Here is a 55,971-nt window from a genome sequence, read left to right as displayed (position 1 = left end):
CAAACGAGCATTTCAAACATGTCATCAACGGCCCGCCAGTCCGACCTCGATTTTGCAGCCGATCTATTCAAAGCAGCCGACAAGATGCGCGGAGGGCTTGAGCCTTCCGAGTACAAGCACGTCGCGCTGGGCCTGATTTTCCTCAAATACATCTCCGAAGCCTTTCAAGCGATGCACGACCGGCTCGCCAAGGACGACTTCGCAGACCCGGAAGACCCTGAGGAGTACCTCGCCGAGAACGTCTTTTGGGTGCCCGAGACCGCCCGTTGGTTCCACATTCAGCAAAACGCCCGTTCCGCAGATATCGGCAGGATCATTGACGACGCGATGGAGGCTATCGAGGCCGAACCCACCAACGAAACCCTAAAAGGTGTTTTGCCTAAGAACTACGCCCGTCCTACGCTCGACAAAACCATGCTGGGTGAGCTGGTGGACCTCTTCTCGAATATCAAGATGCACGACAGCGCCGACCGCGCGCGCGATCTGCTGGGCCGGGTCTATGAATACTTCATCTCGGGCTTCGCCAGCGCTGAAGGCAAACGCGGCGGCGAATTCTTCACCCCCCGCTCTGTCGTACGCACTCTCGTAGAAATGCTGGAGCCCTACCAAGGCCGCGTCTATGACCCTTGCTGTGGCTCTGGCGGCATGTTCATTCAGTCCGAAAAGTTCATCGAAGACCACGGTGGCAATCCGCTGAACCTCTCGGTCTACGGGCAAGAGATCAACCATACTACATGGCGGCTCGCCAAGATGAACCTCGCCGTCCACGGGATCGACGCCGCCATCGAATGGGACAGCGCGGGCAGCTTTCACAAGGACGCGCATCCGGGGTTGAAGGCCGATTACATCCTCGCCAACCCTCCCTTCAATATCTCGGATTGGGGCGGCGAACGGTTACTGGAGGACGACCGCTGGCAATACGGTATCCCACCCAAGGGCAACGCCAACTTCGCGTGGATACAGCACATTATCCACCACCTCGCGCCGCGCGGACATGCGGGAGTGGTGTTAGCCAATGGTTCCATGTCCTCGCAAACCAGCGGTGAGGGCGAGATCAGAAAGCGCTTGATCGAAGAAGACCGCGTCGATTGCATGGTCGCCCTACCGGGACAACTTTTCTATTCCACGCAAATTCCCGTCTGCCTGTGGATTCTGAGCCGAGATAAATCTGCCAACGGACTGCGTGACCGGCGCGGTGAGGTGCTGTTCATCGACGCTCGCAACTTGGGCCATATGGTGGACCGGGTGCGACGCGAGTTCTCTGACGAAGACATCGACAAGATCGCAGGCACCTACCGTCGCTGGCGAGCCAAACCCGAAACGCTGGAGGTGAAAAGCTGGGAGACCTACACCGACGAGCCGGGGTTCTGCAAATCCGAAAGGCTGGAGGCCATCCGTAAGTTCGACCATGTGCTAACGCCGGGGCGGTTTGTCGGGGCGCCTGATGATGAAGGTGATGGGGTGCCATTTGAGGAGAAGTTTGGGGTACTTCAACAAAAACTGAGACATCAATTTGCAGTTTCCGACGCGCAAAATAAGGCAATTGAGTCAGCGCTTGGATCGATGCAGGGTTCTTTCGAATGACTTTGCCGGAAGGATGGAAGTACCAAAAAGTTTCTCAGGTTTGCGTTAGCGAAAACGGAGTTCAAACTGGCCCATTTGGTAGCCAACTTCATCAGAAAGACTATGTCACCGTTGGCACTCCAATTATTACAGTCGAACACCTTGGCGAAAATCGAATAACCCGTCAAAACTTGCCCTGTGTAGCGGCCCACGACGTGCAGCGATTAAAGAAATATACCCTAGATGAAGGCGACATAGTTTTCAGCCGGGTTGGTTCTGTAGATCGCCGTGCGCTTGTACGAGAAGATGAAGTCGGCTGGATGTTTTCTGGTCGATGCTTAAGGGTGCGTTCAGACCGTTCGATAGTCGATCCACGTTTTCTTTCCTTTCAGTTTGGTACAAGCAGTTTCAAGAATTACATCAAGGCCGTCGCGGTTGGCGCGACAATGCCTAGTATCAACACTTCAATACTAAGTGACGCTGAAGTCGTCGTCCCCCCGTTGGCCGAACAAACTCGGATTGCGGATCTGCTTGCATCCCTCGACGACAAAATCGAGCTGAACCGGCGGATGAACGAGATATTGGAAGAGATGGCGCGGGCGCTGTTTCGGGATTGGTTCGTCGATTTCGGCCCCAGCCGCCGCCAGGCGAACGGTGAAACCAACCCCGCCGCCATAATGGGCCACGCCTTCCCCCCCGGAAAAGCAGCCACCCTCGCTCCCCTCTTTCCCGCCGAACTGGGCGAAAATGGACTGCCTGAGGGGTGGAACCATGGGACCGCAATGGACCACATCGACTTCAATCCCAAAGAGCCTCTCAAGAAGGGAACTGTTACGCCTTACTCGGACATGGCGTCTCTTCCGACCAGTGGATCGCTGATCGCGCCACCAGTCGACCGCGACTTCAAGTCTGGGATGCGTTTCAGAAACGGCGACGCATTGATCGCGCGCATTACGCCATGTCTGGAGAACGGAAAAGCTGGGTTTGTGGATTTCTTGACCGAGGAGGCCCCTGTCGGTTGGGGCTCAACCGAGTTTTTCGTCCTAAGATCAAAGCCCCACGTAGCGCCGCAGTTCGCATACTGCCTCGTTCGTGACCCAGACTTTAGAAAACGGGCCGAGCAGAGCATGACGGGCACTTCTGGCCGCCAACGGGCGCAGATTGAAGTGCTAAAGTCGCACGAATTGGCTGTGCCCGATGAGCGTGTGCACGGCGAGTTTCGGGCTATCACCACGCCTTTCTTTGAAAAGATCAAGGCTAACGGCGAAGAAAACCAAACCCTCGCCGAGATGCGCGACCTCCTCCTACCCAAACTCATGTCTGGTGAAATCCGACTGAAGGACGGGGAGGCGGAGATATGAATACGAGCGTTGCGAGTTCGCTAGAGACCGAAACAACTAAACGAGAACGCGAGGCGAAACGCGCATATCTCGATGCCCTACCGGAGTATCCCAATTTCGTGCTCCCCAACGATGATGTGGATGCATTGTTGCCATCTGCCAAAGTAAAAAGTTGGGATGACCTTCTGAAGATCTTGCAAGGCCCGGACTTCAAGCGAACCAAAAACGACCTCGTCTATCGCGGACATGCCGGGCATGATTGGCAACTAGCTTCCACTCTAGGCCGGCTCTTCGACGGGGGTGACATTCCGTCAGACAAGCGAGAGAAACTGTTGAGACAGTTCAAGTTGTCCATGCGTGGTCGCGGATACGACCTTGCGCCGCTTAATGGCGTCGACAACGAGATATGGGCGGTCGGACAGCACTATGGGTTAAAAACGCCGCTGCTTGATTGGACACGGTCACCCTTCGTCGCCCTTTTCTTCGCGTTCTCAAAATACGAAAGCCAGACAGAAACGGAAGCTAACCCATCTCGCGCGGTGTTTTGCATAAACAAGACACGTATTGAAGAGGACTTGGGAGAAGACTTCGCTGATGAGTTATTCCTTGAACCTGAAGACAACCGCAATTCTCGATTGGTAAACCAATCCGGCCTGTTCACAGTAGCGCCTGACGGTCGCGACAATTTCGTTTCGGCAATCGTGAACCGACTGGATGAAAACGACTTGCTTGGCTCCGTTGATGAAACGGAGATCAAATACGACAGCGATGAGGAGATGCAGGAATTCCTCGAGCTTGCTGATGAAGCGATGGCTGAGCCACAGGGACAAGAAGAAACGGAGCGCGGGGTTACTTTCGCAGTAAGCGACAGTAAGCGTGCCAAGTTGCTGGCTCAGTATATTTTTAAACTACATATCCCAAATTCCGTTGAAGCTCGCAAAGACTGTTTAGAAGCGCTTCGCCAAATGAACATTCATCATGGTAACCTGTTTCCTGATCCGGGCGGTGCCTCGGATTTCTGCAACGATTGGCTAGAGCGATTGATCGACGAAGAACGTCGAGAACAGGCAATCGAAGAGCGCAAGGCAGAGGATCGAGTAGTAGCCAAGGCTGTTGCAGCTCCTCCAAAGGCTGACATTTCGGACGATATCAAAGCAATTCTGAACGCATTTCTCGAACTGGAAGATTCAGACGCCGATCAATTGGTTGCTGACCTGAACAGAGCCGTTGAAGAAACATCCAGTATTGATTGGGACAAGTTTCTTCGAAAACGGACACAAGTAAAAAGAGCTTTGGCCAGAACTATTGCGAATGGTGCTGGTAGCCTGAGGAGCGACCGCAAACCAGATGAATTGACTGAGTTGCTTTTAGAGAAATATCGTTTGGCGGCGAGAGCCGAAAGGAAGTCATGAGTAATCTTGGACGCCTCGAACGCGTCGATCTTCGAGACGAATGGACGAAGGAAGATCGCGATTTCACGCCTTGGTTGGCGCGAGAAGAAAACATTTGCCTCTTAGGCGAGACGCTGAACATGTCGTTGGAAGTTGAGCAGGAAGAGCGCCGCGTTGGGCGTTTCAGTGCAGACATTCTGTGCAAGGACACCGGCTCGACCGACGCTGGATGGGTGGTCATCGAGAACCAGCTTGAGACCACTGATCATTCTCACCTCGGACAAATCTTGACCTACGCTGCGGGCCTAGAAGCCAAGACATGCGTATGGGTTGCTGCGAAATTCCACGAAGAACACAGGGCGGCTATTGACTGGCTCAACGAAGTCTCCGGCGATGATCATCAGTTCTTTGGCTTGGAGATTGAGCTTTGGCGCATTGGTGACAGCCCCGCCCCGCCGAAGTTCAACATCGTTGCGAAGCCAAACGATTGGAAACGGGAAGTTGGGCGTTCTGCTCGGTCAATGGAGCCAGCGGCTTTGACCGAGACCAAGCGACTGCAACTCGAATTCTGGGAGGCCCTAAAGGGGCGTCTGGCAGGGCATTCGGCGCTACGCTCTCAGAAACCATTGCCTCAGCATTGGACCACTTTCTCAATAGGACGCTCTGGTATGCATATCGGCGCGATCATCAATACAAGAGAGGATTGTATAGGGGTTGAGCTGTATCTCGGTGATGACAATGCCAACTCTTACTTCGAACAACTGGAAATGGACAAAGTCGCGATCGAGGCGGAGCTGGACTTTGAACTGGTTTGGATGCCTCTGCCTGAACGCAGGGCGTGTCGGATCGTTGGGTACTACAAAATGCAGGACTTGTCGGACAAGTCCAGTTGGCCGGACTTGCAGAATTGGATGATTTCCGCATTGGAGCAAATGCATCGAACATTCGCGCGTCGCGTCAAGTCTCTAACGAGTGATGCGATATGAGCTTTACCGAAGACCTTGTTGAACAGGCCGTGCTTTCGCTAATGTATGAGCTAGGCTGGCGCTTTGAAGACCCGCTGAATATTGCGCCTGATGGTCCCGAGAGGCGACGCGCCTCGTATGGCAAGGTGATCCTCAGTGATTTGTTGGAAGACGCCGCGCGCAGGCTGAACCCCGACATTCCCGGAGACACTCTTCAATCCGCAATCAAGCAGATTCAAGTTTCGGAAAGCCCATCACTAATCGAAGAAAACCGCCGCATCCATCGGCTCTTGGTGGACGGGGTGGACGTTGAATACCGCCGCGCGGACGGTTCCATTAAGGGCGACAAGGTGCGCCTCATCGATTTTGCCACACCATCCAACAATGACTTTATGGTAACGAACCAGTTCACTGTTGTAGAGAGCGGGCATAACCGCCGTCCGGACGTAGTTGCATTTGTGAATGGACTGCCCTTGGTGGTGATTGAACTGAAGAACGCGGCCAGCGAAAACGCTACGATTGAGGATGCGTTCAACCAGCTTCAAACATACAAGAGCCAAATCCCATCGTTGTTTCGCACCAACGCAGCGCTCATCACTTCGGACGGCCTTCTCGCGCGCGTGGGCTCGCTCAGCGCGGGCGAAGACCGGTTTATGCCTTGGCGGACGATAACAGGCGCACAGGACGACTTCACACCCGAAGGCCCGAAGGAAATGGAGACCCTTATCAAAGGGCTGTTGGACCCAGACAGGCTTTTGCAGTTGGTCCGCGATTTCACTGTATTCGGTGACAAGGGCGACGGCGTCTTCAAGATCATCGGCGGGTATCACCAGTTCCACGGCGCGCGAAAAGCACTCGCCAGTGCCGTCGAAGCAGTTAGCGCGGATGGCGACCGGAAAGTAGGGGTGATTTGGCACACTCAAGGGTCTGGAAAAAGCTTCCTAATGGCCTTTTTCGCGGGTCTGTTGGTGCGTGCGCCTGAGCTTAAGAACCCAACCATCCTCGTCGTCACGGACCGCAACGATCTAGACGACCAGCTGTACGGAACGTTCTCTTTTTGCCGCGATTTGATCCGCCAAACTCCGGAGCAGATTAAAGATCGCGAAGACCTGCGCGAGAAGCTAGACCGTCAATCCGGAGGTGTCATCTTCTCGACACTGCAAAAGTTCTCTCCCACGGCGGGTGAGGAAGACTTTCCCATGCTGTCAGAGCGGCGCAACATCATCGTCATCGCCGACGAAGCCCATCGGAGCCAATATGGCTTTGATGCGAAGTTGGACCAGACTACAGGCGCGCGCCGCTATGGTTACGCTCATTACCTCAGGCAAGCTTTGCCGAATGCTTCCTTCGCAGGTTTCACTGGAACGCCGATCGAGGCTGCAGATGTAAACACGCCAGCCGTATTCGGCGAATATGTCGATGTCTACGACGTCAGCAGAGCTGTCGAAGACAAGGCGACGGTGCCTATCTTCTACGAAAGCCGCCTTGCGAGAGTAGAACTGGAACAAGATAAATTGCCTGAGATTGACGCTGCAGTGGATGCACTCTTCGATGATGAAACTTTGTCAGAACAGGAAAAAGCAAAGTCGAACTGGAGCAGTGTCGAGCGGCTAGTAGGCGCTTCGCCTCGGCTCGATAAGGTTGCAAACGACATTGTCTCTCACTTCGAAGATCGCATCGAAGCGATCGCTGGCAAGGGGATGATCGTTTGTATGAGCCGGGCGATCTGTGTGGACTTGTACAATCGCATCACTGCGCTTCGCCCAGATTGGCATTCAGAGGATGACAAAGAAGGCGCGGTTAAAATCGTGATGACTGGTTCCGCTTCTGACCCGCTCGACTGGCAGAAACACATCGGCAGTAAGTTGCGCCGTGACCTGCTGGCCAAACGCGCTCGCGATCCGAACGACCCGCTTAAGTTGGTCATCGTGCGTGACATGTGGTTAACAGGCTTTGACGCCCCGAGCATGCATACGATGTACATCGATAAACCCATGCGCGGTCACGGTTTAATGCAGGCGATTGCACGTGTGAACCGTGTCTTCAAAGACAAGCCCGGCGGGTTGGTCGTGGACTATATCGGCATAGGGCAAAACCTGAAGAAAGCACTTCAGAATTATACTTCGACCGACCGCGAAAAGACCGGGATAGATGAAGAGGAAGCGGTTGCCTCTCTCCAAGAGCTGGTTGAGCGATGCCAAGATTTCTTTTCAGGCTACGACTACACCGTAGGGAACGAAGGCACGCCTAAGGAGCGTTTGCAGACTCTCGCTGGCGCTATCGAATGGGCCTTAGAAAAGCAAAAGGCGCGCGCGGACATGGCCTGCGACGACAAGTCCAAAAAGACGGAATTGAACTATTTCGCCGACCTGGTAGCTAACCTCTCGAAGGCTTTTGCGCTGGCCTCGGCCAGCGACTACGCGCAGTCGGTGAAAAAAGAGATCGGTTTCTTCCAGGCGGTACGAGCCGCACTCGCTAAATCGTCCCCTAGAACGGGGATGAGCAAACGAGAGAAAGAATTCGCCATTGGCCAGCTCATCTCTGATGCCATAGCTGACGCCAACATCATCGACGTTCTCGCGGCAACAGGCATTGAAAGCGCCGAGATTTCTGTACTGTCCGAAGAGTTCCTCGCTGAAATCCAGAATATGGAACAGAAGAACCTCGCGCTAGAGGCTCTTAGAAAGCTTCTGGCCGGCGAGATCAAAGCCCGGCAGCAAAGGAACATTGTTGAGGCTAAAGCCTTCTCAGAACGCCTTGAGGCGGCTGTAGCGCGCTATCACGCGAACGCGATCACAAGCCTTGAGATGATCCAAGAACTGATCGACATGGCGAAGGACCTCAACGCATCAGTCCAACGAGGCGACGACCTTGGTTTAGGCGAAGAAGAGCTCGCGTTCTATGATGCGCTGTCGCAGAACCAAAGCGCTGTTGATATTCTGGGCAACGAAGAGCTGCGGAAGATCGCTCATGTGTTGGTCGAACAGCTACAGAAGAATGTAACCGTCGACTGGCACCTGAAGGAGAGCGCTCGGGCCAAATTGCGAATATTGGTTCGGCGAATTTTGAAGAAATACGGATACCCTCCAGATCTTGCGCCTTTGGCGATCAACACGGTTCTCAGTCAGGCCGAGACTCTGTTGCGGTGGGGATAAGGGACACATGATGAATCGTTTTGGGAGTAGACGCCGCAACTCATGATTTGCCTTGGTGCTTGATGCTAAGATGTGCCCGCGCTTCATACGCTCAAGGCGTTTCTCTAACGCCATACGCGTCGCTTTCTAGGGCCAAAATCCGCGCTTCCAGTTCGCTTGTTTCCAGTGTGCGCCGGTAGTTTTCAATTAAGGCCATGACGTGTGCCCCCTCAGTCGGTGTTAGTTCGCCCAGCGCGACATTTTCCAGTACCGCACCAGCGGCCTTCGCGGCATCCGTCGCGCATTTCATTGAAGTTAGGTCAAAAGTCACAGGCGCGTCCTTTCGTGGCGGTGCTATTCTTTCAAGGCATAGGCGCAGAGCCGTTGTGTCGCCCTCCAAGGCTTTGTCCACTGCTTTGCGGGTCAACGCGCTGGCCTCGCCATCGAGAAGTGCCATGGCAGCTTGAGTGGATTTGTTGCGCGCGCCCTTGGGTTTGCCCGGGTTTCCCTCTGCAAAACGGCCCGCACCATCGCGAACCGTTTCCAATCCGTTTTTACGGCTGGTCGTAGACATCGATCAACTCCTTCAGTGCGGCATTGGAAAGACGGGTTACGTCGAGACTCTCAAGCCCTTCATCTTCCTGGGACTTAATTTCACTAAGGGTCGATTTTGAAAGCTTGGAGATATCCAGTAGGGTTTGATCCGGCTTTAAAACTGGCTTCTTGCGTTCCAGCGCCTCAATGCGTTTACGTTGCTTCATTGGTCCGTCCGCTTTAGCCAACCAAAAACTATTGGCATATGGCTATATCTATATATGCCACAATCATTGTGACGCGACTTTGCGATCTTGTGTGCTTTGCGTCACAAAATTCAGGACAGTTCCCGCCTTGAGGGGCGCAGCTTTATTGCTTGCGTCCTGTTTTTTGTGACGTGGTGTCCCGTTTTTTGTGCGGGGGTTTTGTTTTTCTCGCCACCGAATAAAGCTCTTTGTCGCTGGCTTGCCATCTGAAGTTGGAAGTTCTTCCAATCGCCATTTTGACGCTTTCCCAACACCAGCAGGGCCAAGGTGCGGCGCAGTGTTAAGGAAGATGAACCCTCGCTCTTGCAGCACCTCAAACCATGCACCAACAGTGTTGCGGTGGACGTTCAGGGCCTCGGCAGCATCGCGGTGGCTGAAATAGATCTCCCCGTTGTTCGATCCATTATAGCGCCGCTTTATTTCGATATAGAGTGCCCGTGGCTCAGGTTTCATAGTGTCCCACGCTTGTGATGCCTGCAGCCATTCAGGAAGCTGAACATGCCGCCCCGACCTTTTTTTTTGATATTTGTATGATTTTCTAGGCATCAGGTGACATTTCTGTCCGAGTGGATATGATAAACCCCCGGACATTTTTCGAAGCTCTTGGTCCTTGGTGGGCTCAGAATGTCCGCCGCAATCGCATAGCGGAACCCAAGCCCCGGTTGCGCCAGCCCGCGTTCCGGGGATTTGTTTTTCCTGTCTTTCATATCATGGGGCCGCTACGCGAAGGTTTTGAAGATGGGCTTCAAGTTCACCTTCTGGCCAGTACAGTCGCCCGCCCAACTTAGTTGGTCGTGGCAGTCGACCCTCGGCTAGATCCACGTAGATTGCGCTTCTGCTACGGTTGCCAAGCCGTTCGCGTAGTTCGCTCAATGTAAGATACCTTTGCATTTCGCACCGTCCTTTCAAATAGGTTGCAGTGCGAAGTTGCCCGCAAGCGCATTTATTTGGGATTGTGAAATAAAATCAGAAATTAAAACGCAAGTCGTTAGCTGCTTTCCATACGTCTCGTGCAGTTTGTTCCGTTCGTGCAGTATTCTCATGTAAGATTGAGATTTCAGACCAAGAAGCGTTGGAGGCGCGGGCGTCGAGTGTTCGAAGGTACATTAGCCACTTTTTTGGGTGCCGCCGCGATTGCAGTTTTTTTCCATGCAACCCGATCTGAGATTCCTGAAGAACTTGCTTGGCAAGCTTGAGTTGAGGTTCGAGCGGTTTGTTCAAGTCAAAATCAACTCGTTTAAAACCTTCTGGTGGTTTTTTCGCCGAACCCCAAGTTATACCCTCCGGAGAATTATAGAACGATATTACATAGAATGGCTGATCGCCCAGGCGAGGGTTGGGTATGCCGGTAAGCCCTAAGGTAGCAGCGAGTGGATGATCCGCAGTAAAGCCCGGTTCATCAGGCTTTAGAGCTACTTTTCCGCACAATTCCTTAGGCCCATTTTGGAAAAGGTTGAGTGTTTTAGAATAGGATAGTTCGGCAGTTGCATCAAAAGCTTCGCGTACGTCAGATCGACGTCGAACAAACTCCCAGCGCCAACGGTTTTTGTCCCATACCTGTGTGTTTCCGTAGTTTTTCTCGTTTTTCCAGTTGGGAATACCCCATTCATTTGGCGTCTCTATTGCCGATGTGCCTACATCGTGTTGTTTTTCTGTCATTGAGACGTTTCCACCAACGTAACCACCTGTCCAGCACCACCCGTCACGTGATCCGACCAACGCTCAGCAAGCTTGGCGCGTTGCTCTAGAAAATCCGTGCGACGATAAGCCCGCACCACGGCACTATCTACTGTGTGTCCAAGTATCGTTTCAGCGACTTCGTGAGGCGCATCTGTGGCCTCAGCCAGCCAAGTTCGAATAGATGTGCGAAAACCGTGTGGACGCGCCTCCAGACCATTCCTTTCCATCATGCGGGAGAGCGTCATATCGCTGATTGTACCTCTCCGGCTGTTCGGAAAAAGGAAGCCGTTGCGAGCGTGCGGTTTTGCTGATTCAATAACGCGCTTGGCTTCGGTCGATAGTGGTACGCGAAAATCTGGCGTCTGACCTTTGCGGCCCTTCATGTTTTCACCGGGGATGGTCCACACGTCACCGCCAATTTGTTCGAGTCGAATCTGGCGCAGCGGCTTTGAGCGTACTCCCGTCAGGATCAAAAGACGCAACGCAAGATGTGTCAGTGTTGGTTCCTCGAGAGTCTTATAGAAGACAGGCACATCTACCCAAGCCATTGAGGGAATATTCTTTGGCACATGACGCGTTTTCCCTAGAAGAGCTTTCGCTTTTTCTGTTGCTTGTAAGTCCACATTCAAGCCCAACGCCGCCGCGTGTCTTATCACGATGGAAAGCCGGTTCATGGCTTTTCGCGCAGTGTCTGCCTTCGTGTGCCAGATAGGGGCCAGCGTATCGCGAATGTCGCGTTGATCTAGATCCGTTACCGGCACGCGGCCAAGCTTGGGCAAAACGTGAATTCTTAGTGGCGACAACCACCGACCCGCGTTTCCTTCGCCTTTCAGCTCGGCCTTGCGGGCGTCAAAAGCGTCAGCCGTGATAACGGACAAAGAGATATCCTCGCGCCGCGCCGCCCGCTCTTCGGCTTCTCGTTCCTTTATGGGGTCGCGATCACCTGCTGCCACTTCTCGCCAGCGCTGGGCTACCTTGCGGGCTTCGGCCAAGCCCAAGGTTGGATAGCCACCCAAGCCCATTTCTCGCCGCCTGCCGTGGACCGTCACGCGCAACACCCATTGCGCCCCGCCATCGCCGCGCTTCACCAACCAAAGCCCAGCGCCATCGCAGTGCTTTCCCGCCGGCGCGGATTTTACAAATGATGCAGAAAGTCGGTTTCTCGCCCGCATTTTCGTCCACCTAAATATCCACCCTAGAGTAGCGGATGCCCCAAGGCACAACAAGACAGAGATGGACAGTTATTTCTTTGTTTTTAAGGATATACAATGCAGGCTTATACAATTCTGGACACTTGCGAACATAACTTGGGTGCCGCCCCCGGGCACCATTCAAGCGTTTGATTTTTATCAATATTCAATTTTGAGCCTTTCATGGTTTGACAGTTTTCTTGAAGGGTTTGACAACTCTTGATCTGCGTTCGTTCTCCTTTTCTAGTGTTTCCATCGTGATCCGGTTGCGGTCCGCGAGGTTGGCGGACCGGGAATAGTGACGGGCCATAGATGGGGTCTTTTGCCCCAGCAGGTCCGCAATCTGGCGTTCCTCAAGCCCTGCCTCGCGCAGTGTCGTGGCCACGGTATGCCGCAGCCCCTTGAGTGTCAGGCCAGGTTGCACAACGCCCTCAGCTTCCAGCTTTTTCTTGAAGCGGTACCAGACCGTCGAAAAGCCGTTGTAGGTCCAAGGCTTTCTGTTTGATGAGGCAAGGATGGTCACGGCGTCGTGCGTGGGCGCAGCATCCAGAGCCGCTTGCAGCGTCGGACCGATTGGAACGGCAACTTCCTGGCCCGTCTTGCCCCTGACGCCCCAGATCGTGTCGCCGTCTATCTGGCGACGGGTCAGCTTGAGCGCATCGGACGGATCAAGGCCGGTATTCATAATCAACGCCACCGCCACTCGAACGTGCGGGGCGGCCCGATCCAGCACAACTGCGCGTTCTTCCACCGTCCAAGGCCGGTTGGCATAGGGCCGATTTTTCGGGCGCGGCTTGGGAATGACACCTGCCGCATAATCCCGGTCGATCAGACCGCGCGGAATGGCGTGGCGAAAAACTTGACTCAGGAAGGTGCGGACCATGTTTGCTCGCCGCCAGCCAATCTTGTCCGCCGCTTTGTCATGGATGCCCGAAACGAGGGGCGTCGTGATTGCGGAAACAGGCGTGTCCCGGATTGGGTACAGGAAGTCAGCGCACTTGCGATAGTCGCGCTTGGTGGCGTCCGACAGATTGCCATAGTGTTCAGTCTGGTAATAGGCATTGACCAGCCCGCCAAGGGTTCCCGGCTTAGGTGCTTGCGCCTTCCTCGCCTCAGCAATGGCAGCAATGCGGGCGCATTCCGCAAAAAACTCAGCCGATCCTAACGGAGTTTTTTCCAGGTCGATCTTGTGACCCGTGGCGCGATGATAGCAGCGCGGTTTCCCGTGCCGATCATCGAATATCTTGAAACCTCTAACCCTGACACGTGTCATTACAACTTGCCAAGAATGACGTCTTGCGTTGCCATCTCGGCCCCTTCCTTCATTGCATCAATCCAATTGTCCAGATCGCGCTTGTCCCAAAGGACTGTGCCGGGCCGCATTTCAATTGGTTGGACGGGGCACGTTGTTTTGAAGAGCTTTGGAGGAAGTCCAGTGTAAACCGCCGCCTCAGACTGTTTCAGCATGCGTTTCTCATTAACGTTGATAGTGAGACTAGCGTTAGCCACTGCTAGTGCCTCCCAAGACGCTCGTTGTTCCATGGCGTTGACCAAGATGTCCGTTCGGGGTCAATTTACCCCGAAGATCAATTGTCGCTGTTTTGGCCGGTTGGTTTTCTTCGACTAGTTGTCGCATCACTCAGATCCAAACTCTGATGCAATAGCCTCTATCTCTCCAAACGAAATCTGGCGCTTGACATGCATGCCTTCCTCTTCAAATAATCTGGCAATCCCTGACTTATGCCACGCGGTCGGGTAACCTTCGAATTCATACTTTTCCATTTCGGGAAGGTGAGCCGCTGTGAAATACACTTCTAATCCGGCGTTTTTAAAAAACACGTATGCTGGTCTTTCATGGACGTTATATTCTAAGTTATTTATTGATATATCTGAATCCATTTCGTCCCGATGCGACGACACGAAATCAAATAGGTAAACAAGGAAGTCTTCGGCGGTGTTTTCTCGCTTGAAATCGAGACGCTGAATTACTCTTGCGGTTTCGATCTGCTCGAACTCATCATTCCGGAATTGACGGTAAATCTCAAAAGTCTCGACTATACGGTTTGGTGGAGCGCCTGTCATTAGAGCAAGCGTTAGCCTCGCCGCATCACGCGTTGTCATATCCGGTGCGTTCACGCCACGAGCTCCTGTCGTCAGAAAGCCTGCTTCACGGAGCTTCCTTGCAACAAAGTGAACTGTCGCTTGATCGATACCAAGCGCATTCGATATGACTTTTATCAGCTGACCAGACTTCATAGTCTAAATGTGCATTGCGCATTTAGGCCATGTCAATACACCTTTTGCCCGTTGTCAGAGTAGTTTGGAGAACACAGGTTGTATCGTAGCAGAGAGCTTTTCTCGCTTCCTCGGCCAGCAAAGTGACGCGACCATGGATCTGGTCGATCCCAATCTGGTCGGCATAGTCGATTGCAGCTCCGAGTCCTGCGCGCAGAGCGTATGAGTTTTCCCAGGTTTCAAACCGCCTGGCGTCTTCACGCAGTTCATACTTATCTCGAGCCACCCAAGGCGCTCCGAAATGGTCGATCATCGCAGGTTCCAAAATGTCCAACCATTTTGTCTTTTACAAATAGTAACCCTGTCTCCCGCGGCCCGCGCAGGTATTTTCGAACTGTGCCGGCCTTGGATTGCGCGCCAAGTTTCCCAATCAAAATGACGCTCGGAATTGGCAACCACACTTTACCGCTTTGGGCTAGGAGCAATCGTTCTCTGCACTCGGCGTGAACGGCTGCTCTGCGGACTTTGCTGCCTTTTGACAGCACGGCGAATGCTGACGCAGAAAATCCTCGCTCCTGCAGCGGATTTCTTTCTGTGCTGCGGCGAAATCCCCTATAGCAGTCATTCATCATGACAAACCTAGGTGAATCCCAAACCATCATTTCGCCGCGAGCGAATTCAAATCTCGAGTTGCGGGAAAATGTTCGGAATTGCTGCCGTGCGGCCTGCGAAACCGGAAATTCGTAGGGCACCGTATTTTTTGGTAAGACACTGTCAAAACGGGTCTTCCGCTAGTAGAAAAAAGCAGTGTCGAAGCATAGGAACCAGACAGGACCCGAAAACTTTTAGCAATCCTTCGCCTCATTGCTTGAAAGTTGGAGGTTTTGGCGGAGATGCTCTACGAAGTAAATTTTAGAATGAGTCCACGTTGATCGGCTCAACCTTAAGATAGTATGATGCGAACAAGTATGTTAGCTCAACCGATGCGGAAGCGAGATCAAAGATGAATGGCCTCGAACCAGACCTGAATATCTCGATGCTCCCGGAAAAGGCGCGTCGGGATGCGTGGGACGATTTCATGGCGGACTTTTGGCGCGTGGGAAGACCCTTGGTTTCTCGTCGGAATCTGGAACTCAGCGTGTCGTCTCGTCAGTTGGAAGACGCCGTGTTCTGCCAATTGGCCATGTCTCCGGCTGAACTCGTAGGCAATAATCACGAGTTCGATTGCGTCGTGATCCGTTACCAGAATGAGGGGCACACGGTCGCAAAAGTGAACGGAGAAACCACCCGGGTGGCACCTGGCTCTCTCACTGTAATGGACTTGTCTGCGACCCGATATTGCTACTGCGACCGCTCTAAGGTCACGTATCTTGCCCTCAGGAAATCGGCCCTTCAAGTCACGCGCCATCCTCTGCGACCAATGACGCATTTTGACAATAGTACACCAGTCGGACGGTTGATGATCGCCAATTTCCTACATCTGGCGAACGAAATTTCGCACAAACCGGAAACAGGCAATGCTTCAGCGATCAACCTGTTCGCGTCTCTGCTCGTCGCCGCGATTACGGATCGCGAGGAACTCAATTCGGAAGACCTGCATACCGAAAGAGCCAAGCGTATTCGCGCAGAACAATACATTTTCTCGCGATCGCTCTCGCTGCCTTTGAACGTTGACGAGATGTGCGCCGCTGTAGGAATGTCGCGATCGACGCTGTATCGCCTGTTTCGCGCAGATGGCGGATTGCAGGCCTATTTGGCCAACCTCCGCCTGGAATACGCACGTGACACGCTTGCCAGTAGTCAGCCAACACGAGGGGCGGTCACATCTGTCGCAACTCGTTTGGGCTTTCTCGACACGTCAAACTTTGTTCGAAGTTTCCGGCGCCGGTACAACTGTAAACCGGGCGATATCTTGGGCTCCGAATACATCGAACCGGACAACGTAGATGCTAGTCGTTATTCGACCCACCTGCATCCAACTCTGACCAGAGAAAGCTCAATCAAACCAAACAAAGGCTTCTTTGAGAACCTGGGCGCGTTGGCAAGAACGAGTGGGACCTTCGACGTAGCACACACATCTAACCATCATGCAATTTAGTGCGCTAGAGCCTCCGAATAAAACGTCCAGCGAGCGCCATTTGCGCTAAGTCTCACTGCAATTCGCACCCGCTGACTTTCCGCATGTTCTCAAGATCCACAATGCCGCGGGGTTTTGTGACCGCGCCCGCATCTCAGAGCTTCGTCGCGGAGGTAGCATGGTCGGCTCGGTTCATTGCCGCAGCGGCGACGATCCTTGGTTCGGTTAGTGGCACTCTGTGACAGCGAACTTGAGACGTCATGCACGTGAGTAAAAAAGTTCAAGCTGATACCGCATAGTTAATCGGCGTTGTGTTGTTTGCTGGCTTGAAGGGTCGCTAAGGGGAAATGGTTACTCTCTTTTCGGAGATGCAAAGCTTGGTGCGATGCGTGGAAGAGAGCTTAGTTGAGTACCCTCTGGCGAAGGTCGAGCGGACTGCAAACAAACCAACCGAAAATTTGAATAGGATGGAAACCCTATGAAACAGGCACTCAAGGCGCTCCGGAGTTCGCTTGCTGCACTTGTTGTCGGACTGGCACCTGCAATTGCAACTGCAGAAGAAAAACCTGCTCAGGAAACCTTCTTTTTCGTTCAACATGCGCCCTCCGCATCTCTGGATGACGGCACGTTGACGCTTCATGACGCAGACGAAAATATGATCGTTTTTGCGGATCGTCCGCACCGCCTTGCAGTTGCGGTACCAAGCTCGGAATTGATCAAGATCTGGGGCAAAGGGCAAAACAGCTTTGCCGAGGACCCGCCGAATGCAGCGCTTGTCGGGCAATCCGCAGGCCAACCTGTTTCGATAATCGTTGAACTGACTAACCCAAAGAGGAAAGACGGAAACTTGGTCTTCGATTACACCGTGTTGGAAGGTACTGAGGTCCAATCCATAGAACAGAGCTATTTGGTGATCGACGACAACCCGTTCGCGGAGTTTTACAAAACCATGGCAGATCTGGCAGCCGTTTCCACCGGGGACGCGGGACAATCGACACAGCTGAACGGCGATGTGGGTATGGGTATTCTGTCGCAGGGCGTTTCGTCGAACTGAGATATTTGAGTGCGCTCACCTATCGCGGTGCCCTTCGTAAAGGGTTGCCGCAGTCACGTCATATAGCGTTTGAAGCACTTTGCGCGTCGAAAAGGGAATAGGCATGACTAAGGCAGGCATCTTGAGCACAGGCATTGCCACCACTCTGGCAGCGGGGGTTATTGCGGCTTCTGCATCTGCTGAACAAACGAAAGACCAAGCCAGCTTTCTGTTTGTTCAGCACGCCAGCGTGGCAACGCTGCACAACGGGATCCTGACACTTGAAAACCCGGACGCGAACATGATCGTATTTGCAGATCGCCCGCACCGCGCCGCTGGGGTCATACCAAGTTCTGAACTGCTCAAAGTCTGGAGCGAAGGGCAGGACAGTTTCGCCGATGACCCTCCAAACGCTGCGCTAATGGGTCAAACGGATGGCAAACCTGTCGCGCTGGTCGTCGAGTTATCGGACCCCCGGCAATCTGGTGATACACTGACTTTTTCTTACACCATCCTGCAAGGTTCCGAAGTACCTGTCCTTGAGCAAAGCTATCTCGTGATCGATGAGAGCCCGTGGGCAGATATCGAAGGTGGGTGGGATCTTGCGGCAGATGCATTCACAGGTGGCGGCAATACAATTCAGCTGGATGCAGATTCTGGAGTGTTGGGTTCTCAATCAGATTGAGAAAAACAATCAATCTGGCCCGACGCCGGTTAAATCCGCTGTTTGGTCCGAAGGTTACTATTCCAACTACATTTTCTTGAGGGAAATAAGAAACTTCCGCCAATTGGACCAAATGCTTCCCGGGTTGGCCGCCGGACATCTGACACCGTTCACGCCTGACTGACATGATGGACCAAGGAGAAAGACAGTGAAAAAGATACTTCTTGCTCTGGCCGGAATCAGCGCTTTGGCTGCACCACTTGCTCTGGCCGAAGAAGCAGATAACAAGACCTACTTGTTTGTTGAAATCGCCACAAAAGCTGAACTCCAAGATGGAAAACTCGTTCTGTACGGCGTCGACGACGAGGTGTCGGTGTTTTCTGACCGACCGTACCGCAGCGCCGGCGTCATCAGCCGAGATCACTTCTTTGATGTTTGGAGCCAAGGTGAAAACAGCTTTGACGTTGACCCGCCAAATGCAGCTTTGTCGGGTGAGATTGATGAGGAATCTCATGTGTTGATCATCGAGATCTCATCCCCGACGGTCGACGGTGAAAGAGTTTCATACAGCTACGATACAATTCAGGGGGATGAGGTTCAGGCGATGGACAATGTGATTATGTTCATCGACAGCTTTTCTTGGCGTCCTCCCTATACCGGGCCAGATGGTGGCCTGCCATAAGTGGTATATGCTGTAGAGTCCCGTCAATTCGATCAATCGTGCAGGCTAAATTTCCGTTGCGCCGATTTGAACGTCCATGAATAGTAATCATGCAGCCATGCAATTGCGGATAAGCGAGCATCGGATGACGATAACAAACCAGCTATTCTGCACTTTGTTCGCCATCGGTTTGGTGGGTTCCGCAGCTGCGCAGTCTGACCCGCCGGCACCCAGTGTGGTTGTTGCACCCGCAACACTGCAGGAGTTGCAGAAACAGGATGAATTTGTGGGTCGTGTCGTCGCTGATCAAAGCGTCGACCTTCAGGCCAGAGTGGACGGCGTCCTGCAAGAGGTCAACTTCACCGAAGGTGGGGCTGTCAAAAAGGGCGACGTGCTGTTCCGTATCGAGAAAAGGAAATACGCGGCAAGTGTTGATGCCGCTCAGGCTGCTTTGAAAAGCGCTCAGGCTTCTGCGCTGAGCGCTAAGACCGAACTCGACCGCCAGCAGGCACTGTTCAACAAAGGCGATGTTCCCCAATCCGTACTGGACACAGCCAAGGCGACGTTTGACGAGGCCCAGGCCTCCGTGGATGAGGCGCAGGCCAATCTGGAAATCGCACGGATCGATTTGGATCTTACTGAGATCGTCAGCCCTCTGGATGGGCGGATCGGGCTGTCGGCCATAGACGAAGGTAACATCGTTGATTCAGATAGTGGTGTTTTAGCGACGGTGACGAGCGTCGATCCCGTTCTAGTGAGCTTTTTTGTCAGTGAGCCCGTATTGCTGCGGGAACGACGCAACGGATCGATTTCGCAGCAAGGCATTAAACTGGCGACGCAGATAACACTGGCTGACGGTCAGACTTACGATAAGGAAGGTAAGGTTACCTATTTGGGCGACAGCGTCAGTCAAGACACCGACACGATTGAACTGAGGGCCACATTCTCCAATCCCGACGGGCTTCTCATTCCTGGTCAGTTTGTCATCGTCGCGCTCAGTGGCTCGGACGACAACAAGGTTTTAACCGTGCCGCGCAATGCGGTGCAGTTCGATAAGCAAGGCTATTTTGTATTTTCCGTCGATGACAAAAACATGGTTCACCGCACAGATATTGAAATAGGCACTCAGACCGCAACCAAAGCCCAAGTGAAGTCCGGCCTGAAAGACGGCGATCGGGTGGTCGTGCAAGGGCTGCAGAAAATTCACGACGGATTGGTCGTGAAACCGATCGATAGTCAGAGTTAGGTCGTGGCTTGATCTCTCGCTACTTCATCAATCGCCCACATTTCGCTGCTGTCATCGCGATTTTGATGGTTCTTTTTGGGGCGGTCTGCATTCGGCTCATGCCAATCTCGGAATATCCGAACATTACACCGCCGCAGATATATGTGACCGCGACATACCCGGGTGCGGATGCGCAAGTCATTCAGGAATCCGTGGCCACGCCCATTGAGGAACGCGTGAACGGGATCGACGGCATGCTGTACATGCAGTCCAAAAGCTCGAATGACGGCAGCTATGACCTGAGCGTTTCTTTCGACTTGGGAACAGACCCCAATGTTGCGGCGGTGGAGGTCCAAAACCGCATCGCCCTTGCCAGTGCCGAGTTACCATCCGTTGTGCAACAGCAAGGTATCGAGGTTACCAAACAATCCGGAAATATGATCCTGGTGATCAACCTGACATCACCTGACGGGTCACGGGATGAGTTGTACCTCAGCAATTACGCGGCTGATTTCCTGCATGATCCACTGCAGCGCCTGCAAGGGGTGGGTGGGGTCTCGCAATTCGGCCAGTTGGAATACAGTATGCGGGTCTGGATCAACCCGGTTCGTATGGCCGCGCTGAATATTACCGCGTCAGAGATTGCTGAAGCGATTGAAAGCCAAAACGTTGTAGCCGCCGCCGGACAAGTCGGGGCCCCACCCTTTGGCGATGCCCGCACGGATTTTCAGTTCAAGCTTAGGGCCGAAGGGTTGCTGCGGGACGCAGAAGAATTTGGCCGGATCATCATTTCAACAGGTGACGATGGATCGGTCACCCGACTGGAGGATGTGGCACGGATCGAGCTTGGTTCAGCCACCTATGCCGGGTCCTCGCAGTTGAATGGCAAGGATACGGCGGCGATTGCGGTGCATCAGGAAAGCACGGCCAACGCGCTGGAGATTTCGGACAGCATCCACAACCTGATGGGTGAGCTTTCGAAAAAATTTCCCGAAGGTGTCTCGTACGAGATCACATATGACGTAACAGATGCCGTGCGTGTTTCGATCGAAGACATTCTGAAAACTCTGGCGCTGACTGCAGGATTGGTGATCGCAGTCACGTTTTTCTTTCTGGCCAGCTTTCGAGCGACCATCGTTCCCGCAATCGCGATTCCTGTCTCTCTTTTGGGCGCGGTCGCGTTGATCTATGCGATCGGGTTTAGTGCAAACATGATCACACTGTTTGCCTTGGTTCTGGCCATCACGCTGGTAGTCGATGATGCGATCATCATCATCGAAAACGCCGAAAGGATCATGACCGATGAGGGGCTTGAGCCGCGCGACGCCACCCTCAAGGCGATGTCACAGGTCAATCGCCCGATCATCGCAACCACTTTTGTGCTGGCGGCCGTATTTGTTCCGGTATGTTTCTTTCCCGGAGTGACCGGAACGATCCATTACCAGTTCGCCGCGACGATCATCTTCGCTTTTGTGCTGTCTGCCGTGAACGCACTGACCTTGGCCCCCGTGCTTTGTGCCATGGTACTGAAAGCAGGAGTGAAACCGATTGGCCCCTTGCAGTTTGTGCCTGCGGCGGTGTTTTGGATCAGGAGACAATACATGCGGCTTGTGTCGCTGATGTTGCGGTATATCGCGGTCTCGCTGCTTGTCTTTGCCGCTTCTGTCGGGGCTACCATTTACCTCTTCAAAACCGTTCCTACAGGTTTGATCCCGCAAGAGGACAACGGTGTTTTGCTGGCCGCCATGGCGCTGCCAGATGGTGCTTCCCTTCAACGGACCCAGGCTTTTATGGCCAAAGCCGGCGAGGTGATCGAAAATGCGCCCGGCGTGGACACCGTGACAACAGTGTCCGGCGCCAGCATGCTGGCGGGTGTCCGCTCTAACACCGGAATGGCGATCATCACGCTCAAGCCATGGGATGAACGCACCAGCCTAGATTTGCATTGGGATGCGATAATGCAGAATCTGGACCAGAAACTGGCCACTCTACCTGAGGCTGAAAGCTACGTGTTTCCCTTCCCAACCATCCACGGGCTTGGTTCGACAGGAGGTATCTCGGTCGAGCTTTTGGACCTTGAGAAAGGCGATGGCGCGCAGCTTGATTCTGTCATGAACGCCTTCGTTGCGGCCTTGAACGCTGCGCCAGAATTCGTTCGCGCCCATGGCAGCTTTTCCGGTCAGACACCGCAATACCGATTGTCCGTGGATCGGGATCGCGCCGAAACTCTGGGCGTAAGCGTTTCAGACATCTTCACCGCATTGCAGGCCAATCTCAGCACCTTCTTCGTGGATAATTTCATTCTGTCGGAACGGGTCTATTGGGTCGTCATCTCGGCTGACGCGCGGTTTCGGCAAACGCTGGATGATGTGGACAATATCTACGTCAAAAACAGCGCGGGAGAGTCTCTGCCTTTGCGCAATTTCGTGAGCAGCGAACCGGTTCTCGCACCGGATGCGATCCCACGTTATAACCTATTCACCGCAGCCTCTGTCAGTGCGCAGTTGACAGACGGTGTTAGTTCGGGCGCGGGCATCAACGCGATGCAAGAGATTGCCGACAAAACGCTACCAGACGGCTTTCGGATCGAATGGTCGGGTGTGACCCAGCAAGAGGTCAAGTCACAGGGCATGGGACCCTTTATCATGCTGTCGGCCCTGGTCTTGGCTTACCTGTTTCTTGTGGTTTTGTATGAGAGCTGGATACTACCGCTGTCGATTGTCACTTCAGCCATATTTGCGTTGCTGGGCGCGCTCATACCCATCGCCTATTTCCCGTTTCTCACCAGCAATATTTTCGCACAGATTGGAATGGTGTTGCTAATCGGACTGGCTGCTAAAAAAGCCATCATGGTCGTCGAATTCGCAAATCAAGAGAGGTTGTGCGGAGCAAGTATCCGCGAAGCTGCCTTGAAAGCGGCAGAAATCCGGTTTCGCCCGGTCACCATGACGGGGCTGTGCTTCATTATCGGTGTATTGCCCCTTGTATTGTCCAGCGGCGCTGGAGCTGCGGCACGTGTATCTATTGGCTATCCTGTGCTCTTTGGCATGATTGTCGATAGTACCTTGGGTCTTTTAATGATCCCGGTCCTTTACGCGGCGTTCCAGACGCTGAGAGAATTTCTGATTCACTCTACCAAACAGCGTCAATCTACTTCATCTTCCCATAGGTAGCCTGCCGCAAAGCAAAGCTTGGTAGTGCGAGCGAGCGCTGTCATCGTGATAGTTAGCATTGGCGCGCAAACATGTGAGTTTGTTCCGGCAATTTCGCTGCGCCACGTGAGTACAGCGCATTTCTACCACTAGATCGGTCTGTGGAATTCTAAACCACCAAACTTGAGACGTCAGGCACGTGAGCCATGCGCCTGATATTGGTAACCGGTAAGCCATCCGTGTCGTTTTTGTTCCCAGATTCAACGATCCCAACTCTTGAGGCAAATATGAATGTTTCGGCCAATCTCTTCGGAGCAGCATCTATATTGATTGCTCTCGCAGTCTCTGCAACCGCACAAGCCACCAACAATGCATCAGAAGCCGAAAGCTATCTGTTCATCGAAACCGCTGATCGCGCCACGCTAAAGGACGGCATTATGACTTTACACGGAGTAAGTTCCGATGTTCCCGTTTTTGCGGATCGGCCTTACCATAGTGCGGGGCAGATCAGCCGCGCTCACTTGTTAGACGCGTGGGGCAAGGGGCAGGACAGCTTTGAGTCGGATCCACCTAATGCAGCGATTACAGGTAGTATTGACGGAAAGCAGGTTGTCCTAATCGTCGAAATCAAAAAACCCAAAGCGGATGGTGACTGGGTCAGCTATGAAGTTAACATTCTTAAGGGATCCGAATTTTCCGAGCTGAATAATCCGGTCATGGTGATAGATGATAATATCATACAGGATCTCTTATGTTGGCCTTATTGCTGATAGGACCTTTTGACCTAACGTATGAGAATAATGAGTAATGTCTGGGAATTTGACTCACGTCGCCAGCAAGGCAGACATCAGCGTAAGACGGTCAATGTTTCTTAACTATGTTTGCTCAAGATCTGACCTATCAGGGAAACGCTGGGGGTGCATTGGGCTGCTCTGAGCACTTTGAGGCCCGGACCATGTTCCGCAAGGCACGTCTCGGCCCCAGGCGCTAAGGCCCAAAGATCACGCTGGGACGGCCGATCATGGGCGCTGCATAGGTGTTTCGGTTAACGCGTCCCAGGCGTCTTCTTGCGTTCGCGCGGCCTGCAAGCTGTCCCAGACTTCGGCCACAAAAGGATCAGCCGCGGCCATCTCGGAGACAAGCGTGTCCCAGGCTGCGTCGAGGCTGTCCAGGGTCTCGGGGCTGTAGAGGCGAACTTCCACGCCCTGTTCTGCCATTTTCGCGACGGCGGCGGCTTGTGAGTATTCCATCCGCAGGACCGAACGCATCGCGTTGCTTCTGGCCGCCATGTCGATGATCGTGCGCTGGCTATCTGTCAGGCCGTTCCAAACGTCGCGGTTGATGACCAACTCAATCATCGTCGAAGGTTGGTGCCAGCCGGGGAAATAGTAGAAAGAAGCCACGTCCGGAAAATTCAGCGCAAGATCCACCTGGGGAAAGCTGAATTCGGTCCCGTCGATGTCGCCATTTTCAAGCGATGGATAGATCTCACCGCCTGCGATCAGCACGGTATCCGCACCCAGGCTTGCAAGTACTTCCGAGGCCAGGCCCGTCCAGCGCAGCCTGAGCCCGGCAAAATCGTTTGCCACTTCGATGGGTGTGTTGAACCACCCGCCCGATTCCATGCCAGTGAAAGTTACCGGCATAGTCACGAGCTCAAAGCCCGCGTCGTCATACATTCGCTGATTGAGCTCGAGCCCGCCGCCTTCGTAGAACCAAGCCATATAATCGAGCGCCTGCGGCCCGAAAGGCATCGACGTGAAAAACGACGCAACAGGCAAGGACCCATGAAGGTAGGCCGCAGCGGTATAGCCCGCTTCGATCTCGCCGTCAGAGACCGCCTGTTGAATGTCGAACGGTGGGACAATTGCGCCAGGTTCCGCCAGCTCGATCTGGATAGTCCCGCCGGAGGCTGCCTCGACGTCTGCTTCGAACTGCCGGATCGTATTGACGACCGGAAGGCTGGTCGGAAAAGCCGATTGCAGAGTGATTGTAACATCCTGAGCACGGCTCGGCCCGCTGATGGCCATAAAGGGTAACGCAGCTAGGGCCAGTTTGATCATCTTTATCATTTTGTCCTCCGAGGCTGTTGCGTCAGTGTTATAGGTTGCGCGATTGTCGATACGGCGCATTGGATCATGCTATTTCCAAGAGCTGGCTGGTGAACTAGATCTCGCCACGGATGCCCGGATTTCTGTCCTGAATCTGACCTCGTTTGATTGTTCTTATCATCTCGATCAGGTTGTTCCGCGACTTTTTGTCGATGTGCCGGGTGCTTTCGAAATGTGGATCAAAGATGCCTCCATTATCCGTGAACTTGCACGTATTCGTTCAAGATCAAACTGCAGCTTTGTCCGCTACCTGTAAATTGCCTGATGAAATTTCTTTGCGCCCATCACGAATAGCCGCTCTTCTCGCTGCATTGCGATCTTCAAGGTAATGCGCACGCAGAAAAAGTTCGCTGCGAGCGCGTGTGGCGTAAATTAGAGACTTCCGTTTTGGGCTCGATGCGGTCATTTGCAAAGTACTCGTGAGCGTCTGCTGTGCGGACATTCTCGACCTTCGCTGCCCGGATTTTCCAAATTAGCTGAGGCCAGTCGTGCCTACACTGAAACTGTTGAGACGGGTGACGAGTTGCCTGCCGCATTGGTTCGCGCAATCCGAGTTGCAACTGAAGAAAAGCGGTAGGTCTTGCTGAATATTGCAATTGCTCGATCCGGACCGCACAGAACTTCGCTGAACCCATTGCCAACAATGAAAGGAACAGTCCCTTTTCGTCTGAGAACCACGTATTCTTCGGGCAGGCGGGCTTTTTAGTTCTCAGAAATGGAAACTAAATCTTAGAAAACCTCAATTTTGTTGGTCAATTTAGTGAGTATAAAATTGTGAAGCCGAAATAGTGGATCAATCGGGGCACCATCATCAGCCTTGCGACCATGAACGTCGTTTAGCGCAACCCCGCCTGCCCCAAAGGGGGGCGTCTTGCCAGATAAGTAGATCAGGAGGAGATCATGAGTATTCTAAAACGCGCGAAGTACTTCGCTTTGGGCACAACGATGTCTGCGCTTGTCGCGCCGTTCGCATGGGCGGCCGATTATGAGTTCAAGCTTCACCACTTTCTGAGCCCAAAGGCACCAGCACACGCACAGATGCTGGAACCCTGGGCGCAACAGATCATGGACGCATCTGACGGGCGTATCGCGATCGAGATTTTCCCATCCATGACACTGGGTGGAAAGCCACCGCAGCTGCCGCGGCAGGTGCGCGACGGTGTCGTAGATATTGCGTGGATCGTGAATGCCTACGCCGCCGGGCAGTTTCCCCGGACAGAGGTTTTCGAGCTTCCTGGTGTTCATCAGGGCAGCAGTGCCGCGGTCAACAAAGCAATGCGCACGATGTATGAGGAAGGTGAACTGAGTAAGGATTTCAAAGGCGTTGTTCCCCTGTTTCAGCATGTCCATGGCGGTCAGGCACTTCATATGGCAACCGATGAAGTGCGCTCGCCCGGTGATCTGTCCGGTAAGAAGATGCGCATTCCGTCGCGGACCGGTGCCTGGGTTATCGAAGCGCTTGGCGCAAATCCGGTGAAAACTTCAGTGGGGGAAATACCGGTTGCCCTGTCAAAGAAGGTGATCGATGGCGCGATGATACCTTTTGAGATCATTCCACCACTCAAGATTCACGAGCAGACCAAGTATCAGATCGAAGGGCCGGGCGGCAAACGCCTTGGAACGACATCATTCTCGGTCATTATAAACGAGGACCGCTGGAACAGCTTGCCAGAGGATGTCCAGCAAATATTCATCGACCACTCGGACCTCGAATGGCACGCCGAGGTAGGTGAGATCTGGGATGGCGCCGAAAGCTTTGGGATCGGTATTGCGACAAAATCAGGCAATGAACATGTGCAGCTAAGCGATGCCGAATGGGCAGAGTTTGAAGCAGCAGTTGCGCCGGTTGTCGACCGCTGGATCGCTGAAATGGACGAAAAAGGCATCGACGGGCAGGCGCTTTATGATCAGGCAGTCAAACTGGTCAACGAAAACATGGCGACGAACTGACCGATGTCGTCCGCGACGCAAAAGGAGGCGGGGCTAGTCGGCCTCGCCCGTACCCTCATCACTGGCTGGGCGCTGATCGGCGGGCTTGTCCTGGTCGCAGTCGTTCTGGTCAATGCTTGGTCGATCCTTGCTGGTGCAATTGTCGGAAAGCCATTCCCCGGCGACTTTGAACTGACCGAGATGGGAGCGGCAATCGCAGCATTCTGTTTTTTGCCGTACTGCCAGCTTGTTGGCGCAAATGTGTCAGCTGACATCTTCACCATGCGCGCCGGCCCGCGTTCCGTCGCCTTGATGTCTCTTTTTGCGGCGTCGATTGCAGTGCTGTTCTCGGCCTTGCTGATCTGGCGCATGGGGGCTGGTCTGCAGGACTATCGCGAATACGAGGAATTCACCGGAATCCTTCAAATTCCGATCTGGTGGGCTTTTGTTCCCGCATTGATATCGCTTGTGCTGCTCTTCGTGGCCTCGCTGATCACTCTGAAGGACGCGCTGCAGAAGCTGCGCAGAAGCGAGGTCTATTGAAATGGACAGTATCTCGATAGGCCTAATGGGCCTTGGCGTTCTGATTTTCCTGATCGCTATTCGCGTACCCATCGCGTATTCGATGATCGTGGTTGGCGGAGCGGGCATTGCGCTGTTGAACGGCCCAATGATCGTCATGAGCCAGCTCAAGGATCTGGCCTATGGGCAGTTTTCGATTTACGACCTTTCAGTTGTTCCTCTTTTCGTGCTCATGGGGGCAATTGCGTCGCGTTCAGGGTTGAGCGCCGATTTGTTTCGCGCAGCCAATGCCTGGCTTGGCTGGATGCGAGGGGGTGTGGCGATGTCGGCGATTGCCGCTTGCGCCGGTTTTGGCGCGGTTTGCGGATCGTCACTGGCCACAGCTTCAACAATGGGCCGTGTCGCTCTGCCTGAGTTGAAACGCTATAACTATTCGCCAAAGCTCGGAACAGGAACAATCGCGGCTGGGGGCGTGCTTGGAATTCTGATCCCGCCGTCCGTGGTTCTCATCATCTATGCGATCATTGTCGAGGCCAACGTCGTGACAATGTTCAAAGCGGCGATGATACCTGGTTTGATCGCTGTTTTGTTCTTTATTCTGACCATCCTAATCTATGTGCTCATCTCGCCCCAGGCGGGCCCGAAAGGGGAAAGCGCCTCGCGCGAGGAGTTCATTGCGGCAACCTTGAATGTGCTGCCAGTTGGATTGGTCTTCGGTGTCGTGATTGGCGGGATTTACCTAGGGTTTTTTAACCCCACACCAGCGGCAGCCGTTGGCGTGGTCATGGTCGCTATCTTTGGTCTGGTCCGAGGGCAATTTTCGCTGGAAGATGCACGTGAAGCGCTTTTGGAGACTGCACGGACTGCAGGCATGATCTATCTGATCCTGCTTGGAGCGGAGCTGCTTAAGATTTTCATGTCGCGTGGTGGTGTGCCGCAAGCGATGGCAGAGTGGATGGCGAATTCGGGGCTGGCCCCAATGACAACTTTGCTGGTGCTGCTTTTTGCGCTGATCCTGCTGGGATGCTTGATGGACAGCCTGTCAATGATCCTGTTGGCAATACCATTCTTCTGGCCGGTTCTGGTTGAGATGAATGGCGGGGATTTCGTTACAGCAGCGGACTCGCCTTTTGGAATGGACACAGAGGATCTCAAGATCTGGTTCGGGATACTTGCGCTCATAGTGGTTGAGCTTGGATTGATCACGCCACCGGTTGGCATGAACGTCTTCATCATCTCTGCGCAGTCCCGCGATGTTCCGATGCGCGATACATTCCTTGGTGTGTTGCCGTTTTTTGGCGCCGAAATCGTTCGGGTCGCGGTCCTGATCGCATTTCCCGCACTTGCGCTTTGGCTGCCAAGGGTGTTGTCGGGATAAGAGCAGTTATCATCTGTGTCGGGCACTGTCGTAGGAATAGCGGTGCCCGGTTTTTCTGTTGGGAAAGAAAGAAGAGCGCTTGTCATCGTCCACGGTCGAATAAAATTCCTTAGAGTCTCAGATCGGAAGGTGCGAGTGCCGGGCATTTCTATCGAAACGCAGCGGGTTAAGCGGGTGAGCCAATCCGTTCGATCTGGTTTATAAGCTCCAAACCGGCATTCATTGCCCGCCCTGTGACAACGATCATCTGTGGCAGAATCATCCATTCCAATGTCCAGGCGGCTCCGGATCGTTCCTGTTCATGCACAAGAGCCTGATGCATGCCCGAAATCTGAACCGCGTTGAATCCGGCCAGCGTCACCAGTAGCTCTGCAAGCACAGGGTTCTGTTTGTGAGGCATTGCCGAGGATCCACCGCCCCCCTCAAGTGCTATGTCGTCTACGCCCTGTTGCGCCATCAAGGAAACATCCTGACCCATTTTACCGAGCGTTCCTGAAACCAGCGACAACCAGTTTGAAAACTCGACAATTGCGTCACGACGGCTGTGCCAGCATACGACAGGGTTTTCCAAGCCAAGGTCTTTAGCCATCAGCATCGCAATTTCTTGGGCCTGAGTACCCAAAGCGGCACGATCGCCTGCTGCACCACCTAGTTGCAGGCACAGAAGTCTGGGTTTCAGCTGTTTCAGCCTTACCCGGTGATCTGAAAGCGGTAAGTGCCAGCTTTGCAACCGGACCTTCACGGTGATAGGCATGGCCGCCTGCATGCGCGTGCGCCCCATAAGCTTGTTTGTTCCCTGCACTTTTTCGAGCTGGGTCAGGGCATCGCTGAGCACTGACAGCCGGTCAGCCAGTATCGGCAACACATCTTTAAGAGACAGAATAACCGCCGTATCGATCACGTCTTGAGAGGTCAGGCCAGTGTGGATCGCTGGGTGTAGTTCCTCTGGGCAACTCTCTTTCAAGTTCCCCACCAAAGCCGGGACAGCGAGACCATCGCGGGCCGTGCCCGCTTGCAACTTGTCGAGATCAGGCTGTACGGCTGCTATGTACTTCGCCGCCCTTTCGGCGATGTCCGCCGGTACCGCACCGGTTTTTCCTAAAGCACGGGAATACGCGGCTTCGACTGACAGCATATGACGGATCTGGACGTGTGGAGACAACATCTCCTGTGTCTCTGGATCCGAGAACAAGCCGCTGAGCCATGGATGGGAAAATACATCGGTCATGACTTAATGTGACATGAATACCGGAACGTTGGTACCAGCGATCACGTCGGTGGTCGCGCCACCGAAGAAGTCGTGGGAAAACTTGCTGTGTTCGTAAGCACCCATGACAATCAATTGCGTCCCCAGTTCCCGAGTTGCGTCCAGTATTGTTTGACCGACGGAGTGTTGTCGGGGACGGATGATCAGATCAGCATCAATTCCATGTCTTCCGAGGTTCTTGATCAATCGGTCGGTGCCGTCCGGGGCCGATTTGCCCACACAGAGCACCGTTACTTTGGCTTTTTCCTCAAGGATCGACATGGCGTCACCTAGGGCGCGAGCTGCCGAACGCTTGCCATCCCATGCGACGACCGCGTGGTCCGCCAATCCCTCTTTTTCGTAGTCGTCAGGAACGATCAGTATCGGGCGTCCACTGTGCAACGCAATCACGTCCGGGTGCGCCGCAAGATGGGTTGCCGACATCTCGTTTTCGGGAATACCCGTGACGATCAGGTCGTAACTGCGCGCGAGTTTCCCCAATGCCAGGTCTTCATTTTCTTCAATCTCAACAAATTCAGCGCGTTCTGTGAGACCTTGTGCAGCGGTTTCGCTGTTAAAACTATCCGAAACGTCCTTGATCCTGGCCATGTCGATATCATGCATGGTTTTTATGACTTCGCTCGGAATCTGGCCACCGAAGCGGGTTTCCAGAACGGGGCGCCCGTGTCGCACGACTCCGGTCAACCAACCGTCGTGATGCTTGGCGATCTTGATGGCATAGCGCAGGCTGCTGATGGCGGTGTCTTTGCCGTTATAAGTGCAAAGGATGTTTCGAGTGCTCATCGGTCAATCTCCGACTGGTGAAAGCTGCAAAATCTCTCTGGCCTGCTGCCACGTTGCGACGGGCCGCTCGTAACGGTCGCAGAGTTCGACAGTACGTCGGACCAGGGCAGCGTTGGAAGGCGCAAGGGTATCGCGGTCGAGCCGAACGTTGTCTTCCAGCCCGGTGCGGGTATGGCCGCCAGCGGCGATCGACCACTCGTTCACAACGATCTGGTTCGGGCCGATCCCGGCGGCACACCATTCGGCGTCTGGTGCTCGGTCTCGCATGGATTTCACGTAGAAATCGAACACATCGCGGTCGACGGGCATGGCGTTTTTGACCCCCATCACGAATTGCACATAGAGCTTGCCGGGAAGGAGACCTTCATCGTGCATTCGAATGGCTTGAAGAATATGGCTGAGGTCAAAGGCCTCGATCTCGGGGGTTACCTTGTGCTGGCGCATTTCACCCGCGAGCCAGTTCACAAGATCCGGCGGGTTCTCATAGACGCGGGTCGGGAAATTATTCGATCCCACCGATAGCGACGCCATGTCGGGTGCCAGCGGCAGCATCCCGCCCCGGGCCTGGCCGGCTCCGGACCGCCCACCGGTTGAGAACTGAATGATCATGCCGGGGCAGTGCTTTTCCAGCCCTTCTTTGAGGCGCGCAAAATTTTCGGGGTCCGAGCTTGGTGTCTGATCTTCGTTGCGCACATGTGCATGCACGATCGAAGCCCCAGCCTCAAAAGCTTCGTGCGTGCTTTCAATCTGTTCTTCCACGGTGATCGGAACGGCCGGGTTGTTGGCCTTGGTCGGAAGCGAACCGGTAATGGCAACGCAGATGATGCAGGGTTTGGTCATGGGGCAGCCCTTGTTGATGGGCCCGCCATCTGGACAATGTCAGAAGGCGGGCCGGCTGGTTCAGATGTCGAAGAAGACCGTCTCGTCTTCTCCCTGAAGTTTGATGTCGAACCGGTAGACCACTTGCCCGTCACGCTCGGTTCGTTTCGCGATCAGAGTGGTGCGGCGACGTTCCCACTCAATCAGGTTGAGAACCGGATCGGTAGCGTTGGCTTCGGCCTCGTCGTCGAAGTAAAGGCGCGTATTGAGGCCAATATTGATGCCGCGGGCGACGATCCACAGGTTGATGTGCGGTGCCTGAGTACCGACGTTGCGACCCTGGGTTGGACCTGGTTTGACTGTGTCGAAGCCCCATTCTCCGGTTTCGAAATTGGTAATTACCCGACCCCAGCCGCGGAACCCTTGCTCGACGTCACCACCACCTTCGGGGTGGGCGTAATTGCCATCGGTGTTGGCCTGCCATGCTTCCAGAAGCACGTCCTTGACGGGGCTGCCTGTTCCGTCGATCACAACACCTTCAATGCGCACGCGCTCGCCTTTGGCGTTTGACCCAGCGATGTCCCAGCCAAGTTCTTGCTTGTAAATATCAAATCCTGCTGCCCCTGGGGCGAGTCCTATATGGACGTAAGGCCCGGCCGTCTGAGATGGGGTTTCTTTCAGATAGTTCAGTTCCTGTTTCATGATCAGTTCCCCTCCAGTCGGTTTTCGAACAGGGTCGAACGTCGGCCCCTAAGCACAATGTCGAACTTGTAGGCGATGGTATCGAGCGGAATGGTGGCATTCAGATCCAATGGTGCGATCAGGCGATCGATCGCGTCTGGGTCGGGAATGGTATTGACGATCGGGCATTTGTGGATCAACGGGTCGCCTTCGAAATAGCACTGGGTGATCAGGCGCTGCGCAAACCCGGTGCCGAAGATTGACATGTGAATGTGCGCTGGCCGCCAACTGTTGACCCAATTGCGCCAGGGGTAGGCGCCGGGTTTGACGGTGCGGAAATAGTAATAGCCGTCCTCGTCGGTCAGGGTCCGGCCACAGCCGCCGAAATTCGGATCAATCGGCGCAAGATAGGTGTCCTTCTTGTGTCGATAGCGACCACCTGCGTTGGCCTGCCAGGCCTCGACCAGCGTATTCGGAACCGGGCGGCCGTTTTCGTCCAGAACTCGACCGTGCAGAATGATCCGCTCACCGATAGCGCTCTCACCGGGCTGGGCATAGTTGTAGATCAGGTCCTTGTCCAGCGGGTCTATATCTTTGTGACCGAAGACCGGACCAGTAATTTCGCTGACCGAATTTTGCAGCGAGATCAGCGAGTATTGCGGCGACCGCGACACGCTGGTCTTGTAATCACGCGTAAGGGCAGGGGGGTGCCACTCGCGGTCCCGTTGATAGAACTCTCCTGGTTGAGGCATAATCGGATGGCTCCTTTTGGCTTGATTTGGGACGTTCGCGCGCTTCCCAGTTAATTCTGTTCCATTTCGTCGTAGGTTTGCTTGGCCAGCTTCAGCGCGTGGTTGGCACGCGGAACGCCGGCATAAATCGCCACATGCTGAAATGCTTCCAGCACATCTCGTTTGCTAGCGCCCGTGCGCGCCGTTGCCCGGACATGCATCGGAATCTCTTCGAAGTTCCCCATTGCCGCCAGCAGGGCTAGCGTCAGCATCGAGCGATCGCGGTCGCTGATTCCATCCGAGGCCCAGACTGTACCCCATGCGCTTTCGGTGATCAGAGTCTGGAACGGTTCGTCGAAATCGGTCTTAGACGCATCGGCACGGTCGACATGGTCGTCCCCAAGAATTCTGCGCCGTACCCGCATGCCCTGTTCAAATTTTTCAGACATAGCCAAACTCCTTTAGGTAGTCGGCCAGAAGGCTGGCAAACTCCCAGGGTTTCTCGACGCAAGGCAGATGCCCCGCGTCCTTGATTTCCACGTATCGGGCTTGCGGCACCAACTCTAAGGTCGCCCGGACCACATCAGGCGGGCAGGCACCGTCTTCGCCTCCACCAATTCCCAAAACGGGCAGGCGCAGCTGAGCGGTACTGTCCGTTAGATCGACCTCGGCGATGGCTTGGCAGCAGCCGATGTAACCGTCGACGGGCGTGCGCGTCAGCATATTGCGCCAGCCTTCAACTTCAGACTGCCTCCGAAACGCAGTGCTGAACCAGCGATCCAGAATTGGATCGGCCAGCGCTTCGATCCCGCCTTGCTTCAACGCTATGATGCGATCGCTCCACATCTGTGCTTCGCCCATTTTGGCTGCGCTATTGGACAGAATCAGAGTGCGAACCAAGTCCGGTCGGCGTGCGGCCAGGCCTTGGCCGATCATGCCACCAATCGAAAGGCCGACAAAGACACAGGACGTGATGCCGAGATGGTCGAGCAACTGTTCAGTGTCTTGCGTAAGTTGTTCCATCGTGTAGGTGCCCGCGGGGCAGGACGACAGCCCGTGCCCACGTTTGTCGAACCGGATCAGGCGGAGTTCAGGCGGCAGGCGATGCACAATCTTGTCCCAAACTCGCAGGTCGGTGCCCAGCGAGTTGGCGAACACAACGGGAAACCCATCGGGGTTGCCGTCCTCGCGCCAATGCAGCCGCACGGTATGAAGATCCGCCACCTGCATCAGTAGGGAAGGCCTACGTAATTCTGCGCAAAGACCGACTGCGCCTCGCGGTTATCCCGCAAGAAATCGATATCTGCCCTCTGCATCTTGAGGTCGAATTCATTTTGGTAAGGGAAGCGGTGCAACAGGTTGGTCGTGGACCAGCTGAAACGCTCGGCTTTCCAGATGCGCGCCAACGCCCTTTCCGAGTATCGGTCAATACCTTCGCTGTCGCCTTCCTCGTAGAATTGTACGAGGCCATTATAGAGGTAGTGAATGTCGCTGGCCGCGGTGTTCAACCCTTTCGCACCGGTCGGGGGTACGATGTGGGCGGCATCCCCACACAGAAAAAGGCAACCCCAGCGCATGGGTTCAGTCACGAAAGATCGCAATGGTGCGATTGATTTTTCTATAGAAGGACCGGTGACCAGCCGTTCCGCATATTTTGCGGGAATGCGTCGCTTGAGCTCAGTCCAAAAGGCTGCGTCCGTCCAATCGCCAGGACTATCGGACAAGGAACACTGGATGTAATACCGGCTGAGACTTTCATTACGCATTGAACAGAGGGCAAAGCCGCGGTCTGAACAAGCATAGATCAGTTCTTCATGTACCGGCGGGGTTTCGGAAAGAACCCCCAGCCAGCCGAAGGGATAGAGTTTTTCGTATTCACGCCGTACGGTCAGGGGAATAGTCTGGCGGCTGACCCCATGGAAACCGTCGCACCCGGCAATGTAATCGCAGTCAATGCGATGCTCGGTTCCGCCCGTCGTGTAGGTCACATAAGGCGCATCAGTATCCGCACCGTGAATGGTGACATTGTCAGTGTTGAAGACAATCTTGCCACCCATCGCTTCCCGGGCGTCATACAGATCGCGGGTCACTTCTGTCTGTCCATAGACCACGACGTGGCTACCGGTCAGGTCCTTAAAGTTGATGTCGAACTCGGTGTCACCGAAGGAAATCACGGTGCCGTCGTGAATAAAGCATTCTGCGTCCATGCGTTCCGACACCCCGGCCTCGCGCATCAGGTCTACAAAGCCGGTTTCCAGGATACCTGCGCGAATACGGCCCAGCACATAGTCTTTTGTCTTCCGTTCAAGGACGACTGTATCAATGCCTTTTCTATGGAGAAGTTGGCTGAGCAGAAGCCCCGATGGGCCACCGCCGATGATAGCGACTTGGGTGCGCATGGCGATCCTCCAAAAATCCTTGGAACAGATATTGCTTGCCAAAAACGTCAATGTAAAATGATCTTGTGTGCAATTTGATTTCTAAAAGTGGAAAGTAAATGGTAGATCGTCGTATCAAGTTCCGACACATTCAGTGTTTTGTTGAAATCTGCAGAGAGCAAAGCCTTAAGAACGCGGCGGAAAAGCTCTTCCTGACGCAGCCCGCGATTTCCAAAACTCTGAAAGAACTGGAGGAAATCCTTGGCGCGACCTTGCTAACTCGGAGTCGGTCGGGAGTGGCTTTGACCCGGCAGGGCGAGGTTTTCCTGCACTTTGCCGAAATGTCGTTGGCGGCGTTGCAACAGGGTTTGTCGGGCGTTGAACAGGCCGGAGCGAGCGGTACAACAGAACTGTCAGTGGGTGCGCTGCCGTCGGTGGCGGCGCGTCTGATGCCGGCAGTGGCGACCGAATTCCATGAGTTGGCGCCAAACACCAGCCTGAGCATTATTGATGGTCCGCACGGGTATCTGCTGGAGCGGTTGCGTCTTGGCGACATCGAATTGGTTATCGGTCGTTTGGGGCGACCGGATTCCATGCAGGGAATTTCCTTCACTCACCTTTATGAAGAGCGCGTCGAATTCGTGGTACGCGCCGGCCATCCGATCCTATCGGCACCCGATCTCAATAGGATCAGTGAGTGGCAACTGTTATACCCACCGGAAGGCTCGGCCATCCGACCACTGGTCGACCGTTTCCTGATCGCGCATGGCGTCGGTGACATTGCTAACAAGCTGGAAACCGTCTCGGGCGCCTTCGGCCGTGTCTACACCCGACACTCGGATGCAATCTGGATCATCTCGGCCGGTGTAGTCGCCAATGAAATCGCCGATGGCCATCTGGTCGCCCTGCCGTTCGATACTTCCATCACCAAAGGGCCAGTTGGACTGATGTGCAGACCCGATGAGGTGCAATCACCACAGGCACAAGTGTTCAGCATAGCGCTACACAACGTTTTGGAACGTTTGGAACTTGGAGGTCAGCAGAGTGCGTTATCAAAGTAGTTCACCAAGATACCGTATCAGCGCATAGGTAGCGTCCCTTTTGCAGTTTGTGAAATCAATGGTTGAATACTTGCTAAAGGCGTCAATCGGGTTGTATTCCGACTTCTCGATCCAGCCATTTGCAAAAGGGGGGTCGAAACTGAATAACCTCCTGCTGGCGCGGTCATAGCGCAAACGGTTCAACGCTACCTTGCGAGTATTGGGTTGCTGGCAATGCGCGGGGCTATTGAAACGGTTGCCCTTCCGATTGGTCGACGGATTGTAAACTCATCGGACGCGATTTGGTTCAATTCACGTGGGGTTGTAGCGGATAAGTTGGCCTTGGGCACATTGGTCGCGGTCCGCTTCAGCTCGCCGTTGCTGTCCGGACCGTTGGAACCAGCTATGCGCGTTCCTCGCCGATCAGCATGGAACGTAGTGTGCTCATCGACTGCCTTGGAAGAACAGCTGCGTCTTTGTGATCTGCGCTATGGCCAGTCCGCAAAGCCCTGCTTAAGAGCTCCGAGATCTTCATTGTCGGGTCGGGAAACAACGGCACGATATGATCCCGGCGACATTTCTGTCCTGCGTTTGAAAAAGTGGCTGAACCGGGTTGCGTCAGCGAAGCCAAGGTCCGTCGCTATCTTCTTGAGCGGGTGCCCCGATTTTTCGAGCCTGACCTTTGCTTCTGCTGTCAGCCGTTCATGGACCAGCTCAGCGGGGCTTCTGCCGGTTTCACGCTTACAGATTCTGTGCAACCGATCATAATCGATGCCCAAATCTTTTGCGTAGTCGGCCACGCGCCAGTGCTCCCGGTAATGGAGTTCAACCAAGTGCCGAAACCGGCGAAGAATGCTGGTTTTCTCTGCGGCGAAATCTCCTTGTTCCGGCCCATGGACACGCAGCGCCTGGATCAGAACCAACCGGATGTAGGCGGCCAGACTCATTGGCGACTGGGCTTCTGGGTCCTGGAGTTCCGATTGAAACCAGTCAAGCAATGCGTCCACCTTTTGCATGGCATCAGGCTCTTTGAGCACGACATCAAAAGGCTGCTCGACAAGCATGCGCAAGTGTACAGACTCTGCTCTGGCACCTAAAGCATCGGAGACTAGGGATTCACTAAGGCCAAGAACTTTGATCTGAGAACCCGCGCCTGCTTCCAACGCTGGAAGCTGTCCAGGCGGCCAGTAGCACAATGCTGGTCCGCTGATTTCATGGTCTCTGTCCCCGCAGATCAAAACGCCTGTTTCAAGCATCAGGAGCGTTCCGAAACCGGCCGGGAAACGGATTCGGATCCGGCGTTGGTGCAGAGCTTCAGTCTGCTCATCCAGAACAGCGTAATCGGAAATTTCCATCATATATCCCAGAATTTCACAATGAATGCCCAGATTATCGCATATAATGTGGAAATCCAATGCCCATAATAGTTAACGGGAGGGCCAGGCATGCCTGGCAGATACGCAAATGAGCGACACACTAGGAACACTTCAACCGATCGCGACGCGGAAGATACAACGCCAAAGTCCGGTCACAGGCGAGGATGCCAGTCAAGAAAACGCCGTTCAGGTTGCATTCTGCAAGAAGATTGCCGGGCGTGCAGCCGCAGCATTTCCCGAATGGTCTCAGAAAAGTGCACTGGAGCGTGCGAATCTACTTCGGGCTGCGTCGGGAGAAATTCTAGCGCGAAAATCCGAGTTCATCGCCACACTCATCGATGAGATTGGCGCGCCTTTGGGGTGGGCAGAGCACAATGTGGAATTCGCTGCGGTGATGCTCAGGGAAGTTGCGTCATATGCTGATGAGGTCAACGTCACAGAAAAGGTTAAAGACGCCGAAATCGCCTTTAGCACTGCGATTCGGGTGCCTTGCGGAGTTTGCCTCGGTATAGCGCCATGGAATGCGCCAATCATTTTGGGCGTGCGGGCCGTCGCCGCACCGCTTCTCTGCGGGAACACGGTCATCCTGAAAGGCAACGAGCTCGCACCTCAGACATATCGAATGATCGGCGAAGCTTTTCATGCTGTCGGCATCCCGGACAATGTGCTGCAGGTTGTTTTGACTGTCGCTGAAGATAGCGAGGCCGCAGTTGAAGCGCTCATCCAATCCCCCGTAATCCGTCGGGTGAATTTCACTGGCTCAACGCGTGTCGGAATTCGGGTAGCCGAGCTTTGTGCAAAGCACCTCAAGCGCCCGTTGTTGGAGCTGGGTGGTCAAGCCAATCAAATCGTGTTGGAAGATGCGGACTTGGATGCGGCGGCCCAAGCAGCGGTTCTTGGGGCCTACACTAATCAAGGCCAGATTTGCATGTCGACTGAGCGCCTTATCGTTGTCGACGAAGTGGCTGATGAACTCGTCAACAAAATCGAGCAGCTTCGCAGCGCGCTTACGGTGGGGGACCCCAAAGAAAACAGTGACATTGGACCTGTCATCTCTGTAGCAGCGGCGGAACGTCTGTCGCACCTGATTACCGACGCTGTCACCAAAGGCGCTCAGCTCGTGGGTGGCGGCACCATGCGAGGGGCGTATGTCGATCCGACCCTGATTGATGGTGTTGAAGCCAATATGCGCATCTATCACGAAGAGGTCTTTGGGCCGCTTCTGTCGGTGACACGTGTTTCCGATGAAACGGAAGCCATCACTATTGCAAACGACAGCGAGTACGGCTTGTCAGCAGCCGTTTGGTCAGAGGACGAGGCGAGAGCTTTGTTCGTCGCACGTCAGCTGCACAGCGGAATCTGTCACGTCAACCGAGCAACGGTTGGTGACAATCCACACGCCCCATTCGGAGGCGTGAAATCCAGTGGGTATGGCCGCTTCGGCGGTCGCTGGGCCGTCCAGGAGTTTACGGAACTTCGCTGGATCACAAGCCCGTCTGAACCACCGCCGAAAGGCAAGCTGTCATAGAATATGGAGGAGTAAGTTATGACATTCACCCTAACTCGCCGTCGATTGCTCGCTGGCGCTGGTGCCGCGATCGGGACCTTTACGCTTGGCCGCACTGCCGCTTTTGCACAGTCAAACGACACGCTGAAAATTGGCTTCATCAGCCCTATTTCTGGTCCTCTGGCCGGGTTTGGTCAGACTGACGGCTACGTCCTGGAGAAAGTCCGAGAGGCGCTTGCAGGGGGTGTCACGATAGATGGGACTGGCTACGCAGTTGAAATTCTGGATCGCGACACGCAATCCGATCCCGCGCGTGCCGGCCAACTGGCCCGCGACCTGATCAACAACGACAACGTTGATATCATGATCGCGGTGTCCACGCCGGAAACCATCAATCCGGTGTCCGATGCATGCGAGTCTGCGGGCGTTCCCTGCATCTCAACCGTCATGCCGTGGGAAGCTTGGTACTTTGGCCGTGGCGCAAAGCCTGGCGAACCTTCCCCGTTCAAATATGGCTTCCACTTTGGCTTTGGGGTCGATGAGTTCTACCGGGCCTATATCTCCCAATGGGACCTGATCGAAACCAACAAGAAAGTTGGTGTGATGTACCCTAACGATGCGGATGGTAACGCGATCCGCGCCGCGCTCGCACCGAAACTGGCGGAAGCCGGATACGAAATCGTCGACCCCGGTGCCTATGAGACCGGCACGTCCGATTATTCACAGCAAATCCGCATGTTCCGCGACGCAGGTGTTGAGATCTTCAATTCCTTCCCGATCCCACCGGACTTTGCCGCATTCTGGCGTCAGGCCGCCCAACAAGGTCTGCACCGCCAGGTGAAAATTGTTCAGATAGCCAAGACTGGGCTGTTCCCGTCCGACATTGAAGCGCTCGGTGGCTTGGGTGCAAACGTCGCTAGTGCGGCTTACTGGCACTGCGATTTCCCATACACCTCACCCGTGACCGGCTTGAATGGCGCGGCACTTTGTGACGGGTATGAGTCGGCAACCGGTCGCCAATGGACACAACAGCTTGGCGCAAGCTTGTCGGCCTTCGATGTGGCCATGGCTGCGTTGAGTGCTGCAGGCAATCCGAAAGACAAGGAAGCTGTGGCGGCTGTCTTGCCCACGCTGAAAGCGGATACCATTGGTGGGGTCGTCGACTTCAACACTGGTCCGGTTCCAAACGTGGCTTCGGGCCCAATTATTGGAACCCAGTGGCAGGCTTCGTCAGATGGCAAGCATCAGTTTGACTATGTCATCACCGAGAACGCGACAGATACCAATGTTCCGGTGGCTGGCACGCTGAACCCTTACAACGGTTGAGGCGAGAACATGTCAACGCAACCTTCCGTACTGCGCTCGGACGGTATTTCGATGTCGTTCGGGGAATACAGGGTCCTCAAAGACATATCGCTAGACTTTCATGTCGGTGAGATCGTTGGGATTCTAGGTCCAAATGGGGCTGGCAAAACTACCTATATGAATCTTCTGACAGGTGCGCTGAGACCGACCAGTGGATCAGTGCATTTGATGCAAGAAGACGTCACGGGGTTTGATACTGCGGAACGTTGCCACAGAGGGTTGGGGCGCACGCATCAGGTGCCCCGACCATTCCTCGGAATGACCGTCTTCGAAAACGTCCTTGTGGCTGTTGAACACGGGCGATCCGAAGCTCCAGAGGACGCCACAGCTGCCGCTTGGGAGGTTCTTGAAGAAACTGGGTTGGCGCATGTTGCAAATCGGCGCGCCGAAACTCTGGGACTTTTGGATCGAAAGCGGCTCGAACTCTCGCGCGCTTTGGCCACCGATCCGAAGGTGCTTCTTCTGGATGAGATTGGGGGTGGTCTGACGGATACCGAGGGCGATGCTTTGGTTGCATTGGTCCGCCAGATCCACAGCAGGGGTGTCACGATTATCTGGATCGAGCACATCATGCGCCTGCTTATGGAAACCTGCAGTCGTCTGGTCTGTATGGCCGGGGGAGAGGTGATCGCTGATGGCGAACCTCAGTCTGTCATAGACTCGCCAGCAGTGCAGGTCGCTTATTTTGGAGCAGCAGCATGAGTACTCTGGAAGTTAGAGACATTGTTGCCGGTCATGGTCAGCTTCAGGCTGTCCATGGGGTATCGTTGACTGCCAAGCCCGGTGAAATGACCTTTGTGGCCGGTGCGAATGGGGCAGGGAAGACAACACTCCTGCGCAGTATCGCAGGCGACCATAAGGCCACGTCAGGCACAGTCGAACTGTCTGGTGTAAATATTTCGGATTTGTCGGCTCATCACCGCGCGCGGTCCGGACTATCACTCGTGCCTGAAGGGCGACGCTTGTTTCCGCAGATGACAGTACGTGAAAACCTCATGCTGGGTATGTCCACCAGCAGGGAAGGCCCGTGGACTGTTGAGGCAATCTATGAAGCCTTTCCGAACCTGACCAAACTTGACCGGTCCCCGGCTGGAAAACTGTCGGGCGGCGAGCAACAAGCTGTTGCCATTGGCCGCGCGCTCATGGGTGATCCGATGGCAATCATGCTGGATGAAGTGTCTCTGGGGTTGTCACCTGCTGCAGTTGAACTGGCCTATGACGCGCTTAAGAAAGTGCGGGACATGGGCTTGGCCATTGTGGTGGTCGAGCAAGACCTGTCGCGCACACTGCAAACAGCTGACGACATTCTTGTGATGTGCGAAGGCCGCGTGACCCTGCACGCAAATCCGAAGGAAACAACGCTGGAACATATGGCATCTGCCTCGTTTGGGCATGAGGAGGGTGAATCATGACTTCTCAACTGATCAACGCCATACTGCTGGGCGGGTACTACACGGTCTTGGCCATTGGTTTGGCGTTCATGTACTCGGTCATGAACGTCATCAACCTCGCGCATGGTGCACTCATTGTGCTGGCTGCCTTTGGGCTGCTGGTTCTTGGGGCAACCCTTTCGATACCGCTTTATGTTGCCATCGTGATCATGATTGGCGTCATGTTTGCTCTGGGTCTTGTTCTGCACCGTTTTGTGCTGTCGCGGGCCTCAGCGGGGGGCGAGCTTCTGCCGCTCTTAGCTACGTTTGGGCTGGCAATCATCTTGGACAACCTGATGTTTCAGGCTTTTGGTGCGGACAGCAACTCACTCGCGCCCTTGGTCGGAGACTTGTCATGGGCCTCCTTCGAGCTTCCCGGCAACATATTCATCGGCAAGATCAGCGTTTACATTCTGATTGCTGCTGTCCTGACGATTGCAACATTGGAATTGATGCTGAACAGAACCGATCTCGGGCGGCGCATACAGGCGACCAGTCAGGATCGCGCAACAGCGTCGCTGCTTGGGATCGATACTGGCCGCACGCTCGCAATCGCGACCGGCATTGCATTGGCCACCGGTGTATTGGCTGCGGCCGCCTTAGGCCTGCGCAGTGCTTGGGGTCCTTATGACGGCTCGGCCCAGCTTCTCTTTGCATTTGAAGCCGTCGTGATTGGCGGACTCGGCTCGATGTGGCGCGTTATGATCGGTGCCATGATCTTGGCATTTGCCCAATCGCTGGGGGCCATGGTGCATCCGCAGGGCTTTCTGATCTGCGGCCATCTGGCTTTTCTTGCAGCTGTGTTTTTCAGACTACGCGGCAATGGTTTCAGCCTGACAGGCCTTCTTAAGCGGGGAGCAGCAGCATGAGCACCTCATCTCAATTGATCGTTTCGCGCGGCGGAATGACCGCAAAGACAACAATGGTCATCATGATCGTGGTAGCCGTCGTATTGGCTTCTACGCCGTGGCTCTTCGGGGTCGGGGGGAGTGGACGCGCCGTGGCACTGCTGGTCTATGTTCTGCTGGCCGTCATGTGGAATGCCCTAGCTGGGTTTGCGGGTCTGGTTTCTATCGGACAAACGCTCTTCTTCGGTACCGCCGCATACATCACGATCCGCCTCGCAGATGCCGGTTTGGATCCCTATCTCGCCATATTCGCGGCCATAGGGTTCGGTGCAGCTCTGGGGTGGGTCACATCTCTCTTTATGCTTTCGTTGAAAGATGGAGAATTCGCCATTGGCATGTGGGTTCTGTCTTCTTTGGCGCATCTGTGTGTGAACCTCGATCCACTAATTCAAGGTGAGACTGGAACATCACTGATCTCCTTAAATGCCTATGACATTGAAACGCGCAGCATGATCACGCTGTGGCTGGCACTGGCGATTACAATTGCTGTCTTTGTCATCCTGGTGCTTTTGCTGCGCAGTCGGACGGGTGCCGCGATTACTGCAATCCGGGATGATGAGATCGGGGCGCGTTCGGTCGGTGTGAATGTCATGAAAACGAAACGGCTGGTTTTCGTGCTCGCGGCTGCAGGGACAGCTGCGGCAGGGGCGCTCTGGCTGGCGTCTGCGACCAACTTTCAACCACGCGCCTACTTCGGAGTGCATTGGACAGCCTACATGTTGTTCATGGTGCTGGTTGGCGGGCTGGGGCGTATCGAAGGTGCCATCATCGGGGCAGTACTTTTCTTCGTGATCGAAACGTTTTTTGCAGCCTACGGCGCTTGGTACCTCGTTGGTCTTGGGGCAGTCGCGGTGTTTTTTGCGCTCTTCCTGCCAAAAGGTCTTTGGGGCTGGCTGGGGCCCAAGCTGCCCGGCGAGGCGATCCCGACCGGCTACATCGTCGAAAAGTCCAATTCATAGGAGCAAGTTATGTTCAAAGGAAAGACAATCATCGTAACGGGCGTGGCTTCGGGTATTGGAGCGGAGACAGCGGTACAATTGAAAGAGCAAGGCGCAACGGTTATCGGCGTTGATCGCAATGCGCCTTCGGTGGAACTGGATGCGTTTCATCAGGTCGATCTGACAGATGAAGTTGCAGTTGATGATCTCATCGGCAAGCTGAAGGCCCTGAAGGCGGACGGTCTGGCAAACATCGCGGGCGTGCCCCCAACAGCACCGCCAGCAGTGGTCATCACGGCGAATCTTGTGGCTCTTAAAAAGCTGACGCTCGGGCTGATTGATAGTTTGGCGGACAATGCATCCATCGTGAATCTTGCTTCTCTCGCCGGTATCGGTTGGGAAAATGAAGTCGCCAAGATAAAGGCCGCCGAAGGTTTAGAGATTGGCGATGTTCAGAGCTTTTGCGATCAGAACGGCATCAATTCCGATAACAGTTACTTCTTCGGCAAACAGGCACTTGTTGCTTGGACACACGAGAACCGCTGGACCTGGCGAGATCGTGGAATCCGCATGAATGCAGTCAGCCCCGGACCTGTGGACACGCCGATCTTGGGGGATTTTCTGGAAACCCTGGGCGATCGAGCCGAGGAAGACATGCGGATCATGGACCGTCCTGGCACAGCCAAGGACATCGCGCCCGTGGTGGTGTTCATGTTGTCAGACGGGTCGGCCTGGCTACGCGGCACCAATATTGCGAGCGATGGGGGCATGCGGGCCAACATTGATGCAACCAGCAACGGTTTGGCTTGAGCCAGCCCTTTCTAAGTTTTTGGAGGACGACATGAAGATTTCCATGTTGATCAATGGTGAAGATGTTGAAGCCGAAGGTGGCAAGACATTCGAACGGTCAAACCCGGTTTCAGGGGACATTGCGACGGTAGCTCCGGCTGCGTCGATGGCCGACGTCACCAAGGCGGTTGATGCGGCAGCCGCAGCTTTTGTGACATGGTCCAAGACCAGCCCGGCAGACAAACGTGCGGTCTTGTCCAAAGCGGCAGATGCACTTGAAGCAAGTACCCCGAAGATCATCGAGGCGATGCAACGCGAAACCGGCGCAACCGCCGTCTGGGCCGGGTTCAACTGTATGTTGGCTGCCGGGATGCTGCGGGAAGCCGCGGCGCTGACGACGCAAATCTCGGGTGAAGTCATCCCGGCCAACAAACCGGGTACCCTTGCGATGGCGCAACGCAAACCTTTAGGTGTCTGCGTGGGCATTGCGCCGTGGAATGCACCGGTCATTTTGGGAACGCGTGCCATTTCGACAGCTATTGCCTGCGGCAACACCGCAATTCTGAAAGCGTCCGAGCTTTGTCCCGCCGTTCAATTGGCGATTGGAGAAGCATTCAAAGATGCCGGCGCACCAGCTGGTGTTCTAAATGTCATTACCAACGCCCCCGAAGATGCGCCCGAAATCGTAGGGGCCTTGATCGATGATCCGCGCGTACGCCATGTGAACTTCACTGGCTCGACTGAGGTCGGTCGAATTATCGGCCAACGCGCAGCCAAGAACCTCAAACCGGCACTTTTGGAGCTCGGCGGCAAGGCACCTTTGATCATTCTCGACGATGCCGATCTTGAGGCCGCTGTAAACGGGGCTGCATTTGGTGCGTTCATGAATCAGGGCCAGATTTGCATGTCTACGGAACGGATCATTGTGCATGAAGGCATCGCCGATGCTTTCGTCGATGCACTGGCCCAAAAGGCAGCCGGCCTTCCAGCTGGAAAACCCACAGAAAAGGTGGTTTTGGGGTCACTCGTAAATGTGGCCGCAGCCGAAAAAATGGATGAATTGGTTGCAGATGCCAAGTCGAAGGGTGGGTCTGTGATTGCTGGTGGTGGAAGGGACGGCACTATTGTCGAAGCGACCTTGATCGATGGCGTTTCGTCTGACATGAGGATCTATCGCGAAGAGAGCTTTGGCCCGGTCAAGTCTATCATCCGGGTGAAGGATGACGACGAGGCAATCCGTGTGGCGAACGATACGGAATACGGCCTGTCAGCAGCGGTTTACGGCAGCGACATCAATCGCGCGCTTTCGGTCGCGGACAGGATTGTATCAGGCATCTGTCATATCAACGGGCCAACGGTATCAGATGAGGCGCAGATGCCTTTTGGTGGCGTGAAAGACAGCGGCTACGGTCGGTTCGGCGGCCAGGCCGGGATCGACTCTTTCACATCGGTGCGTTGGGTCACTATCGAGGATCCTCACCAGCATTTTCCGTTTTAGGTGTGAGCAATCACACAGAACGCTTTCACCGCATGGCAAAGGATCGATGCGTATGATCGACACATCCGCTACACCAATGAAGCGATCCACACTTGCACCGCTGTCCAATGCACGCAGAAGTATGAGCGTGGACAATTGCGCTGTGCCTGGTGATTTTGCCGACACGAAATCGATGCTGCTGTGTCCGACGTGGAAAACGTTTATTCAAGTCCAGCTGAATAATGCGCATTTTTGGTGAAATAGACGTTGGTGCGAATTTCGACCGTTCTGTCAAGAAGATCCAGGCTCTCTCGCTTTCCTATGATCACGGGGGTAGTGGCGTCGAGCTCGTAAGGTGCGGCTCGCTTTGCACCCAATATCTCAGCCCAAAGCCGTTCTTCTGCCGAGATGATTACACAGGCATAGGCCTGTTGGAACATGACATACATCGCGTTTGGCAACGGTGCGCGATCCTGGAGGCCGGGGAAAAGCGGTACGGGGACGATGCTTTCTTCCAGCGTGATCGGCTCATTCCTGAAGGTTCGATACCGGGAGATGACAAACACGTCTTCTGGTGTGCCAAAGAGTATTTTTTTTTCGGTCTTGGTTGCCTTACGCCTGACAACCTTTTCGTCAGCGAGGTCAGGAATCACCTGATTGTTTTGATGATCGCGCAATCGATAGAAATTGAACAGCGAGTCTTCGGGGGTTTGAAGGGTCACAAAGGTGCCTTTCCCCTGCCGCCGCTGAACAATCCCTTTTTGTTCCAACAACGAAAGCGCCTTACGAGCCGTCCCCTGGCTGACATTCAGGCGCCTACCTATTTCGAACTCATTTGGAAGAATCGATCCCGGCGGAAACTCACCACCCGCGATAAGTTCCAGGATCTGATCGTAAGCAGTCTGATAGAGAGACTTGTTCAATGCGGCACCTTTTTCAGGAGCGTACAGGAGTCGGTCACTAGCAGCAATATTGTATCTTTACTCTTATAAAAGAATAATAGTATAAGACTCAAAAATGCAGAGTCGCTTGCCTTCTTGAAGCCCTGCTATGCGGAGGAATTTAAGTGGCAAAGGTCCTGGTCACGGAGTTCATGGATGAGGCCGCCTTGGGAGGCTTTGAGGGCGACGTGAAAGTGATCTACGAGCCTTCACTTGCGGAAGAGAGGGAACGGCTGCTGGACCTTATCGCGGACGCCCACGCGGTCATTATACGAAACAAGACCCAGGTCGATCGCGAACTCTTGGACCTTGCTAAAAACCTTATAGTGGTCGGGCGTCTTGGTGTCGGGTTGGACAATATCGATCTCAAGGCCTGCGAAGAGTACAACGTTGTTGTCAAGCCAGCGACTGGTGCCAATGCGATTTCGGTTGCTGAATATGTGATCTGCACTGCCATGACCCTGGTGCGCGGGGCCTTTCAATCGACGGATCACGTGATCTCTGGCGACTGGCCGCGAACCGATTTGTCGAAGGGCGGGGAGCTCTTTGGACGCACCATCGGATTTTACGGCTTTGGCATGATCGCGCAGGCGATTGCACCACGGGCAAAAGCGTTGGGCATGTCATTGGCTGCTTATGATCCGTTTCTGCCAGCCACTCATCCCGCCTGGGAGAATGTGAAGGCCTGTAGCGCTGAAGACCTTCTTGCGACGTCAGATGTGCTGAGCCTGCATGTGCCCCTCACGCCGGAAACAAGAAACCTCATCGGTGCGCATGAAATCGATCAAATGAAGCCGGGTGCCGTTTTGATCAACACCTCCAGGGGGGGCGTTGTTGAGGAGAACGCAGTCGCGGCGGCGCTATTGGAGGGTCGGCTTGGCGGTGCGGCACTTGATGTTTTTGAAGCCGAACCCTTGCCTGCAAAGGCTGCCGCAGTCTTCGCCGATGTTCCGAACGTTATTCTGACGCCGCATATCTCGGGCGTCACAGAAGAAGCCAACATTCGTGTCAGTGACGCGACCGTGCGCAACGTCGCAGCTGTTCTGAGGGCCCAATCAACAAGCAAGATCGGTGTCTAGCCGACGTCCAATTCTAACAATCAGGGAGGAAATCTGATGAAACTGAAGTCCACACTTTTTGCCTTAGTAATCGCCGTCACAGGCGGTGCAGTTGCAGCGCAAGAATTCCCATCTGGAAGCGTTGATTATGTAATCCCATTTGGTCCGGGTGGTGAATCCGATATCACAGCACGTTTTCAACAACCCTATTTCGAGAAGCTGTTTGGAGAACAGCTTGTGGTGTCTTACCAACCGGGTGGCGGAGGCGCTGTGGGGTGGTCTCAACTCAATGGCATGGCGGGCGATGGCTCGGTCATCATGGGGATCAATCTGCCCCATATCATTGTGAAGCCGAAACAGGGAGATGTGGGCTTTCAGACCGAGGACATCGCTGCCGTGCACATGTTCCACTACACGCCCGATGCGATTGTTGTGCGCGCTGACAGCCCATTCCAAACGTTAAGTGATCTTGTTGAGCATGCAAAAGCCAATCCGAAACAGGTGATCTTCTCGGGTTCCGGCAAAGGCTCTGCCAATCATCTGGCCCAAGTGCAGTTTGACGCTCTAGCTGATATCCAGACCACCTATGTCTCTTTCAAGGGAACCGGTGCGGCGGTGACTGCGCTTCTTGGTGGCCAGGTGGGCGCTGAATGGGGCTATACAACTGTCGGTGCTGCTCAGGGTGATGCCGTGCGCATGCTGGCCGTGGCAATGGAAGAACGCCACCCCGCATTCCCCGATGTTCCCACCTTCCGCGAGCTTGGGTATGACCTTGTGTCCGGTGCATATCGCGGTGTCGCCGTGCCGAACTCAGCGTCGGAAGAGGTGCGCCAAGGCGTTGCAGATGCCATTGCTGCGATCAACGCCGATCCCGATTTCCAAAAACAGATGATTGATGGCGGCTTTGCTCTTCTGGACGTGAGCTATGGCGAGTCCATGGATGCTTTCATGTCTGAAAAGGCATCTGGCTACATCGAAGCGGCTAAGAACGCTGGAATCATCGAATAAAATTGACGTTCGCGGACCCCGCTCTGATGCGGGGTTCGCGGAATATGCGCCGACATCTGGTTGGGGCTTAGGGAGGGATTCTGGATGTTGGATTTTCTTTTAGGTGCATTGTCACCGCTCAACATTGTTTTGGCACTCTTCGGTGTTGCTGCCGGAACGATTATTGGCTCAATTCCTGGTCTTACCGCCACGATGGCCGTTGCGGTGCTTGTTCCGCTTACGTTCACAATGTCGCCGGAAAGCGCGCTCATTCTGATGGGAGCGATTTACACCGGGGCAATATACGGGGGTGCATACGCGGCAATTCTTCTGAATACACCCGGGACCCCGTCAGCCATCGCGACAACTTTCGATGGCTATCCCATGGCCAAGCGCGGCGATGGCGACCTTGCTGTCTCTGTCGCGTGCCTCTCGTCAGTTGTCGGCGGGTTGGTCGGGGCGCTTGCGCTGCTGATGCTTGCACCTCCTCTTGCGGAAGCAGCGCTGGCGTTCGGTCCGGTTGAATACTTCTGGCTCGCGATATTTGGCTTGTCACTGATTGCAGCCCTGTCGACCGGCGATTTCTTCAAGGGCATGATTGGCGCGTGTTTCGGATTGCTGATCTCGATGATCGGCATTTCCGAAACGTCTGCCGAGGTCCGTTTTACCTTTGGCACCAATACGCTGCTCGGGGGCATTGAAACCGTCTCCGCGCTGATCGGACTATATTGTATTCCAGTTCTGATCGACCTTGTGGCCAATCCGGGCCGCCACCTAAAACCAGCTGAGCAAAAACGTGGTTTCCGTCTGCCCGAAGCCACGGGGATCGTTCTGAAAAATAAGATCAACGTACTACGCAGTTCGGTCATTGGCACTATGGTCGGTGCCTTGCCCGGGGCAGGGGGATCCATCGCTGGTCTGGTGGCCTATTCAGAGGCCCGCCGCGGCGGCAAGGGTGAAGAGAAGTTTGGTGAAGGCAATCCGGGCGGTATCATCGCCACAGAATCTGCCAACAATGCCACTGTGGGCGGCGGGTTCATCCCTACGCTTGTGCTTGGCATCCCCGGCACGCCGCCCGATGCTGTCATTCTTGGCGCGCTTCTGGTGCAGGGCGTTCGCACAGGCCCAAGCCTATTCTCGGGAGGCGCAGACATTGTCTATACCTTCATTTTCGGTTTGCTGCTCGCAACGATCTTGATGTTGCCTGTGGGCTTGTTGATCGGCCGCTTCGCATATGGTGCCATTGTCCGGGCGCCCAAGGCAGCGCTGGTGCCTGTTGTGGCATTCATGACCGTGATCGGCACCTTCGCCATCCGCAACAGCGTCTCTGACATTGGTATCATGATCACGCTTGGCATTGTGGGCTGGATCGCTTCAAAGCGTGGGTTCTCAGTGTCTCCAATTGTTCTCGGCCTTATCCTGGGACGCATTGCGGAACAGGGATTTGTTCAAAGCTGGACCATTGGGGATGCCATTGGCGATTTACCCGGCCAGTTCTTTGGACGTCCATTGTCGATGGTCATCATCGCATTGACGCTTCTTAGCTTTCTCTATCCCTTCTGGCCGCAAATCAAACGGCTGGTCTTGCGGTCAACGACCGATCCGGTTGTCGACCGTGACCCCGCACCGAATGCGGTAGTTATGAAGGACCTCGCCGGTTATGTCGTTTTTGGGGTAATCAGCCTGCTGGTGATCACGCAATCGGCCAGCCTGAACGCCGAGGCTGCTGTGTTCCCCAGAACAATTGCTATTGGAATGCTGGTTCTTGTCGCGCTGGCGATCCTGCGGTTGTTCCTGACGCGCCATGTGACAGACGTGAGCGTCGAAGGATCGAAAGTGAGGATGATTGCGATCCCCATCATCATGCTCGCGGCTGTCGCCTTGATTGCGCCTCTGGGCTTCAAGATCGCTGCGATCCTGATGGGCATCGCCCTTATCATTCCAGCCCAATACGAATCCTTTTCTCCCAAAGGTTGGGGCGTCCTTATCGCTGGGGTTGTCGGGACGATCTTCGTCTTCTCGACACTCTTCAGCGATGTTCTGGGCGTCCCACTCCCGTGAATTCAAACCCTTCCACTGCCCAATACGGGCTCGAACCTTCATTGAAAGGCTGGCACTACATGAACATTGACAAGAAGATCGCGGATGATCTTGCCGCCAACGATGTCTCTTTTGTGACCACCGTCCCGTGCAAGCAACTGGCTGGTGTGATAGAGGAGATAGACCAGAGGGATGATATCTTTCACATCCCCTCCAACAAGGAAGACGAAGGCATGGGCCTGTGCGCCGGTGCCTTCATGGGCGGCAAGCGTCCCGCGATCATCATGCAGAACACAGCAATAGGTGTAACGATCAACACCCTCGCCACGCTCACGCAGTACTACCGGCTACCGCTTCCCATGATCATCTCCTACCGAGGCGAACTGCGCGAGCCGGTGGCCTGTCAGGTGGAGATGGCGGTGCACACCAAAGCGCTGCTCGCACAACTCAACATTCCCACCTATCACTTCCATTGGCAGAAGGACGTCGATGAGTTCGACAACATCCTCAAATACACCTTCATGTGCAACAAGCCTGTCGCGATCCTGACGGACGCCAACTTCTGGGGAGGCTATGGCGACCAATGATCCGCTCTGAAATTCTTAAGGAAATCGCCCCGATCCTGAAAGACCAGTTGATCGTCTGCAACATCGGCATTCCAAGCCAGGAGCTGCATGCAATCCTGGACCAGCCAAGCAACTTCTACATGCTGGGTACCATGGGATTGGCCTCCTCCATTGGTCTTGGTGTGGCTCTGGTGCAGGACAAAAAGGTCATCTCTATTGACGGAGACGGATCGGTTCTGACCAATCTGGGAACGCTGCCCACAATTGGCAACAACATGCCGTCCAACTACATCCTGATGATCATCGACAATGGGTCTTATGGCTCAACCGGGGACCAACCCACATATACTGGAAAAAAGACAGACCTTGCCGCGATGGCCCGTGCCGCAGGGTGCGACAACGTTGTCGAAGTTCAGGACGTGGACACAGGTCGCGCATTGAAGGACGCGTTGACCGCCGATGTGGGAACTGTCATGGTGGTCAAGTGTGACAGCGGTAACGCTAAGATGCCGGTCATCACGATGGACCCGGTTGTGATCAAGGACCGCTTCATGAAAGCGGTTGCGGACTGAAAATGGGAGCTGCCGCGCACATCCATTCCGCTGAAGATGCGCGGCGGCTGGCCAAACGGCGCCTTCCTTGGATGGTATTTGACTATATTGATGGCGCAGCCGGATCAGAAACTGGTGCGGCGCGCAATCGTGCCGCGTTGGATGCCTGTACCTTGCTTCCACGGATACTGCGGGACGTCAGCCAACGTTCACTGACAACAACAGTGTTCGGACAAGAAGTAGGCCGACCTTTCGGTATTGCTCCGATGGGCATGTGCAACCTCTCTGGCCCCGGCGCTGATCTGATGTTGGCGCGGCTGGCGGCCAAACATAAGGTGCCACATGGCGTTTCCACGGTGGCTTCCACGCCAATGGAGAAAATCATTGAGGTGGCCGAAGGCAACGCCTGGTTTCAGCTTTACTTCAGCGGCGACGGATCAGGCACGTTCAAGCTTGTAGAAAGGGCAAAGTCGGCCGGCTATCAGACGTTGGTGCTTACCGTTGACGTGCCCGAAGTGGGTCGTCGCCCGCGCGAGTTGCGGCATGGCTTCAAAATGCCCTTCAAGATCGGCCCCCGCCAGTTCGTCGATTTTGCCCTGCATCCGCGTTGGTCTCTCACATCCCTGGCTGCGGGCAAACCACAGATGGCAAATTTCGAAATGGAGGGTTTTGAGTTCGACCGAACCGAAAGCCGAGCGCGGGCAACATGGGAAACGCTGGCGCGTTTGCGGGAGGTTTGGCCCGGTAATCTCGTGGTCAAGGGCGTGCTTGATTGTGATGACGCCGTGCGTCTCAAGAACGATGGCGTCGATGCGATCCAGATCTCTAGCCACGGCGCACGACAACTTGAGAGCGCGCCATCTCCAATTGAAGCACTGGCCCAGATCCGCGATGCAGTAGGCGCAGACTATCCACTGTTCTATGACTCCGGATTGCGTTCAGGCGAAGACGTCTTGAAAGCCCTGTCCTTAGGTGCGGATTTCACATTATTGGGGCGCATTCTACAATTTGCCATCGCTGCTGCGGGAGAAGCAGGTCTTAACCAACTTTGGAGCGTCCTCACCGACGAGCTGAGCATCGGATTGGGACAAATGGGCTGCAGAGCGATTACTGATGTCCGCAAATAGGTAACCAGGAACGGCGAACTTCTTCTCGAAGAACCGAAGAGAGATTGTTTGTTTCGGCTAACCGGATCACAGCACTCCAGTAGCTCGAGCAAGGGAGGTGAACCAAATTCTTCGCCCCAGTTGCTTTCGTCCCAAACATCACGCATGACCTTACTCAAGATAGATCGGCCCCGGCATAATTCACACAATTGAGCTCACCTGAGCTGACTTAGGCGCGTCTGCATGAGATAGTAAGTGTGGCAAGACCGCGGTGTTCATGGCCGGGTTCCCAATTCGGCTCTTCTTCAAGCGTAATCTTGGAAAACTGAGCGACAAGTTCTACTAGAGCGGCCGACATTTCCATGCGCGCAAGTTGCGAGCCCGGGCAGGCATGCATACCGGCTCCAAATGAAAAGCTACGCGGACGTGATGATCGCGAGATATCGAAGAGATGAGGATCCTCTACGGCTTCGGGGTCACGGTTTGCGCCCGGGACTAATGCATAGGCCACGTCGCCTTCGCGGAATGACAGTCCTTTATACTCAAAGTCTTCTGTAGCCTGATGTGGGATGGCCCAGGGCAGAGGTGAATACCGCATCCCCTCATCGACGGCGCGAAGCGCGAGCCCACTATCGCCGCTTAACTTTTCCAACTCAGAAGGGTTTTGCAAAAGCAGCAGCAATATAAGCGGCAATTGCGTGCGGGTGGTATCAACACCGGCTGACGCCAGCTCGGCCGCAAGGTAGACTATCTCGTCTTCACTCATCCGATCACCATCGATTTCAGCGAGGATCAATTCGCTGAAGAGGTCATCGCCGGGAGCTTTCCTTCGTTCGGCAAGCAGTTTCCGCAGGTACTCATGGACTTTTCTGTTTGCGTCTTCGACCTCGGCAATTCCGACACCGGTCTGCAAGGCATCGAGTTTGCGCCCGCCCACCTTGATCCAGTCGTTCAGGCCTTCAACGCCATCGTAAGGCACACCAAACATGGGCCCAAGCACTCTACCGGGCAGGGGATCAGCAAATTGGTTACAGAAATCAACAGGTTCATTTTCAGGGAGGTTCGCGGCCAGTTCGCGGACGATCTCAGAGATTGCCTCGCGCATGCCTTCCACAATTCGATCCCGGAGCGCGATCTTTACGAGACGTGATAGTCGCGCATGCTCGCTCCCATGCATGTTGAGAAGTTCGTGGTTGATGGCTTTGGCGAGGTAGGGGCTCTTTGTGTCATCAATGCCTTCAAAGTGAAACCGGAACGTGCGGCATTTGAAAATCTCTTGCACATCTTCCTGATTGTAGAAAATGCGTCCGCCATCGGGTGTTAGAGCATAGAACGCTTGCTCCCTGAGTTTTTCGATTGTCCCGTAACGATCTTCTTTGAATTCATCCGCATTCAAAGCGATTGTAACTGGCGATTGAGGCATGGCGCTTCTCCCTGTTTTTTGAGTTTTGCTCTGCCAGCTTAGGGTGTGGCGCAGCCTTCCGCTTTCACTCAAAAGAGCCCCCTGAAAGAATTCCGGGGGGGGCTCTCGTTTTGTGTGTTTCAGCGCGCGAGTTCGTAGCGTGTCATCGACATGGTGTTGGCGTCGATCATGCTCATGAACTTCTCGGCTGCTGGCGCAGAGGCAAAGCTGTCCATGGATGCTTGCGCCGCCTCCGCGCTTTCCCAATTGACGACAACCGCCCATTTGCCGTCTGCGAAGGCAGCTTGCCGGGAGATGAAGCCAGGCTGTTTACTGACGTACTCGTCCTCAATGGCCTTGTCGACCGGTTCGAACGCTTGAGCTGAAACACCTTCGGCGAGGTTCATTGTCACAATCTCGATTACACCAGTTTCTTGAGCCATAGCTGTGCCTCCTAGCATCATCATCAGGGTGATCAGGAATGCTCTCATGTTCGCCCCCGATCAAAACTTGCCGTTGTCATGAGCCATTTCCGCAGGGATATCTGCGATCACGTCCCAATGCTCAACGATTTTGCCGTTTTCGACGCGGAACAGGTCATAGAAGGCCGTCGGCTTGTCGGCAAACGTGCCCTCAGAGGCGGTGAAGACAAAGTTGCCCTCGGCCACAACAATGTGGACTTCCGAGTATATCATCTGGATGCCTTGCTCGGCCATGCCAGCGAGTGCCGCACCCAAACCGTCCAGGCCGTCAGCAATGTTGCTGTTGTGCTGGATATAGG

General features: G+C 54.5%; 54 protein-coding genes and 1 pseudogene. 30 read left to right on the top strand and 25 right to left on the bottom strand.

Translation table 11 applies throughout. From position 1 onward, the window contains the following. The first annotated feature begins 18 nt into the window (after window positions 1-18). Genes ACR0EZ_RS21050 through ACR0EZ_RS21030 form a run of 5 tightly spaced genes read left to right on the top strand, consistent with a single transcriptional unit; the run spans window position 19 to window position 8,414 of the window. Window positions 19-1,584 carry a class I SAM-dependent DNA methyltransferase gene (locus tag ACR0EZ_RS21050; RefSeq protein ID WP_480616649.1) on the top strand — a complete coding sequence of 522 codons (1,566 nt, stop codon included), beginning with the start codon at window positions 19-21 and terminating at the stop codon, window positions 1,582-1,584. Then, window positions 1,581-2,924: a restriction endonuclease subunit S gene (locus ACR0EZ_RS21045; RefSeq protein ID WP_480616648.1), complete on the top strand. Its 1,344-nt coding sequence runs from the start codon at window positions 1,581-1,583 to the stop codon at window positions 2,922-2,924. The genes ACR0EZ_RS21050 and ACR0EZ_RS21045 overlap by 4 nt, the downstream gene beginning before the upstream one ends. Then, window positions 2,921-4,315, top strand: coding sequence for an FRG domain-containing protein (locus ACR0EZ_RS21040; protein WP_480616647.1), 1,395 nt, complete (start codon window positions 2,921-2,923; stop codon window positions 4,313-4,315). The genes ACR0EZ_RS21045 and ACR0EZ_RS21040 overlap by 4 nt, the downstream gene beginning before the upstream one ends. Further along, window positions 4,312-5,280 (top strand): DUF4268 domain-containing protein, encoded by a 969-nt coding sequence (locus ACR0EZ_RS21035; protein WP_480616646.1) that lies wholly within the window; start codon window positions 4,312-4,314, stop codon window positions 5,278-5,280. The genes ACR0EZ_RS21040 and ACR0EZ_RS21035 overlap by 4 nt, the downstream gene beginning before the upstream one ends. Continuing rightward, complete coding sequence (locus ACR0EZ_RS21030; RefSeq protein ID WP_480616645.1) at window positions 5,277-8,414, top strand: type I restriction endonuclease subunit R; 3,138 nt, start codon at window positions 5,277-5,279, stop codon at window positions 8,412-8,414. Before ACR0EZ_RS21035 ends, ACR0EZ_RS21030 begins: the two co-directional genes overlap by 4 nt. A 91-nt stretch (window positions 8,415-8,505) precedes the next feature. On the opposite strand, the gene ACR0EZ_RS21025 is transcribed toward ACR0EZ_RS21030, so the two are convergent. The 9 genes from ACR0EZ_RS21025 to ACR0EZ_RS20985 form a co-directional block, all read right to left on the bottom strand. After that, a complete protein-coding gene (locus ACR0EZ_RS21025; protein WP_480616644.1) occupies window positions 8,506-8,967 on the bottom strand; it encodes a DUF5681 domain-containing protein in 462 nt (153 codons plus the stop codon). After that, window positions 8,948-9,154, bottom strand: coding sequence for a hypothetical protein (locus ACR0EZ_RS21020; protein ID WP_480616643.1), 207 nt, complete (start codon window positions 9,152-9,154; stop codon window positions 8,948-8,950). Before ACR0EZ_RS21020 ends, ACR0EZ_RS21025 begins: the two co-directional genes overlap by 20 nt. 63 nt (window positions 9,155-9,217) lie before the next feature. Next, the gene (locus ACR0EZ_RS21015) at window positions 9,218-9,646 is read right to left on the bottom strand and encodes a helix-turn-helix domain-containing protein (RefSeq protein ID WP_480616642.1); all 429 of its coding nucleotides are present in this window, start codon (window positions 9,644-9,646) and stop codon (window positions 9,218-9,220) included. 92 nt (window positions 9,647-9,738) lie between these two features. Further along, window positions 9,739-9,900: a hypothetical protein gene (locus tag ACR0EZ_RS21010; RefSeq protein ID WP_480616641.1), complete on the bottom strand. Its 162-nt coding sequence runs from the start codon at window positions 9,898-9,900 to the stop codon at window positions 9,739-9,741. A gap of 259 nt (window positions 9,901-10,159) precedes the next feature. After that, window positions 10,160-10,852, bottom strand: coding sequence for a hypothetical protein (locus tag ACR0EZ_RS21005; RefSeq protein ID WP_480616640.1), 693 nt, complete (start codon window positions 10,850-10,852; stop codon window positions 10,160-10,162). Beyond that, complete coding sequence (locus ACR0EZ_RS21000; protein ID WP_480616639.1) at window positions 10,849-12,045, bottom strand: tyrosine-type recombinase/integrase; 1,197 nt, start codon at window positions 12,043-12,045, stop codon at window positions 10,849-10,851. Before ACR0EZ_RS21000 ends, ACR0EZ_RS21005 begins: the two co-directional genes overlap by 4 nt. Before the next feature lie 199 nt (window positions 12,046-12,244). Next, window positions 12,245-13,336, bottom strand: coding sequence for a tyrosine-type recombinase/integrase (locus tag ACR0EZ_RS20995; RefSeq protein WP_480616638.1), 1,092 nt, complete (start codon window positions 13,334-13,336; stop codon window positions 12,245-12,247). 362 nt (window positions 13,337-13,698) lie between these two features. Then, on the bottom strand, window positions 13,699-14,319 hold the full coding sequence (locus tag ACR0EZ_RS20990; RefSeq protein ID WP_480616637.1) for a hypothetical protein: 621 nt from the start codon (window positions 14,317-14,319) through the stop codon (window positions 13,699-13,701). Between the two features lie 22 nt (window positions 14,320-14,341). Then, complete coding sequence (locus ACR0EZ_RS20985) at window positions 14,342-14,611, bottom strand: hypothetical protein (RefSeq protein ID WP_480616636.1); 270 nt, start codon at window positions 14,609-14,611, stop codon at window positions 14,342-14,344. Between the two features lie 690 nt (window positions 14,612-15,301). On the opposite strand from ACR0EZ_RS20985, the gene ACR0EZ_RS20980 reads away from it, so the two are divergent. The 7 genes from ACR0EZ_RS20980 (at window position 15,302) to ACR0EZ_RS20950 (ending at window position 23,880) form a co-directional block, all read left to right on the top strand. Then, a complete protein-coding gene (locus tag ACR0EZ_RS20980; protein WP_480616635.1) occupies window positions 15,302-16,396 on the top strand; it encodes a helix-turn-helix transcriptional regulator in 1,095 nt (364 codons plus the stop codon). Between the two features lie 457 nt (window positions 16,397-16,853). Further along, entirely contained in the window at window positions 16,854-17,429 is a 576-nt protein-coding gene (locus tag ACR0EZ_RS20975; RefSeq protein ID WP_170735994.1) for a hypothetical protein, read from the top strand. A gap of 103 nt (window positions 17,430-17,532) precedes the next feature. Continuing rightward, complete coding sequence (locus ACR0EZ_RS20970) at window positions 17,533-18,093, top strand: hypothetical protein (RefSeq protein WP_480616634.1); 561 nt, start codon at window positions 17,533-17,535, stop codon at window positions 18,091-18,093. Window positions 18,094-18,280: 187 nt separating this feature from the next. Beyond that, on the top strand, window positions 18,281-18,754 hold the full coding sequence (locus tag ACR0EZ_RS20965) for a hypothetical protein (RefSeq protein ID WP_480616633.1): 474 nt from the start codon (window positions 18,281-18,283) through the stop codon (window positions 18,752-18,754). A 76-nt stretch (window positions 18,755-18,830) separates the two neighbouring features. Continuing rightward, window positions 18,831-19,979: an efflux RND transporter periplasmic adaptor subunit gene (locus tag ACR0EZ_RS20960; RefSeq protein WP_480616632.1), complete on the top strand. Its 1,149-nt coding sequence runs from the start codon at window positions 18,831-18,833 to the stop codon at window positions 19,977-19,979. 8 nt (window positions 19,980-19,987) lie between these two features. Beyond that, entirely contained in the window at window positions 19,988-23,131 is a 3,144-nt protein-coding gene (locus tag ACR0EZ_RS20955; protein WP_480616631.1) for an efflux RND transporter permease subunit, read from the top strand. 185 nt (window positions 23,132-23,316) lie between these two features. Further along, window positions 23,317-23,880: a hypothetical protein gene (locus ACR0EZ_RS20950; RefSeq protein WP_480616630.1), complete on the top strand. Its 564-nt coding sequence runs from the start codon at window positions 23,317-23,319 to the stop codon at window positions 23,878-23,880. A gap of 249 nt (window positions 23,881-24,129) precedes the next feature. Here ACR0EZ_RS20950 and ACR0EZ_RS20945 read toward each other — a convergent pair whose 3' ends face one another. The 3 genes and pseudogenes from ACR0EZ_RS20945 to ACR0EZ_RS20935 all read right to left on the bottom strand — a co-directional run bounded on the left by ACR0EZ_RS20945 (window position 24,130) and on the right by ACR0EZ_RS20935 (window position 25,663). Further along, the gene (locus ACR0EZ_RS20945; RefSeq protein WP_170715553.1) at window positions 24,130-25,182 is read right to left on the bottom strand and encodes a TRAP transporter substrate-binding protein; all 1,053 of its coding nucleotides are present in this window, start codon (window positions 25,180-25,182) and stop codon (window positions 24,130-24,132) included. 94 nt (window positions 25,183-25,276) lie between these two features. Continuing rightward, window positions 25,277-25,405 (bottom strand): annotated as a pseudogene (locus tag ACR0EZ_RS20940) (IS6 family transposase); the annotation flags it as partial. A gap of 42 nt (window positions 25,406-25,447) precedes the next feature. Beyond that, window positions 25,448-25,663 carry a hypothetical protein gene (locus ACR0EZ_RS20935; RefSeq protein WP_480616629.1) on the bottom strand — a complete coding sequence of 72 codons (216 nt, stop codon included), beginning with the start codon at window positions 25,661-25,663 and terminating at the stop codon, window positions 25,448-25,450. Between the two features lie 458 nt (window positions 25,664-26,121). Here ACR0EZ_RS20935 and ACR0EZ_RS20930 point away from each other — a divergent pair, with 458 nt between their 5' ends. Genes ACR0EZ_RS20930 through ACR0EZ_RS20920 form a run of 3 tightly spaced genes read left to right on the top strand, consistent with a single transcriptional unit; the run spans window position 26,122 to window position 29,050 of the window. Then, window positions 26,122-27,171, top strand: a complete 1,050-nt coding sequence (locus ACR0EZ_RS20930; RefSeq protein WP_480616628.1) for a TRAP transporter substrate-binding protein — start codon at window positions 26,122-26,124, stop codon at window positions 27,169-27,171. Between the two features lie 3 nt (window positions 27,172-27,174). Next, window positions 27,175-27,693 carry a TRAP transporter small permease gene (locus ACR0EZ_RS20925; protein ID WP_480616627.1) on the top strand — a complete coding sequence of 173 codons (519 nt, stop codon included), beginning with the start codon at window positions 27,175-27,177 and terminating at the stop codon, window positions 27,691-27,693. A gap of 1 nt (window position 27,694) precedes the next feature. After that, on the top strand, window positions 27,695-29,050 hold the full coding sequence (locus ACR0EZ_RS20920; protein ID WP_480616626.1) for a TRAP transporter large permease: 1,356 nt from the start codon (window positions 27,695-27,697) through the stop codon (window positions 29,048-29,050). A gap of 166 nt (window positions 29,051-29,216) precedes the next feature. Here ACR0EZ_RS20920 and ACR0EZ_RS20915 read toward each other — a convergent pair whose 3' ends face one another. From ACR0EZ_RS20915 to pobA, 8 genes are read right to left on the bottom strand one after another with little or no spacing between them, the layout of a single operon-like run. Next, window positions 29,217-30,278: a 3-carboxy-cis,cis-muconate cycloisomerase gene (locus ACR0EZ_RS20915; RefSeq protein ID WP_480616625.1), complete on the bottom strand. Its 1,062-nt coding sequence runs from the start codon at window positions 30,276-30,278 to the stop codon at window positions 29,217-29,219. Between the two features lie 3 nt (window positions 30,279-30,281). Beyond that, window positions 30,282-31,100 carry a universal stress protein gene (locus ACR0EZ_RS20910; protein WP_480616624.1) on the bottom strand — a complete coding sequence of 273 codons (819 nt, stop codon included), beginning with the start codon at window positions 31,098-31,100 and terminating at the stop codon, window positions 30,282-30,284. 3 nt (window positions 31,101-31,103) lie between these two features. Next, complete coding sequence (locus tag ACR0EZ_RS20905) at window positions 31,104-31,940, bottom strand: 3-oxoadipate:acetyl-CoA acetyltransferase (protein ID WP_480616623.1); 837 nt, start codon at window positions 31,938-31,940, stop codon at window positions 31,104-31,106. A 60-nt stretch (window positions 31,941-32,000) separates the two neighbouring features. Next, entirely contained in the window at window positions 32,001-32,621 is a 621-nt protein-coding gene (gene pcaG, locus ACR0EZ_RS20900; RefSeq protein WP_480616622.1) for a protocatechuate 3,4-dioxygenase subunit alpha, read from the bottom strand. Between the two features lie 2 nt (window positions 32,622-32,623). Beyond that, window positions 32,624-33,352: a protocatechuate 3,4-dioxygenase subunit beta gene (pcaH, locus tag ACR0EZ_RS20895; protein WP_480616621.1), complete on the bottom strand. Its 729-nt coding sequence runs from the start codon at window positions 33,350-33,352 to the stop codon at window positions 32,624-32,626. Window positions 33,353-33,402: 50 nt separating this feature from the next. Beyond that, on the bottom strand, window positions 33,403-33,780 hold the full coding sequence (gene pcaC / locus ACR0EZ_RS20890) for a 4-carboxymuconolactone decarboxylase (RefSeq protein ID WP_480616620.1): 378 nt from the start codon (window positions 33,778-33,780) through the stop codon (window positions 33,403-33,405). Next, window positions 33,773-34,561, bottom strand: a complete 789-nt coding sequence (gene pcaD / locus ACR0EZ_RS20885) for a 3-oxoadipate enol-lactonase (protein ID WP_480616619.1) — start codon at window positions 34,559-34,561, stop codon at window positions 33,773-33,775. Before pcaD ends, pcaC begins: the two co-directional genes overlap by 8 nt. Further along, the gene (gene pobA, locus ACR0EZ_RS20880; RefSeq protein WP_480616618.1) at window positions 34,561-35,730 is read right to left on the bottom strand and encodes a 4-hydroxybenzoate 3-monooxygenase; all 1,170 of its coding nucleotides are present in this window, start codon (window positions 35,728-35,730) and stop codon (window positions 34,561-34,563) included. The genes pcaD and pobA overlap by 1 nt, the downstream gene beginning before the upstream one ends. 98 nt (window positions 35,731-35,828) lie before the next feature. On the opposite strand from pobA, the gene pcaQ reads away from it, so the two are divergent. After that, window positions 35,829-36,770 carry a pca operon transcription factor PcaQ gene (gene pcaQ / locus ACR0EZ_RS20875; protein ID WP_480616617.1) on the top strand — a complete coding sequence of 314 codons (942 nt, stop codon included), beginning with the start codon at window positions 35,829-35,831 and terminating at the stop codon, window positions 36,768-36,770. Between the two features lie 467 nt (window positions 36,771-37,237). On the opposite strand, the gene ACR0EZ_RS20870 is transcribed toward pcaQ, so the two are convergent. Then, window positions 37,238-38,104 carry a helix-turn-helix transcriptional regulator gene (locus ACR0EZ_RS20870; protein ID WP_480616616.1) on the bottom strand — a complete coding sequence of 289 codons (867 nt, stop codon included), beginning with the start codon at window positions 38,102-38,104 and terminating at the stop codon, window positions 37,238-37,240. Between the two features lie 109 nt (window positions 38,105-38,213). On the opposite strand from ACR0EZ_RS20870, the gene ACR0EZ_RS20865 reads away from it, so the two are divergent. The 8 genes from ACR0EZ_RS20865 to ACR0EZ_RS20830 are packed head-to-tail and all read left to right on the top strand — an operon-like array spanning window position 38,214 to window position 46,560. Then, window positions 38,214-39,653: an aldehyde dehydrogenase family protein gene (locus ACR0EZ_RS20865; protein WP_480616615.1), complete on the top strand. Its 1,440-nt coding sequence runs from the start codon at window positions 38,214-38,216 to the stop codon at window positions 39,651-39,653. 18 nt (window positions 39,654-39,671) lie between these two features. Next, on the top strand, window positions 39,672-40,958 hold the full coding sequence (locus tag ACR0EZ_RS20860) for an ABC transporter substrate-binding protein (protein WP_480616614.1): 1,287 nt from the start codon (window positions 39,672-39,674) through the stop codon (window positions 40,956-40,958). 9 nt (window positions 40,959-40,967) lie between these two features. After that, entirely contained in the window at window positions 40,968-41,699 is a 732-nt protein-coding gene (locus ACR0EZ_RS20855) for an ABC transporter ATP-binding protein (RefSeq protein ID WP_480616613.1), read from the top strand. Beyond that, the gene (locus ACR0EZ_RS20850; protein ID WP_480616612.1) at window positions 41,696-42,409 is read left to right on the top strand and encodes an ABC transporter ATP-binding protein; all 714 of its coding nucleotides are present in this window, start codon (window positions 41,696-41,698) and stop codon (window positions 42,407-42,409) included. Before ACR0EZ_RS20855 ends, ACR0EZ_RS20850 begins: the two co-directional genes overlap by 4 nt. Continuing rightward, window positions 42,406-43,296 (top strand): branched-chain amino acid ABC transporter permease, encoded by an 891-nt coding sequence (locus tag ACR0EZ_RS20845; protein ID WP_480616611.1) that lies wholly within the window; start codon window positions 42,406-42,408, stop codon window positions 43,294-43,296. The genes ACR0EZ_RS20850 and ACR0EZ_RS20845 overlap by 4 nt, the downstream gene beginning before the upstream one ends. Continuing rightward, window positions 43,293-44,294: a branched-chain amino acid ABC transporter permease gene (locus ACR0EZ_RS20840; protein ID WP_480616610.1), complete on the top strand. Its 1,002-nt coding sequence runs from the start codon at window positions 43,293-43,295 to the stop codon at window positions 44,292-44,294. The genes ACR0EZ_RS20845 and ACR0EZ_RS20840 overlap by 4 nt, the downstream gene beginning before the upstream one ends. 9 nt (window positions 44,295-44,303) lie before the next feature. After that, window positions 44,304-45,083, top strand: a complete 780-nt coding sequence (locus ACR0EZ_RS20835; protein ID WP_480616609.1) for a coniferyl-alcohol dehydrogenase — start codon at window positions 44,304-44,306, stop codon at window positions 45,081-45,083. A gap of 31 nt (window positions 45,084-45,114) precedes the next feature. Further along, complete coding sequence (locus ACR0EZ_RS20830) at window positions 45,115-46,560, top strand: aldehyde dehydrogenase (protein WP_480616608.1); 1,446 nt, start codon at window positions 45,115-45,117, stop codon at window positions 46,558-46,560. A gap of 200 nt (window positions 46,561-46,760) precedes the next feature. Here the strand turns inward: ACR0EZ_RS20830 and ACR0EZ_RS20825 are convergent, their stop codons facing one another. After that, complete coding sequence (locus ACR0EZ_RS20825; RefSeq protein WP_480616607.1) at window positions 46,761-47,462, bottom strand: GntR family transcriptional regulator; 702 nt, start codon at window positions 47,460-47,462, stop codon at window positions 46,761-46,763. A 143-nt stretch (window positions 47,463-47,605) separates the two neighbouring features. On the opposite strand from ACR0EZ_RS20825, the gene ACR0EZ_RS20820 reads away from it, so the two are divergent. The 6 genes from ACR0EZ_RS20820 to ACR0EZ_RS20795 all read left to right on the top strand — a co-directional run bounded on the left by ACR0EZ_RS20820 (window position 47,606) and on the right by ACR0EZ_RS20795 (window position 53,809). After that, window positions 47,606-48,559 carry a hydroxyacid dehydrogenase gene (locus ACR0EZ_RS20820; RefSeq protein ID WP_480616606.1) on the top strand — a complete coding sequence of 318 codons (954 nt, stop codon included), beginning with the start codon at window positions 47,606-47,608 and terminating at the stop codon, window positions 48,557-48,559. Window positions 48,560-48,595: 36 nt separating this feature from the next. After that, window positions 48,596-49,546 (top strand): tripartite tricarboxylate transporter substrate binding protein, encoded by a 951-nt coding sequence (locus tag ACR0EZ_RS20815; RefSeq protein ID WP_480616605.1) that lies wholly within the window; start codon window positions 48,596-48,598, stop codon window positions 49,544-49,546. An 84-nt stretch (window positions 49,547-49,630) separates the two neighbouring features. Beyond that, the gene (locus ACR0EZ_RS20810; RefSeq protein WP_480616604.1) at window positions 49,631-51,586 is read left to right on the top strand and encodes a tripartite tricarboxylate transporter permease; all 1,956 of its coding nucleotides are present in this window, start codon (window positions 49,631-49,633) and stop codon (window positions 51,584-51,586) included. 59 nt (window positions 51,587-51,645) lie between these two features. Then, window positions 51,646-52,152, top strand: coding sequence for a sulfopyruvate decarboxylase subunit alpha (gene comD / locus ACR0EZ_RS20805; RefSeq protein ID WP_480616603.1), 507 nt, complete (start codon window positions 51,646-51,648; stop codon window positions 52,150-52,152). After that, on the top strand, window positions 52,149-52,703 hold the full coding sequence (gene comE / locus ACR0EZ_RS20800; protein WP_480616602.1) for a sulfopyruvate decarboxylase subunit beta: 555 nt from the start codon (window positions 52,149-52,151) through the stop codon (window positions 52,701-52,703). Before comD ends, comE begins: the two co-directional genes overlap by 4 nt. A 2-nt stretch (window positions 52,704-52,705) precedes the next feature. After that, window positions 52,706-53,809: an alpha-hydroxy acid oxidase gene (locus ACR0EZ_RS20795; protein WP_480616601.1), complete on the top strand. Its 1,104-nt coding sequence runs from the start codon at window positions 52,706-52,708 to the stop codon at window positions 53,807-53,809. A 208-nt stretch (window positions 53,810-54,017) separates the two neighbouring features. Here ACR0EZ_RS20795 and ACR0EZ_RS20790 read toward each other — a convergent pair whose 3' ends face one another. From ACR0EZ_RS20790 to ACR0EZ_RS20780, 3 genes are all read right to left on the bottom strand, one after another. Further along, window positions 54,018-55,283 (bottom strand): cytochrome P450, encoded by a 1,266-nt coding sequence (locus tag ACR0EZ_RS20790; RefSeq protein WP_480616600.1) that lies wholly within the window; start codon window positions 55,281-55,283, stop codon window positions 54,018-54,020. Window positions 55,284-55,330: 47 nt separating this feature from the next. Beyond that, the gene (locus ACR0EZ_RS20785) at window positions 55,331-55,681 is read right to left on the bottom strand and encodes an antibiotic biosynthesis monooxygenase family protein (RefSeq protein WP_480616599.1); all 351 of its coding nucleotides are present in this window, start codon (window positions 55,679-55,681) and stop codon (window positions 55,331-55,333) included. 12 nt (window positions 55,682-55,693) lie between these two features. Further along, on the bottom strand, window positions 55,694-55,971 hold a 278-nt coding region (locus ACR0EZ_RS20780), incomplete at its 5' end, for a nuclear transport factor 2 family protein (RefSeq protein ID WP_480616598.1).

Source organism: Ruegeria sp. AK4, assembly GCF_056541025.1.
The sequence above is the reverse complement of the archived record's forward strand: the minus strand, read 5'-3'. Positions and strand labels throughout refer to the sequence as shown.

What these genes read in the sequence shown, in the direction of transcription:
- ACR0EZ_RS21050 (WP_480616649.1), top strand. Translation starts at nt 19, where the DNA reads ATGTCATCAACGGCCCGCCAGTCCGACCTCGATTTTGCAGCCGATCTA.
- ACR0EZ_RS21045 (WP_480616648.1), top strand. Translation starts at nt 1,581, where the DNA reads ATGACTTTGCCGGAAGGATGGAAGTACCAAAAAGTTTCTCAGGTTTGC.
- ACR0EZ_RS21040 (WP_480616647.1), top strand. Translation starts at nt 2,921, where the DNA reads ATGAATACGAGCGTTGCGAGTTCGCTAGAGACCGAAACAACTAAACGA.
- ACR0EZ_RS21035 (WP_480616646.1), top strand. Translation starts at nt 4,312, where the DNA reads ATGAGTAATCTTGGACGCCTCGAACGCGTCGATCTTCGAGACGAATGG.
- ACR0EZ_RS21030 (WP_480616645.1), top strand. Translation starts at nt 5,277, where the DNA reads ATGAGCTTTACCGAAGACCTTGTTGAACAGGCCGTGCTTTCGCTAATG.
- ACR0EZ_RS21025 (WP_480616644.1), bottom strand. Translation starts at nt 8,967, where the DNA reads ATGTCTACGACCAGCCGTAAAAACGGATTGGAAACGGTTCGCGATGGT.
- ACR0EZ_RS21020 (WP_480616643.1), bottom strand. Translation starts at nt 9,154, where the DNA reads ATGAAGCAACGTAAACGCATTGAGGCGCTGGAACGCAAGAAGCCAGTT.
- ACR0EZ_RS21015 (WP_480616642.1), bottom strand. Translation starts at nt 9,646, where the DNA reads ATGAAACCTGAGCCACGGGCACTCTATATCGAAATAAAGCGGCGCTAT.
- ACR0EZ_RS21010 (WP_480616641.1), bottom strand. Translation starts at nt 9,900, where the DNA reads ATGAAAGACAGGAAAAACAAATCCCCGGAACGCGGGCTGGCGCAACCG.
- ACR0EZ_RS21005 (WP_480616640.1), bottom strand. Translation starts at nt 10,852, where the DNA reads ATGACAGAAAAACAACACGATGTAGGCACATCGGCAATAGAGACGCCA.
- ACR0EZ_RS21000 (WP_480616639.1), bottom strand. Translation starts at nt 12,045, where the DNA reads ATGCGGGCGAGAAACCGACTTTCTGCATCATTTGTAAAATCCGCGCCG.
- ACR0EZ_RS20995 (WP_480616638.1), bottom strand. Translation starts at nt 13,336, where the DNA reads ATGACACGTGTCAGGGTTAGAGGTTTCAAGATATTCGATGATCGGCAC.
- ACR0EZ_RS20990 (WP_480616637.1), bottom strand. Translation starts at nt 14,319, where the DNA reads ATGAAGTCTGGTCAGCTGATAAAAGTCATATCGAATGCGCTTGGTATC.
- ACR0EZ_RS20985 (WP_480616636.1), bottom strand. Translation starts at nt 14,611, where the DNA reads ATGATCGACCATTTCGGAGCGCCTTGGGTGGCTCGAGATAAGTATGAA.
- ACR0EZ_RS20980 (WP_480616635.1), top strand. Translation starts at nt 15,302, where the DNA reads ATGAATGGCCTCGAACCAGACCTGAATATCTCGATGCTCCCGGAAAAG.
- ACR0EZ_RS20975 (WP_170735994.1), top strand. Translation starts at nt 16,854, where the DNA reads ATGAAACAGGCACTCAAGGCGCTCCGGAGTTCGCTTGCTGCACTTGTT.
- ACR0EZ_RS20970 (WP_480616634.1), top strand. Translation starts at nt 17,533, where the DNA reads ATGACTAAGGCAGGCATCTTGAGCACAGGCATTGCCACCACTCTGGCA.
- ACR0EZ_RS20960 (WP_480616632.1), top strand. Translation starts at nt 18,831, where the DNA reads ATGAATAGTAATCATGCAGCCATGCAATTGCGGATAAGCGAGCATCGG.
- ACR0EZ_RS20950 (WP_480616630.1), top strand. Translation starts at nt 23,317, where the DNA reads ATGCGCCTGATATTGGTAACCGGTAAGCCATCCGTGTCGTTTTTGTTC.
- ACR0EZ_RS20945 (WP_170715553.1), bottom strand. Translation starts at nt 25,182, where the DNA reads ATGATAAAGATGATCAAACTGGCCCTAGCTGCGTTACCCTTTATGGCC.
- ACR0EZ_RS20935 (WP_480616629.1), bottom strand. Translation starts at nt 25,663, where the DNA reads ATGTCCGCACAGCAGACGCTCACGAGTACTTTGCAAATGACCGCATCG.
- ACR0EZ_RS20930 (WP_480616628.1), top strand. Translation starts at nt 26,122, where the DNA reads ATGAGTATTCTAAAACGCGCGAAGTACTTCGCTTTGGGCACAACGATG.
- ACR0EZ_RS20925 (WP_480616627.1), top strand. Translation starts at nt 27,175, where the DNA reads ATGTCGTCCGCGACGCAAAAGGAGGCGGGGCTAGTCGGCCTCGCCCGT.
- ACR0EZ_RS20920 (WP_480616626.1), top strand. Translation starts at nt 27,695, where the DNA reads ATGGACAGTATCTCGATAGGCCTAATGGGCCTTGGCGTTCTGATTTTC.
- ACR0EZ_RS20915 (WP_480616625.1), bottom strand. Translation starts at nt 30,278, where the DNA reads ATGACCGATGTATTTTCCCATCCATGGCTCAGCGGCTTGTTCTCGGAT.
- ACR0EZ_RS20910 (WP_480616624.1), bottom strand. Translation starts at nt 31,100, where the DNA reads ATGAGCACTCGAAACATCCTTTGCACTTATAACGGCAAAGACACCGCC.
- ACR0EZ_RS20905 (WP_480616623.1), bottom strand. Translation starts at nt 31,940, where the DNA reads ATGACCAAACCCTGCATCATCTGCGTTGCCATTACCGGTTCGCTTCCG.
- pcaG (WP_480616622.1), bottom strand. Translation starts at nt 32,621, where the DNA reads ATGAAACAGGAACTGAACTATCTGAAAGAAACCCCATCTCAGACGGCC.
- pcaH (WP_480616621.1), bottom strand. Translation starts at nt 33,352, where the DNA reads ATGCCTCAACCAGGAGAGTTCTATCAACGGGACCGCGAGTGGCACCCC.
- pcaC (WP_480616620.1), bottom strand. Translation starts at nt 33,780, where the DNA reads ATGTCTGAAAAATTTGAACAGGGCATGCGGGTACGGCGCAGAATTCTT.
- pcaD (WP_480616619.1), bottom strand. Translation starts at nt 34,561, where the DNA reads ATGCAGGTGGCGGATCTTCATACCGTGCGGCTGCATTGGCGCGAGGAC.
- pobA (WP_480616618.1), bottom strand. Translation starts at nt 35,730, where the DNA reads ATGCGCACCCAAGTCGCTATCATCGGCGGTGGCCCATCGGGGCTTCTG.
- pcaQ (WP_480616617.1), top strand. Translation starts at nt 35,829, where the DNA reads ATGGTAGATCGTCGTATCAAGTTCCGACACATTCAGTGTTTTGTTGAA.
- ACR0EZ_RS20870 (WP_480616616.1), bottom strand. Translation starts at nt 38,104, where the DNA reads ATGGAAATTTCCGATTACGCTGTTCTGGATGAGCAGACTGAAGCTCTG.
- ACR0EZ_RS20865 (WP_480616615.1), top strand. Translation starts at nt 38,214, where the DNA reads ATGAGCGACACACTAGGAACACTTCAACCGATCGCGACGCGGAAGATA.
- ACR0EZ_RS20860 (WP_480616614.1), top strand. Translation starts at nt 39,672, where the DNA reads ATGACATTCACCCTAACTCGCCGTCGATTGCTCGCTGGCGCTGGTGCC.
- ACR0EZ_RS20855 (WP_480616613.1), top strand. Translation starts at nt 40,968, where the DNA reads ATGTCAACGCAACCTTCCGTACTGCGCTCGGACGGTATTTCGATGTCG.
- ACR0EZ_RS20850 (WP_480616612.1), top strand. Translation starts at nt 41,696, where the DNA reads ATGAGTACTCTGGAAGTTAGAGACATTGTTGCCGGTCATGGTCAGCTT.
- ACR0EZ_RS20845 (WP_480616611.1), top strand. Translation starts at nt 42,406, where the DNA reads ATGACTTCTCAACTGATCAACGCCATACTGCTGGGCGGGTACTACACG.
- ACR0EZ_RS20840 (WP_480616610.1), top strand. Translation starts at nt 43,293, where the DNA reads ATGAGCACCTCATCTCAATTGATCGTTTCGCGCGGCGGAATGACCGCA.
- ACR0EZ_RS20835 (WP_480616609.1), top strand. Translation starts at nt 44,304, where the DNA reads ATGTTCAAAGGAAAGACAATCATCGTAACGGGCGTGGCTTCGGGTATT.
- ACR0EZ_RS20830 (WP_480616608.1), top strand. Translation starts at nt 45,115, where the DNA reads ATGAAGATTTCCATGTTGATCAATGGTGAAGATGTTGAAGCCGAAGGT.
- ACR0EZ_RS20815 (WP_480616605.1), top strand. Translation starts at nt 48,596, where the DNA reads ATGAAACTGAAGTCCACACTTTTTGCCTTAGTAATCGCCGTCACAGGC.
- ACR0EZ_RS20810 (WP_480616604.1), top strand. Translation starts at nt 49,631, where the DNA reads ATGTTGGATTTTCTTTTAGGTGCATTGTCACCGCTCAACATTGTTTTG.
- comD (WP_480616603.1), top strand. Translation starts at nt 51,646, where the DNA reads ATGAACATTGACAAGAAGATCGCGGATGATCTTGCCGCCAACGATGTC.
- comE (WP_480616602.1), top strand. Translation starts at nt 52,149, where the DNA reads ATGATCCGCTCTGAAATTCTTAAGGAAATCGCCCCGATCCTGAAAGAC.
- ACR0EZ_RS20795 (WP_480616601.1), top strand. Translation starts at nt 52,706, where the DNA reads ATGGGAGCTGCCGCGCACATCCATTCCGCTGAAGATGCGCGGCGGCTG.
- ACR0EZ_RS20785 (WP_480616599.1), bottom strand. Translation starts at nt 55,681, where the DNA reads ATGAGAGCATTCCTGATCACCCTGATGATGATGCTAGGAGGCACAGCT.